The sequence below is a fragment of the Pseudomonas sp. PS02303 genome (genome assembly GCF_029959925.1).
GTDB classification, from domain to species: Bacteria; Pseudomonadota; Gammaproteobacteria; order Pseudomonadales; family Pseudomonadaceae; genus Aquipseudomonas; species Aquipseudomonas mandelii.
Window position 1 is genome coordinate 1 of the sequence record NZ_JASCOM010000012.1, and the last position, 57671, is coordinate 57671.

50 protein-coding genes (1 of these 50 running past the window's edge) are annotated in these 57671 nt (G+C 59.3%); 16 read left to right on the forward strand and 34 right to left on the reverse strand.

The window, feature by feature from the left end; genetic code table 11:
• Positions 1–672, forward strand: a 672-nt coding sequence (locus QMX98_RS05315) for a TetR/AcrR family transcriptional regulator (RefSeq protein ID WP_282410382.1), incomplete at its 5' end; no start/stop codon positions are given.
• Positions 662–1438, forward strand: coding sequence for a pyrroline-5-carboxylate reductase dimerization domain-containing protein (locus tag QMX98_RS05320; protein WP_282410383.1), 777 nt, complete (start codon positions 662–664; stop codon positions 1436–1438). The genes QMX98_RS05315 and QMX98_RS05320, both read left to right, overlap by 11 nt.
• A gap of 68 nt (positions 1439–1506) precedes the next feature.
• Here QMX98_RS05320 and QMX98_RS05325 read toward each other — a convergent pair whose 3' ends face one another.
• On the reverse strand, positions 1507–3543 hold the full coding sequence (locus QMX98_RS05325) for an NADH:flavin oxidoreductase (RefSeq protein WP_145308318.1): 2037 nt from the start codon (positions 3541–3543) through the stop codon (positions 1507–1509).
• Positions 3544–3861: 318 nt separating this feature from the next.
• Here QMX98_RS05325 and QMX98_RS05330 point away from each other — a divergent pair, with 318 nt between their 5' ends.
• Entirely contained in the window at positions 3862–4770 is a 909-nt protein-coding gene (locus QMX98_RS05330) for a glycine betaine ABC transporter substrate-binding protein (protein WP_102594478.1), read from the forward strand.
• Positions 4771–4970: 200 nt separating this feature from the next.
• Here QMX98_RS05330 and ycaC read toward each other — a convergent pair whose 3' ends face one another.
• The 4 genes from ycaC to QMX98_RS05350 all read right to left on the reverse strand — a co-directional run bounded on the left by ycaC (position 4971) and on the right by QMX98_RS05350 (position 8512).
• Positions 4971–5603 carry an isochorismate family cysteine hydrolase YcaC gene (gene ycaC / locus QMX98_RS05335; protein ID WP_077749496.1) on the reverse strand — a complete coding sequence of 211 codons (633 nt, stop codon included), beginning with the start codon at positions 5601–5603 and terminating at the stop codon, positions 4971–4973.
• A gap of 162 nt (positions 5604–5765) precedes the next feature.
• Complete coding sequence (locus QMX98_RS05340) at positions 5766–6221, reverse strand: VOC family protein (RefSeq protein WP_010455390.1); 456 nt, start codon at positions 6219–6221, stop codon at positions 5766–5768.
• A gap of 51 nt (positions 6222–6272) precedes the next feature.
• Positions 6273–7232, reverse strand: a complete 960-nt coding sequence (locus QMX98_RS05345) for an EamA family transporter (RefSeq protein WP_282410384.1) — start codon at positions 7230–7232, stop codon at positions 6273–6275.
• Positions 7229–8512 carry an MFS transporter gene (locus tag QMX98_RS05350; protein WP_282410385.1) on the reverse strand — a complete coding sequence of 428 codons (1284 nt, stop codon included), beginning with the start codon at positions 8510–8512 and terminating at the stop codon, positions 7229–7231. Before QMX98_RS05350 ends, QMX98_RS05345 begins: the two co-directional genes overlap by 4 nt.
• A 125-nt stretch (positions 8513–8637) precedes the next feature.
• On the opposite strand from QMX98_RS05350, the gene QMX98_RS05355 reads away from it, so the two are divergent.
• Positions 8638–9096, forward strand: a complete 459-nt coding sequence (locus tag QMX98_RS05355; RefSeq protein WP_010455384.1) for a helix-turn-helix domain-containing protein — start codon at positions 8638–8640, stop codon at positions 9094–9096.
• Between the two features lie 34 nt (positions 9097–9130).
• Here QMX98_RS05355 and QMX98_RS05360 read toward each other — a convergent pair whose 3' ends face one another.
• The 3 genes from QMX98_RS05360 to QMX98_RS05370 form a co-directional block, all read right to left on the reverse strand.
• On the reverse strand, positions 9131–9574 hold the full coding sequence (locus tag QMX98_RS05360) for a TspO/MBR family protein (RefSeq protein WP_083377295.1): 444 nt from the start codon (positions 9572–9574) through the stop codon (positions 9131–9133).
• 63 nt (positions 9575–9637) lie between these two features.
• Positions 9638–10453: a DUF1206 domain-containing protein gene (locus QMX98_RS05365; protein ID WP_077749492.1), complete on the reverse strand. Its 816-nt coding sequence runs from the start codon at positions 10451–10453 to the stop codon at positions 9638–9640.
• A 97-nt stretch (positions 10454–10550) separates the two neighbouring features.
• Entirely contained in the window at positions 10551–11474 is a 924-nt protein-coding gene (locus tag QMX98_RS05370) for an AraC family transcriptional regulator (RefSeq protein ID WP_282410416.1), read from the reverse strand.
• Positions 11475–11671: 197 nt separating this feature from the next.
• Here QMX98_RS05370 and QMX98_RS05375 point away from each other — a divergent pair, with 197 nt between their 5' ends.
• Positions 11672–12421 (forward strand): glucose 1-dehydrogenase, encoded by a 750-nt coding sequence (locus QMX98_RS05375; RefSeq protein ID WP_282410386.1) that lies wholly within the window; start codon positions 11672–11674, stop codon positions 12419–12421.
• Positions 12422–12543: 122 nt separating this feature from the next.
• On the opposite strand, the gene katG is transcribed toward QMX98_RS05375, so the two are convergent.
• The 6 genes from katG to QMX98_RS05405 all read right to left on the reverse strand — a co-directional run bounded on the left by katG (position 12544) and on the right by QMX98_RS05405 (position 21158).
• A complete protein-coding gene (gene katG / locus QMX98_RS05380) occupies positions 12544–14802 on the reverse strand; it encodes a catalase/peroxidase HPI (RefSeq protein WP_282410387.1) in 2259 nt (752 codons plus the stop codon).
• A 390-nt stretch (positions 14803–15192) separates the two neighbouring features.
• A complete protein-coding gene (locus QMX98_RS05385) occupies positions 15193–17229 on the reverse strand; it encodes an alkaline phosphatase family protein (RefSeq protein WP_282410388.1) in 2037 nt (678 codons plus the stop codon).
• A 28-nt stretch (positions 17230–17257) separates the two neighbouring features.
• A complete protein-coding gene (locus tag QMX98_RS05390; RefSeq protein ID WP_282410389.1) occupies positions 17258–17872 on the reverse strand; it encodes a hypothetical protein in 615 nt (204 codons plus the stop codon).
• On the reverse strand, positions 17869–19167 hold the full coding sequence (locus QMX98_RS05395; protein WP_282410390.1) for a sialidase family protein: 1299 nt from the start codon (positions 19165–19167) through the stop codon (positions 17869–17871). Before QMX98_RS05395 ends, QMX98_RS05390 begins: the two co-directional genes overlap by 4 nt.
• A 389-nt stretch (positions 19168–19556) precedes the next feature.
• Complete coding sequence (locus tag QMX98_RS05400) at positions 19557–20129, reverse strand: hypothetical protein (protein WP_282410391.1); 573 nt, start codon at positions 20127–20129, stop codon at positions 19557–19559.
• Between the two features lie 135 nt (positions 20130–20264).
• Positions 20265–21158 (reverse strand): AraC family transcriptional regulator, encoded by an 894-nt coding sequence (locus QMX98_RS05405; RefSeq protein ID WP_282410392.1) that lies wholly within the window; start codon positions 21156–21158, stop codon positions 20265–20267.
• A gap of 152 nt (positions 21159–21310) precedes the next feature.
• Between QMX98_RS05405 and QMX98_RS05410 the strand changes: the two genes are divergently transcribed.
• From QMX98_RS05410 to QMX98_RS05430, 5 genes are all read left to right on the forward strand, one after another.
• Positions 21311–22033 (forward strand): cysteine hydrolase, encoded by a 723-nt coding sequence (locus QMX98_RS05410; protein WP_010455367.1) that lies wholly within the window; start codon positions 21311–21313, stop codon positions 22031–22033.
• Between the two features lie 124 nt (positions 22034–22157).
• Positions 22158–22430 carry a hypothetical protein gene (locus QMX98_RS05415; RefSeq protein ID WP_010455365.1) on the forward strand — a complete coding sequence of 91 codons (273 nt, stop codon included), beginning with the start codon at positions 22158–22160 and terminating at the stop codon, positions 22428–22430.
• A gap of 71 nt (positions 22431–22501) precedes the next feature.
• On the forward strand, positions 22502–23002 hold the full coding sequence (locus QMX98_RS05420; RefSeq protein WP_282410417.1) for a CinA family protein: 501 nt from the start codon (positions 22502–22504) through the stop codon (positions 23000–23002).
• Positions 23003–23100: 98 nt separating this feature from the next.
• Positions 23101–23358, forward strand: coding sequence for a hypothetical protein (locus QMX98_RS05425; protein ID WP_282410393.1), 258 nt, complete (start codon positions 23101–23103; stop codon positions 23356–23358).
• A gap of 36 nt (positions 23359–23394) precedes the next feature.
• On the forward strand, positions 23395–23754 hold the full coding sequence (locus QMX98_RS05430; protein ID WP_282410394.1) for a hypothetical protein: 360 nt from the start codon (positions 23395–23397) through the stop codon (positions 23752–23754).
• A 38-nt stretch (positions 23755–23792) separates the two neighbouring features.
• On the opposite strand, the gene QMX98_RS05435 is transcribed toward QMX98_RS05430, so the two are convergent.
• Positions 23793–24653: a CAP domain-containing protein gene (locus QMX98_RS05435; RefSeq protein WP_010455357.1), complete on the reverse strand. Its 861-nt coding sequence runs from the start codon at positions 24651–24653 to the stop codon at positions 23793–23795.
• 227 nt (positions 24654–24880) lie between these two features.
• Here QMX98_RS05435 and QMX98_RS05440 point away from each other — a divergent pair, with 227 nt between their 5' ends.
• On the forward strand, positions 24881–26494 hold the full coding sequence (locus tag QMX98_RS05440; protein ID WP_077749481.1) for a methyl-accepting chemotaxis protein: 1614 nt from the start codon (positions 24881–24883) through the stop codon (positions 26492–26494).
• 170 nt (positions 26495–26664) lie between these two features.
• Here QMX98_RS05440 and ilvD read toward each other — a convergent pair whose 3' ends face one another.
• Together ilvD and QMX98_RS05450 are read right to left on the reverse strand one after the other, a co-directional pair.
• Positions 26665–28347: a dihydroxy-acid dehydratase gene (ilvD, locus tag QMX98_RS05445; protein ID WP_282410395.1), complete on the reverse strand. Its 1683-nt coding sequence runs from the start codon at positions 28345–28347 to the stop codon at positions 26665–26667.
• Between the two features lie 91 nt (positions 28348–28438).
• Positions 28439–29338 (reverse strand): LysR family transcriptional regulator, encoded by a 900-nt coding sequence (locus tag QMX98_RS05450; RefSeq protein WP_282410396.1) that lies wholly within the window; start codon positions 29336–29338, stop codon positions 28439–28441.
• A 129-nt stretch (positions 29339–29467) separates the two neighbouring features.
• On the opposite strand from QMX98_RS05450, the gene QMX98_RS05455 reads away from it, so the two are divergent.
• Together QMX98_RS05455 and treS are read left to right on the forward strand one after the other, a co-directional pair.
• On the forward strand, positions 29468–30871 hold the full coding sequence (locus QMX98_RS05455) for an MFS transporter (protein ID WP_282410397.1): 1404 nt from the start codon (positions 29468–29470) through the stop codon (positions 30869–30871).
• 505 nt (positions 30872–31376) lie between these two features.
• Positions 31377–33443: a maltose alpha-D-glucosyltransferase gene (gene treS, locus QMX98_RS05460; RefSeq protein ID WP_083376456.1), complete on the forward strand. Its 2067-nt coding sequence runs from the start codon at positions 31377–31379 to the stop codon at positions 33441–33443.
• 27 nt (positions 33444–33470) lie between these two features.
• Here treS and QMX98_RS05465 read toward each other — a convergent pair whose 3' ends face one another.
• The 15 genes from QMX98_RS05465 to rfaH form a co-directional block, all read right to left on the reverse strand.
• Positions 33471–34520 carry an acyltransferase gene (locus QMX98_RS05465; protein WP_172791216.1) on the reverse strand — a complete coding sequence of 350 codons (1050 nt, stop codon included), beginning with the start codon at positions 34518–34520 and terminating at the stop codon, positions 33471–33473.
• Between the two features lie 513 nt (positions 34521–35033).
• Complete coding sequence (locus QMX98_RS05470) at positions 35034–36506, reverse strand: family 16 glycosylhydrolase (protein WP_282410398.1); 1473 nt, start codon at positions 36504–36506, stop codon at positions 35034–35036.
• Positions 36507–36511: 5 nt separating this feature from the next.
• Entirely contained in the window at positions 36512–37567 is a 1056-nt protein-coding gene (galE, locus tag QMX98_RS05475; RefSeq protein ID WP_077749473.1) for a UDP-glucose 4-epimerase GalE, read from the reverse strand.
• A gap of 30 nt (positions 37568–37597) precedes the next feature.
• Positions 37598–39016 carry an oligosaccharide flippase family protein gene (locus QMX98_RS05480; protein WP_077749472.1) on the reverse strand — a complete coding sequence of 473 codons (1419 nt, stop codon included), beginning with the start codon at positions 39014–39016 and terminating at the stop codon, positions 37598–37600.
• Positions 39017–39031: 15 nt separating this feature from the next.
• The gene (locus tag QMX98_RS05485; protein WP_282410399.1) at positions 39032–39985 is read right to left on the reverse strand and encodes a glycosyltransferase family A protein; all 954 of its coding nucleotides are present in this window, start codon (positions 39983–39985) and stop codon (positions 39032–39034) included.
• 17 nt (positions 39986–40002) lie between these two features.
• Positions 40003–41316: an O-antigen ligase family protein gene (locus QMX98_RS05490; protein WP_221106310.1), complete on the reverse strand. Its 1314-nt coding sequence runs from the start codon at positions 41314–41316 to the stop codon at positions 40003–40005.
• Positions 41313–42425: a glycosyltransferase gene (locus QMX98_RS05495; RefSeq protein WP_282410400.1), complete on the reverse strand. Its 1113-nt coding sequence runs from the start codon at positions 42423–42425 to the stop codon at positions 41313–41315. Before QMX98_RS05495 ends, QMX98_RS05490 begins: the two co-directional genes overlap by 4 nt.
• Positions 42422–43504 carry a glycosyltransferase gene (locus QMX98_RS05500; RefSeq protein ID WP_282410401.1) on the reverse strand — a complete coding sequence of 361 codons (1083 nt, stop codon included), beginning with the start codon at positions 43502–43504 and terminating at the stop codon, positions 42422–42424. The genes QMX98_RS05495 and QMX98_RS05500 overlap by 4 nt, the downstream gene beginning before the upstream one ends.
• Positions 43505–43506: 2 nt before the next feature.
• A complete protein-coding gene (locus tag QMX98_RS05505; RefSeq protein ID WP_077749467.1) occupies positions 43507–44211 on the reverse strand; it encodes a WecB/TagA/CpsF family glycosyltransferase in 705 nt (234 codons plus the stop codon).
• A 13-nt stretch (positions 44212–44224) separates the two neighbouring features.
• The gene (locus QMX98_RS05510) at positions 44225–45565 is read right to left on the reverse strand and encodes a UDP-glucose/GDP-mannose dehydrogenase family protein (RefSeq protein WP_077749466.1); all 1341 of its coding nucleotides are present in this window, start codon (positions 45563–45565) and stop codon (positions 44225–44227) included.
• A 47-nt stretch (positions 45566–45612) separates the two neighbouring features.
• Positions 45613–47004 (reverse strand): undecaprenyl-phosphate glucose phosphotransferase, encoded by a 1392-nt coding sequence (locus QMX98_RS05515; RefSeq protein ID WP_077749465.1) that lies wholly within the window; start codon positions 47002–47004, stop codon positions 45613–45615.
• Positions 47005–47172: 168 nt separating this feature from the next.
• The gene (locus tag QMX98_RS05520) at positions 47173–49488 is read right to left on the reverse strand and encodes a Wzz/FepE/Etk N-terminal domain-containing protein (protein WP_077749464.1); all 2316 of its coding nucleotides are present in this window, start codon (positions 49486–49488) and stop codon (positions 47173–47175) included.
• Positions 49489–49490: 2 nt separating this feature from the next.
• Entirely contained in the window at positions 49491–50024 is a 534-nt protein-coding gene (locus QMX98_RS05525) for a polysaccharide biosynthesis/export family protein (RefSeq protein ID WP_282410402.1), read from the reverse strand.
• Positions 50025–50036: 12 nt separating this feature from the next.
• Positions 50037–51197, reverse strand: a complete 1161-nt coding sequence (locus QMX98_RS05530) for an outer membrane beta-barrel protein (protein WP_282410403.1) — start codon at positions 51195–51197, stop codon at positions 50037–50039.
• A gap of 27 nt (positions 51198–51224) precedes the next feature.
• Positions 51225–51761, reverse strand: a complete 537-nt coding sequence (gene rfaH, locus QMX98_RS05535) for a transcription/translation regulatory transformer protein RfaH (RefSeq protein WP_077749461.1) — start codon at positions 51759–51761, stop codon at positions 51225–51227.
• A 610-nt stretch (positions 51762–52371) separates the two neighbouring features.
• Between rfaH and QMX98_RS05540 the strand changes: the two genes are divergently transcribed.
• Entirely contained in the window at positions 52372–53349 is a 978-nt protein-coding gene (locus QMX98_RS05540; RefSeq protein ID WP_282410404.1) for an NAD-dependent epimerase, read from the forward strand.
• 82 nt (positions 53350–53431) lie between these two features.
• Here QMX98_RS05540 and QMX98_RS05545 read toward each other — a convergent pair whose 3' ends face one another.
• Entirely contained in the window at positions 53432–54196 is a 765-nt protein-coding gene (locus QMX98_RS05545) for an alpha/beta fold hydrolase (RefSeq protein WP_224795553.1), read from the reverse strand.
• A 125-nt stretch (positions 54197–54321) separates the two neighbouring features.
• Here QMX98_RS05545 and QMX98_RS05550 point away from each other — a divergent pair, with 125 nt between their 5' ends.
• Positions 54322–55608 carry an MFS transporter gene (locus QMX98_RS05550; RefSeq protein ID WP_282410405.1) on the forward strand — a complete coding sequence of 429 codons (1287 nt, stop codon included), beginning with the start codon at positions 54322–54324 and terminating at the stop codon, positions 55606–55608.
• A complete protein-coding gene (locus QMX98_RS05555; RefSeq protein WP_282410406.1) occupies positions 55595–56539 on the forward strand; it encodes an aldo/keto reductase in 945 nt (314 codons plus the stop codon). Before QMX98_RS05550 ends, QMX98_RS05555 begins: the two co-directional genes overlap by 14 nt.
• A 75-nt stretch (positions 56540–56614) precedes the next feature.
• Here QMX98_RS05555 and QMX98_RS05560 read toward each other — a convergent pair whose 3' ends face one another.
• Positions 56615–57671, reverse strand: partial view of an aldehyde dehydrogenase family protein gene (locus tag QMX98_RS05560; protein WP_282410407.1) — the 3' portion only. Its footprint extends 335 nt past the window's final position; only the last 1057 of its 1392 coding nucleotides appear in the window; its start codon lies off the right edge, out of view — the gene reads right to left on this strand; the stop codon is at positions 56615–56617.

Genomic DNA, 57671 nt, shown 5'->3' on the forward strand with positions numbered 1-57671 from the left:
GAAGCGGGTTGGCGTGGCTCCGTCAATGGCTGGCTGGACGCGGCTTACGATGCGCTGAAGGAGTCCGGTGTGGACGCCGTGCGGGTGATGCCGTTGGCCAAGCGGCTGAATTTGTCGCGCACCAGTTTCTACTGGTTTTATGAAGACCGGGAGCAGTTGCTCGCGGCGCTGTTGGCGCGGTGGCGGGACAAGAACACCGGCGGCCTGATTGGCCAGTGCGAGAGTTATTCAGAAAGTATTTCCGAAGCGATCCTCAACGTTTTCGAATGCTGGTTAAACCCTGATTTGTTTGACTCGCAGTTTGAATTTGCCGTGCGCAGCTGGGCGCTGCAATCGGCTGAGGTGTCCGCCGAAATCGCGCTGGCTGATGAAGCGCGAATCAATGCCCTGGCCGCGATGTTCCGACGGTTCGGTTATGAGGTCGCGGCCGCCGACGCTCGGGCCAGAACGATCTATCTCACCCAGATCGGCTACATCTCCATGAAAACCACTGAGGATATCGTCGTACGTTTCCGGCGAATCCCTGAGTACGTCACCGTATTTACCGGCAAAGCACCGAAGCGGCGCGAGCTCGACCGGTTTTATGGGAAATTCGGCTACGCAGAAAAAGAGCCGGGGGTTTTCGTGTCACGGGTCGACAGCTTTGAGGAGGCCGCCCCCGATGCAGAATAGAACCCTGGGCATCATCGGTGGCACCGGCTGGCTGGGCCGCGCGATTGCGCAGGCGCTGCTCGATACCGGCTTCATCCGTCCTGATCGTTTGCTGGTCTCGAACCGGTCCGGCACCCACACGTTCGAACCACCGGTGCGGCTGCTGGCTGACAACCAGTTGCTGGTGGATCTCAGCGATATCGTTGTGCTGTCGATCCGGCCAGAACAATTTCGCCAACTCCAGATAAACGCCAGGGGCAAGCTCGTGATTTCCCTGATGGCCGGGGTTCCGGCGGCGGCTATTCGCGCGGCAACGGGCGCCGAAGTGGTGGTACGGGCGATGCCGAATGCGGCGGTGGAAATCAGGCAATCGTTCACGCCTTGGTGCTGTCCTGCCAGCCTGTGCGAGCAGGACCGAGCGCTGGTGCAACGGTTGTTCGAATGCGTGGGCACGGCGGATGAAGTGCCGAATGAGGACTGTATCGATTACCTCAGCGCGCTGTCCGGCACCGGGCCTGCCTTGGCGGCGATGTTGCACCAGGCGTTGATGAATCAGGCGGTGGCGGCGGGCATCCCGGCCGCGATCGCACAACGAGCCGCACAGGGTGTGGTGGTGGGCGGCGGTCAATTACTCGCCAGCCATGATCCCCGGCAAATGATTGAAAACTTGATGGCTTATCGCGGGGTGACGGCGGCCGTGCTGCAGTCGATGGCTGATCAGGGCATCGAAGCCATGGTGGGGCGTGCCGTGCAGGAAGGCGCGCAAGTGGCCCGGCGAGGCATGTAGTCGATCGGTCCGGGCACACACTTTGCGCCCGAGGCGCCTCCTTCCGCTCAGGGAAGGAGGCTGTCGAGTCAAATATCTTTCACCAGTCGCAACGCGTCATAGATCGCCGCGTGGGTATTTCGAGCGGACACCGCATCACCAATCCTGAACAACTGGAAACGCCCTTGCGGGTTGGTGACGATGTGCTGTGCGTTGCCCGCGATGAGGTCGTGCTGTTCGACTGCGCCTTCATTGCTCGAATGAGGACGAAGGTCGAAATACAGGTCATCCAGGGGGATCGTGCCGTGGTTGACGACGACCTGATCGACCACGCGTTGCTTGTGGACCTTGCCGTAATCGCTGCCGAAGGTCGCAATGAGCCTGCCATCGCGCTTCTCGACTGACTCGACCCGATAGGTGACGGTGAAGGTGACGGCCAGGTCCTGCAGGCTGCGCATGTAGGGCACCAGGTTCATCGCCATGACTTCGGGTGCAAACGACCGGTCCGGGGTGACGATCTCGACGGTCGCACCGCTTTGCGCGATGACTTCGGCCGCCTGCAGGGCGGCGTGGTCGCCGGCATCATCGAAGATCAGGACATTGCGGCCAGGCTTTACATCGCCGGAGATGATGTCCCAGGTCGAGACCACCAGGTCATTGCCCTGCGACAGCACCTCGGTATGGGGCAGGCCGCCGGTGGCAACGATTACCACGTCCGGTTCATGGGCCAATACCGTGTCGGCCTCGGCCCAGGTGTTGAAGTGGAATTTGACGCCCAGGCGCTCGCACTGGCTCATCCGCCAATCGATGATGCCGATCATTTCGCGTCGGCGCTCGCTCAGTGCCGTCAGCCGGATTTGGCCGCCAGGGCGGTCGGCCGCTTCCAGCACGGTGACATCGTGGCCGCGCTCGCCGGCCACGCGCGCCGCCTCCAGACCTGCGGGGCCGCTACCGATGACCAGGACCTTGCGCTTCACCGCCGCTTTGGGAATGTCATGGGGCATCGTGGTTTCCCGACCGGTCGCCGGGTTGTGGATGCAATAGGCGGCGCCACCCTGATAGATCCGGTCCAGGCAGTAATTCGCACCCACGCACGGACGGATATCTTCTTCACGCTTCTCGATGATTTTGCGCACGATGTGCGGGTCGGTCATGTGCGCGCGGGTCATGCCCACCATGTCCACCTTGCCTGACGCAATGGCGTAACGCGCGGTGGCAACGTCGGGAATCTTCGCGGCGTGGAAGGTCGGAAAACCCGTGGCGGAGCGAATCTCGCCGGCGAAGTCCAGGTGCGGGGAATTGCGCATGCCCTGGATCGGGATGACGTCGGTCAGGCCCGCGTCGGTGTCGATGTGGCCGCGCACGACGTTCAGGAAGTCCACCAGCCCGCTGTCCTTGAGCATGTGTGAGACCTGCATGCCCTCGCTGGCATTGAAGCCGCCCGGCAGTTGTTCATCACCCGTATAGCGCACACCCAGCAGGAAATCTTCGCCGACCCGCTGGCGGATGCCCCTGAGGATGTCGAACGTAAAGCGCATGCGGTTTTCCAGCGAGCCGCCATAAGGGCCTTCGAGGTCATTGGTCAGCGGTGACCAGAACTGATCCATCAGGTGCCCGTAAGCCTGTAATTCCAGGCCATCAAGCCCGGCGGCCTTCATGCGCTCGGCGGCATCCACGTAGTCCTTGATGATCCGCTCGATGTCCCAGTCTTCCATCTTCTTCGGGAAGGACCGGTGCGAAGCCTCGCGTCGGTGCGAGGGCGATACCACGGGCAACCAGTCGGCTTTGTCCCATCGGGTACGGCGGCCCAGGTGTGTCAGCTGGATCATCACGGCCGCGCCGTGTTCATGGCATTCGTCGGTCAGGTCCTTCATCCATTTGACCACTTCGTCCTTGTAGGCGAGCACGTTGTTGAACACCGGAGGGCTGTCTCGGGACACGGCTGCGGAGCCGGCGGTCATGGTCAGGGCCACGCCGGCTTTGGCGCGTTCGACGTGGTAAGCGCGATACAACGCCTGCGGCATGCCATCGACCGGGTAGGCCGGTTCGTGCGCGGTGGTCATGATCCGGTTTTTCAGGGTCAGGTGCTTGATCTTGTAGGGTTGCAGCAAGGGATCGCTGGACATCGTGGTGCGCTCCGTAGTGGGGCTTCATCGGACTTGGCGAGTTGAAATTAGGATAACTGTACACCTGTGTCAATCATCGTTGACACAGGTGTACATTTTTCTTGCGCGCCGCAAAACTCGTCGATAAGATCAAGCTCGAAAGGGTGCAGAGACCCCGTCGTCAGTGTTCTGGATGGATGACATGCATGGGATTGCGAGGGGCAGAAGAAGAGGGCTGCGCTGCCCGGGCTTAAAGCAGCGAAGACTGCACTGTTCACGACCGTAAGGCCGTTCAAATGAAGACAACCTGCCTATCCCACATCAATAGGAAGACGCCTGATGAACGCTCGTTCGCCGTATCGAAAAAAAGCCTGTGCCTGCCTTTTCGGCTTTGCGCTTGGAGCAAGTGCAGCGCTGGTTCAGGCTGCTGAACCCGAGCCCGTGCGCATTGGCTGGGTCAATTGGTCCGACACCGAAATCACCGTCAAACTGGCCAGCACCGCGTTGCAGGAACATCTCAAGCAACCGGTCAAACTGGTGATGGCCGACATTGGCATTCAATTCCAGGCGCTGGCCAACGGTAATATCGACCTGATCCCGATGGTGTGGCTACCGAGTACCCACAAGGCGTTTTACGACAAGTACAAGGACCGGCTGGAAGACCTCGGCGTGCTGTATGAAGGGCGGATCGGCATGGCCGTGCCCACCTCGGTGCCCATCAGTGAAGTGGCGAGCGTCGAGGATCTGAACAAACCGCAGGTCCGGGAAAAACTCGACGGCAAGATCCTCACCTCTGAAGTCGGCAATGGCCAATACAAGCTCACGGTCAAGGCCATGGAAGAATACAAACTCGACGGGTACAAGCTGGTGGCCTCCTCGGAAACCGGCATGCTTAATGAGCTGGACCGCAACCTCAAACGTGACAAATGGTCCCTGGTCAATGCCTGGAGCCCACACTGGATGTTCTCCAAGTGGTCACTGCGTTACCTGGATGATCCCAAGCATATCTTTGGTGGCGCCGAGCAGATTCACGCCATGGCGCGCAAAGGTTTTAGCCAGCAGTACCCGGAAGTGGCGTATTTCTTCGCTCATTACTCGATCCCCCAGGCGGACCTGGAAGCGCTAATGATGCAGGCACGCCAAACCTCCTCTGACCAGGCCGTGGCCGCTTATTACGCTGCCAACAAACCGCGTTTCGAAGCGATGTTCGAGCAAGGCGGGCAGCGAGTCAGCACGCGACAGCCTTGAACACCTGAAAACACACAAGGCCGCGAAGGCGGCCTTGTTTTCATTCTCACTGCTTACACAACCGCAGCCTCGTCAATGCCGCTCTTCGATCTCGACAACGGTCATGCTCCACTCCTGCCAATTCATAGAAGGCAGCGTGTCTGACTGTCCCATGAGGCTGACAAGATAACGGGCGATGAGGTCATCATCGCCCGTTTTCTTTATGCCTGGCGCGCTGCCATGGCCGAGTAGCTGTTCATCAGGTTGCGGTAGTTCGGAATGCGCTGGGACAGCAAGTTGCCCAGGCCTTCGATGTCGTTGCGCCAGTCGCCCTGTAACTCGCAGGCGACCGAGAACCAGTTCATCATTTGCGCACCGGCTTGCGTCATGCGGTTCCACGCTGCCTGTTGCACGGTGGTGTTGAAGGTGCCGGAAGAATCCGTGACCACGAACACTTCAAACCCTTCAGCCAGGGCCGACAGCGTCGGGAAGGTCACGCACACATCGGTCACGACACCGGCAATGATCAGTTGTTTGCGCCCGGTCGCCTTGATCGCCTTGACGAAGTCTTCGTTGTCCCAGGCGTTGATCTGGCCAGGACGGGCAATGTAGGGCGCGTCCGGAAACATTTCCTTGAGCTCCGGGACCAGCGGACCATTGGGGCCTTGTTCGAAACTGGTGGTCAGGATGGTCGGCAGTTCGAAGAACTTGGCCACGTCAGCCAGAGCCAGCACATTGTTCTTGAACTCATTCGGCGAGAAGTCCTGCACCAGCGAAATCAGACCGGTCTGGTGGTCGATCATCAGGACTACGGCGTCGTCTTTGTTCAGGCGGTTGTATGTGGCGTTGCTCATGATGAAATCCTTTCTCTGTAGGGGTAAGTGGCTTCGTTCAACATGGGCTCAGATTAATGATCTACAGGAAAGGGAAAAAGAGGGTGAAAACGGTTTGACTGTCAACTCGGATGGGACAATCGATCGCCAACCGGCGAAAGCGGGCATTCACCGCAGCCCCATTCAGGCAAATGCATCCTCGATAAAGGCCTCCAACGCCTTGTCTTCCAATATCTCGATGGAGAAGTGCCCGAAGCGCTTGGGCAGCCAGATGATGCGGGTCCCGGACGGAGATTGCAGGTTCGCACGGGCGAGTGGTTTTCCGTTCTCGTCTTCTGGCTGAACACCCGCGGCGATCAATTCGTCATAGGCCTTCTCGATGTCCGGTGTGGAGTAGCAGTGGCGGTAAATCATGCCTTCGCCCGCGCAATCCAGGAGCGCCTTCAGGTTCCCCGCCAGCGGTTGTACCAGCATGAATCGCTCCGCACCGATCAACGCAATCGCGTAGCGCACGTGCAGACCACCGCGTTCCCAGACAAGCGTTTTAGAGATCCTGGCTTGCAGTATCTGTGCGTAGTAAGCACAGGCTTCTTCGAGGTTCTTGACCAGCACATCGACGTGACTGAACTTCAGCTCCATTGCATTCCTCCGGTTGAATCCGTGTCCATGGTAACGACCGCCGCCTCGGCATTAGAAGAATTTTCGTGTGGCCTTGGTTGCCCGTCCATGAGGCAGCGATGCACTTACTTCTGCTGCACTATGGCGTCGGTCTGCTCGCCTGAGCACGGCACTGAGCAAACGCTGTCCGTATAAACCGACGCCAAGCCCCGATACGATGAGAACGACAGCAACGATTTTGTTGAATGACAGGGGCTCATTGAAAATCATGACTGAACCCAGCAGTCCGAATACCGGCACCAATAACGATAACGGCGCGACGGTAGACACTGGGTATCGTTTCAGGAGTGAATTCCACACCCAGTAGCCGAACAGGGTGTTGGGGTAGACCTGGAACAGGATCGACAGGACGGCACGGTAGTCGAGTTGATTCACCAATGCGCTGTAACCCGTCGAGCCGTTGACCGCGTAATCAAGCGCGAAAAGAGGGATGGGCGAAAAAGCACTGGACCACACCAGGAAAGCAAAGACCTGAGTTGTTCTGGCTTTTTTGTTGATTACGTTGGCCGCACTCCAGGCCACCGCGCCCAGCAGCACCAGCATCAGCCCTGCCGTCGTCACTGTCCCGTCAACAATCGAGATGATGCTCAACAAGCCACAGAAGGCGATGCCCATGCCCGCCAGTTGGTAGCGGGAAATGGTCTCCTTGAATACCCATGAGCCCAGCAGAATCGTGAAAAAAGCGCTGAACTGAAGCACCAGCGAAGCGATGCCAGCGGAGAGGCCCGACTTGATACCAAGGTTGACGACGCCCCAGAGTCCTATGCCGAAGACCAGACCGTAACCCATGATGTAGCGCCACTGTACATCGGGTTTCGGAATGAAAAAGATCGCTGGAAGTGCGCAAAGCGTAAAGCGAATGCCGGCAAGAATCAGCGGGTCAACGGTGGTGAGGCCCAGTTTGATCACTGAAAAATTCACACCCCAGATGGCCGTAATCGAGATGGCGAGTAGCAGGTGCCTGGCTTTCATGCTGATCTTCCTTGATTGGTCGGTGATAGATGACTCGTAAAAACCCAAAGCGCCAAAGCCGCAGCGCTGATCAAGGCGCCAAGCACGCTTGTTGCCATCCAGCCCCAGCGCGCATAAACCTGGGTTGCGGCGACCGCCCCCAGCGCACTGCCGACCGAGTAGAAGCACATGTAGGCGCCGACCATCCGACTTTGCGCGTCGGGTCGTGCCGCAAAAATGAAGCTCTGATTGGTGACGTGCACGGCTTGCACCGCGAAGTCGAGCACGACCACGCCGAAAACCAGCGCGATCAGGGACGTCTGGGCAAAACTGATGGGCAACCAGGAAAGCGCCAGGAGCCCCAGCGAAAGGCCGGTTACGCGTTGACCCCAACCTCTATCGGCCCACTGGCCGGCTCTTCTCGCAGCCAAGGCACCGGCGACACCGGCCAGGCCAAACAGGCCGATGGCGGTGTGTGAAAGCGACAGCGGCGGAGCGCTTAACGGCAGCACCATAGAGGTCCACAGCACTGAAAAAGCGGCAAAGATCAGTAAGGCCAACAGGCCCCTGGCCCACAAAACCGGTTCGGTCATGAACAGCTTGAAGAGCGACCGGATCAGCGCAGGGTAGGTGTCATGATTGCGTGGCAACGCCGTGGCGGGCACCACTTTCCACAGGACCGCCGCGAGGGTCAGCATCAATCCTGAGGACACGAAATAGACGGCGCGCCAGCCCGCCAGATCGGCGATCAGCCCAGAGATAAACCGCGCCAGAAGAATGCCCAGGACAACCCCGCTTGTTAGGGTCCCCACGGCCTGCCCGCGCTGTGAGGGCGTTGCGAGCGCGGCGGCATAGGCTACGAGCACCTGAACCACCACTGCGAGTAATCCCATCACAATCATGGCGCCCAAGAGAGCCAGCCACTGCTGTGAAGCGCCGACGGCCGCCAGCGCGAGGGCAGACAGCATCACTTGAGTCAAAATCATCCGTTTACGGTTGACCCTGTCGCCCAGCGGTACGATGAACAACAACCCCAGCGCGTATCCGGCCTGAGTGGCCGTCACCACGAACCCGATCACACCTGAAGTGACCCCTAGGCTTTCAGCCATCGAGGCGAGCAAGGGTTGGGCAAAGTAAACATTGGCGACGGCCAGCGCGCAGGTGACAGAAAACAATAACGTGAGTGACGGAGAAAGCCCCGAAGACCGTTCAGTCCTACTGATTTCTTCGGCTTCCGCAGGCGGCAATCCCACAGGCTGCCCGGTGCTACGTTTGGCTATTGCGTCGGCATCTGCTGTCATAAGCGCCTCCATGGCGTTAAGCTGGTTGCAATTAAAAACCGGATTCGATTATTGCTGAATCAAGTTTCAAATTGCAACCAGCTTGGTCGGCAGACTTGGCAACCGTTATCCAAAAGGTAAATACGATGGTCGAAGGCACTTCACCGCACAGCAGCGAATGCCCGGTAGCAAGAACACTGGAGGTGATTGGGGATCGCTGGTCGCTCATGATCCTTCGCGACGCCTTTGACGATATTCGCCGATTCAGCGAATTTCAGAAGAGCCTGGGCGTGGCCAAAAATATCCTGGCCTCGCGGCTAAAGGCATTGGTTGAGGTCGGGGTCTTCGACGTTCGACCGGCGTCAGATGGAAGCGCCTACAAGGAGTACGTCCTGACGGACAAAGGACGTGAGATCTTTCCGGTGGTGGTCAGCATGAGGCAGTGGGGCGAACGTTTCCTGTTCCAGCCGCAGGAAACGCGTTCTGTGCTGTTGGACAACGCGACCGGCCAGGCCCTGATGCCGATGGATGTTCGTTCATCAAGCGGGCAAAAACTGGGGCCGTCTGACTGCCACAGGGTGAGACTTGTCGACGGCGAGTCGTGAAACAACAGCAGTCGAGTTAGCTGCTCGGAGTTCGCTATCCGCGGTTATTGCGCAAGATGGAAAAATTCAACGCAGCCGCCACACAAAGCCACACAAGGTAGGGGAACAGGATCAAGCCTGTGATCACATCTAGCCGCATCGCCATCACCACCATCGCTGCGACCACCAGCCAGAGCAGCGTCAGGATCACCATCGCGGCGAAAATGCGGTGTGCGCCGAAAAACACCGGTGTCCACAGCGTATTCAGGGCAATTTGCGCCGCCCATAACGCCAGCACCACCTGACTTCCAGGTATCAGGGACAACCGGTAACCGGCCCAGGCGAGCAACAGATAGATAATCGACCAGGCGACGGGAAACAGCCAGTTGGGTGGCGTGAAGCTCGGTTTGACGAGTGATTCGTACCACTGGCCCGGTTTGAAAAGAAGGCCAGTACTGGCCGCCGCGCCGCAGGCTAAAAGAAAAATCAGAAAGGTCATCATCAGTCCTTCGTTGAAGTCAGCTGTGTGGGGGTTGCAAAAACCGGTCGGCCATTCATGCCGCTAGGCGCCCGGTACGCCAGGCACATCCATGTTGATCTTGCGCCAGGCGGCTTCGGACAAGCTGTACACCGAAAAGGCGATCAATCCCAGGGCCATCACCATCAAGATGACGCCGCCGGCCGGCAGGTTCTGCAGCGCATCGAGGGCCTCCTTCATGCCGGGCGGGTCCATGGCTTTATAGCGGGAGCCGCTGATGATCAGCAACAGCGCTATTTCGATGAACACGACGCCACGGGCGATCAGACCGAATCGAGACACCGGACGGACGTAGCGCATGACGTCTTCGTCCGCTTCGAAATATTTCTCGAACGACGACTTCCAGCCCTTGATGATGTGAGCAATGCCTACACCCAGAGGGATGATCGCGACGAGGTAGACCACGACATTCGAGTGTTCCCAGGACAACAGGTGCGCCAGTAGATCCTTGGTCTGCCCACCGCCGGAATCGCCCGAGCTGCTGATGCCGCTGATGAGCAAGCCCAACGCAAAAAATGCCAGCGCGCCGTTGACCAAACCTCCTGCCAACAGTCCTGCCCGGATGACCAACCCCTTCATTTCGTGACCGTGATGATCAACGTCGCGCAGGGCTTGCAGCACTCGCCAACAGGCGAAGGCGAGCAGGCCTGCCACCACCAATCCGACTAAAACGTAACCGAAAGGCTGGCTTAACACGGCCTCCAGGCTCCTGTGACTGTCTTTGGGTTTTGTCGAATCTTGAGCCGCCAGCAGCGCGAAGATGCCAATGATCAGGTAAAGAACGCCGCGAGCGGCATAGCCTCCCCGAGCGAGTACAACAAGGCTTTGGTGCGCAGACATGAGAGCTCATTCCAGAGAAGTACTACAGGAGCAGACCTTTCAGGCGTGGAGGGGTTCGATTGAAGATAGGGTTCGACCAACCCCTCGGTCGATATTGTCAGGCAGGATTAAGCTCAGGCCGCAGATCAAGTGTTGTCATCTCAGTATCACCCGGGACAACGGGCGCCCTGAACCTTGCAGCATCACGCGCCGGTGGCATGCCGAACAGGCGTGCATATTCCCGGCTGAATTGTGATGCGCTTTCATACCCCACGGTGAAGGCAATTGAAGCGGCATCGCGAGTCTCGAACAGCAATAACCAGCGAGCCCTGAGCAGGCGCAGGCGCTTTTGATATTGAATGGGCGTCATGCCTGTGATGGATTTGAAATGCCGATAAAACGCCGCAACGCTCATGTCGGTCATGGTCGCCAGTGGCTCAACGCGAAAGGGTTCGGTGTAGTGCTCACGGATCCATTGGGTGGCGCGGCGTATCTGCGCCAGACGACCATCCGGGCGAGCGATTTCACGCAACATCGGCCCTAGCGGGCCTTGCAAGGCTCGAAACAGAATCTCCCGCTCAAGCATCGGCGCCAGTACCGCGGCTTCGTTTGGGCGGTCCATCAGCCGCATCATGCGCAACCAGGCGTCGATCATTTCAGCCTGTGCCGGCACCGCCGCAAAGCGGCTTGCGGGTGGCGGCGCGGTCGTCTTGATGTCGGTTGTCAGCAGCGTCGCGATGACGTTCGGGTCCAGGGTCAGGCTGATCGCAAGATAGGGCAAGGCTGGTCCGCCGGGGTGTATCTCACCGGTGGCGGGCACGTCCACCGGCACGAGGAAGTAGGTCATCGGCAGATACTGATAAACCTGATCGCCGATAGACAAGGTTTTCGCACCCTGGAGCACCAGGTGCAGCATCGGCTGATACACCTGGCTCGCACACGCCTCCGCCTGGACCATCGTCACACGCGGCAGCCCGGTGTCCGTCCACTTGTTTTCCGCGCGCATCACGAGGCGGCGCAGTTCTTCGATCGCAGGATTCATGCGCTGAACATGAGCCATCGCCGCGAGCAGGGCAAGCCATGCGAGAAGAATAGGCAAGCATTCGATAACAACTGGCAAACGTTTGTCCTTCGCCTGCCCGGATACTGGGGGCAAGCGGCAGGTTGCGCTCAGGCCTTCAAAACCTGATGGCAGGCAGACCTGCGATGGATCAATCAACTCAGGTAAAGGTCAGCCTCATGAAACTTGAAGGAAAAATTGCTGTTGTCACGGGCGCATCGAAAGGCATCGGCGCAGGTATCGCCAAAGCATTGGGCGCGGCAGGAGCAACGGTCGTTGTGAACTACGCGTCGAGCAAAGCCGACGCCGATGCGGTGGTCGCGCAGATTCAGGGGCAGGGCGGTAAAGCCGTCGCCATTCAGGCGGATATCAGTCAATCAGCCGATGTGGTCCGCCTGTTCGACACGGTCAGGGCGGACTTCGGGGCGCTGGATATTCTGGTGAACAATGCGGGCGTCGCGGTATTTCAAATGATCGAAGACCTCACCGAGGACGCGTTCCACCAGCAATTCAATCTGAATGTGCTCGGGTATCTCCTGGCGGTCCGAGAAGCCGTCAAGCTGCTTGGCCCCTCGGGCAGCATCATCAATATCAGCTCGATTCTCAGCACCGATCCCTACTTGGCTTCCAGCGTTTATTCGGCCACCAAGGGCGCGGTTGATACATTGACGTTTGCCTTGGCCAGAGAGCTCGGGCCGCGAGGGATCAGGGTCAACTCGATCTTGCCCGGTCACACCAATACGCCGGCGACGGAGGGCAACTTCGCCGGAGCGTTTGGTGAACAGCTGATCGCCGGTACGCCGCTTGGTCGTTTCGGTGAGCCCGAAGACATTGCGCCGCTGGCCGTTTTCCTGGCATCCGACGACTCGCATTGGGTCACCGGCGAATCCATCAGGGCATCGGGTGGTGTTCGTGGGGTGGGTTACTGAATCCTGTGATGATTGCGACCGGTGCGGGGTGACAGGCACCCGCAAATGACAAAAGGGCCACGTCTCTCCGTATCACTGGATCGAGGTGGCCCCTTTCAGGCGTCACAGATTCAACAACGGCATCACTTCACATCAAAGCGATCCAGGTTCATCACCTTGGTCCACGCCGCCACGAAGTCTTTCACAAACTTCTCTTTCGCATCACTGCTCGCGTAAACCTCCGCCAGCGCCCTCAATTGCGCATGAGAGCCGAAGACCAGATCAACCCGCGTGCCGGTCCACTTCAATTCACCGGTTTTGCGATCGCGTGCTTCAAACTCCTCGTTGGCCTCTGAGGTCGGTTTCCATTCCACGCCCATGTCCAGCAGGTTCTTGAAGAAGTCATTGGTCAATGCCTCTGGCTGCTGGGTGAACACGCCGTGTTTTGTTTGCCCGACGTTGGTGTTCAACACGCGAAGACCACCCACGAGCGCGGTCATTTCTGGCGCGGTGAGCGTCAGCTGTTGCGCCTTGTCGATCAACAGATGCTCGGCCGACACGCTGTAACGGGATTTGAGGTAGTTGCGAAAGCCATCGGCGATGGGTTCGAGGAAGCCGAAAGACTCGACATCCGTCTGCTCTTGCGAGGCGTCCATCCGCCCGGGTGTGAACGGCACGGTGACGCTGTGGCCGGCATTTTTTGCGGCCTGTTCGACACCTGCATTACCCGCCAGAACGATCAAATCCGCCAGCGAGATTTTCTTGCCGCTGTTGTTGAACTCGCTCTGGATGCTCTCCAGTTTCGCCAGCACGTTCGCCAGTTGCTCAGGCTGGTTGGCTTGCCAGGATTTCTGCGGTGCCAGACGCAGACGACCGCCGTTGGCGCCGCCACGTTTATCGGAGCCACGGAAGGTGGAAGCCGCTGCCCAAGCTGTTGATACCAATTGCGAGACGCTCAGGCCCGAGGCAAGCACTTTGCTCTTGAGCGCTGCGACGTCGCTGTCGTTGACCAAAGCATGGTCGACCTCTGGGATCGGGTCTTGCCACAGCAGTTCTTCGCCGGGCATTTCCGGGCCGAGGTAGCGGGAGAGGGGGCCCATGTCACGGTGGATCAGTTTGAACCAGGCACGGGCGAAGGCGTCGGCCAACTGATCCGGATTGGCCAGGAAGCGCCGCGAGATCGGTTCGTAGATCGGGTCGAATCGCAGGGCCAGGTCTGAGGTCAGCATGGTGGGATTACGCCGTTTGGACGGGTCGAAAGCATCCGGGATGGTGCCGGCGCCCGCGCCGTTTTTCGCAACCCACTGGTGCGCACCGGCCGGGCTTTTGCTCAGTTCCCAGTCGAAGCCGAACAGGTTTTCCAGGTAGTTGTTGCTCCAGCGGGTGGGTGTGGTGGTCCAAGTCACTTCCAGGCCGCTGGTGATGGTGTCCGGGCCTTTGCCGGTGCCGAAGCTGTTCTTCCAGCCAAGGCCTTGTGCTTCGAGGCCCGCCGCCTCAGGTTCGGCACCTACGTTGTCGGCGGGGCCGGCGCCGTGGGTTTTGCCGAAGGCGTGGCCGCCGGCAATCAGCGCCACGGTTTCTTCGTCATTCATTGCCATGCGGCCGAAGGTTTCGCGGATGTCTATGGCGGATCTGACCGGGTCTGGCTCGCCTTCCGGGCCTTCGGGGTTGACGTAAATCAGGCCCATTTGCACGGCGGCCAGCGGGTTTTCGAGATTGCGACCGTGTTCGGTACGGCTCTCCTCGTTTTTGCCGGGTTCGGCCACGAGTGGACCGTCACCGGGTGCTTCCACGGGAGCATTGTCGTCTTTGCCGTAGCGGGTGTCGCCGCCCAGCCATTTGTTTTCCGAGCCCCAGTAGACGTCTTCATCGGGTTCCCAGACGTCCGCACGGCCACCGGAAAAACCAAAGGTCTTGAAGCCCATGGACTCCAGCGCGACGTTGCCGGTAAGGACGATCAAGTCGGCCCAGGAAATTTTTCGACCGTACTTTTGCTTGATCGGCCAGAGCAGCCTGCGTGCCTTGTCGAGGCTGACGTTGTCCGGCCAGCTGTTGAGCGGTGCAAAACGCTGTTGGCCCGAGCCGGCGCCGCCCCGACCGTCGCCCGTGCGGTACGTGCCTGCGGCGTGCCAGGCCATGCGAACGAACAGCGGCCCATAGTGACCGAAGTCCGCTGGCCACCAGTCTTGCGAATCGGTCATCAGCGCCGTCAGGTCGCGCTTGACCGCCTCAAAGTCCAGGGTCTTGAATTCTTCGGCGTAGTTGAAGCCCTCGTCCATGGGGTCGGACAGGGACGAGTGCTGGTGCAGGATCTTCAGATTCAGTTGGTTCGGCCACCAATCGCGGTTCGTCGTGCCACCGCCAGCGGCGTGATTGAACGGGCATTTCGATTCATTTGCCATGTGTGAGCTACCTTTGGTCGTGTTTCATCCGGCTATCGGCCCGGGGTGGGCGTTAGATAGCAACGAGCGAATTCAATGACATAGGCTGCAGGACCCACAGTTGGATCAACTGATTGTCTGGACCACACGGGAATTCTGAACTGCGGCAATCGAGTTGCCTGCGCGGTGGCCCACGGGTGGCCTAGTCAAGCTTCGGACTCATTCCTGTCTCCTTATCAGCACTAAACCGGCCAGCTTGTTCCGCCAGCGCTGGATACAGGTTAGACCCCACTTGGGAAGTCAGCTAATAGGTGGAGTATTGGGGAGTAATAGACAGAGTCTTTTACGGGTGTCGCGGGGAGGGCCCGCGTCTATCTGGAGCAAAGACGCGGGTTTGCGGGGCTTGAACGGTTACTTTCGAACGTTCTGGTACAGCATCAACCGTGAGGTTTCATGCATGGCGCGGGTCAGCGCCGACAGGCGTTTGAACTCTTCAGGGTTTTTCTCGGCAACGTTGTCCCGTGGCGTCATCGAGGCCAGGTCGTGAAGGGTCGGCGAACTGCCGTCGTGCTCCATCTGCACCATGTAGTGTTGAGTCACGCCGGCAATCAGCGGGAACGTGCCCTCACGCAATACCAGCGGCACCACGCGTTCACCCTCGCGCGCGGGCTGCTGGATATCACGGCCCATGCCGCTGTTGCGAAACTCAAGGCCGGCCATCCCCGCCACGGTGGGCAGCAGGTCCACCAGGCCGACCGCTTCCTTGACCTGGCGCGTCCCGATCAAGCCTGGTGCGTGGATGATCATCGGCACCGCGTTGCTCTCCAGGCCCAGTTGCTCGTAGGCCGGTGCCAGGAACGGGATCTGCGCGATACGGGTGTTGTGGTCGCCAAACATCACGAAAATGGTGTTTTCGTACCAGCCACCGGCCTTGGCGATTTCCATCAAGCGGCCGAGGTTGAAGTCCAGCAGGCGCACGGCGTTGTACTGCTCGACACTGCGCGATCCGGCAGCCTGCACTTCGGCCAGGGTAGGGTGCTTGACCTCGAAGCCGTCATTGCTTTTTGGGATCGTGAACGGACGGTGGTTGCCGGCCGTCTGCACATAGGCAAAGAAAGGTTTGTCCTTGGGCAGTGCTTGCAGGATCTGGTCGGTTTCCTTGAACAGGTCCAGATCGGAAATACCCCAGACGTCTACCACCGGCGATTTCCAGTCCCGCTCTTCGAACAGACGCACGCCGTCGATGCTCTGCCGGATCAGGGCATTCATGTTGGCCCAGCCGGAGTTGCCGCCGATGGTGTAGATCTTCTCGTAACCGGTGAACGCATTGATCAGCGTGTTTTGCTGGGTGATCAGCGGATTACGCGTCGCGGTTTCCTGTCGCGTGACATCAGGCACCCCGCTGATGCTGGCCCAGACGGTTTTCGCGGTCCCCGTTACGGGTACGTAGAAGTGCTCGAAGAACCAGCTCTGAGTGGCCAGCCGATCGAGATTGGGCGTCGGATTGATCGGGTTGCCGTAGGCCCCGACGGCACTGGTGCCCAGCGATTCAAGCATGATGAACATCACGTTCGGGGGACGCGAGCCCGGGATTTTGTACGGTTGGGGGGCCTGGTGCCGCACGAAATCAAGGGTCTGCGGGTCGGGTTTGTCGACACCCAGGTAGTTGGCCATGACCGCGTAATGTTCGCGCACTTGCGCCTCGTCATAACGCGATTGGCCGACTTTGCCCGTATCGTAGAGAAACAGCACCGGGTTCAGGCCGAGTGCGGCGATCTGGTTATTACCCGAGAAGAACGCATCGCTCCAGCGCAACGGAACGGGGTTTTCAAGGTTCATGTTTTCGACACGACCCAAAATGCCCAGCAGCACCAGGACGACCATCAACGCACCGCCCCACGTCGCGGAGAGCTTGCGAATGGCTTTGCGAGGGCGGTCCAGCGTGAAGCGTTCCAGGCGCACCAGGGCCAGTGTCACCAGCGCGATCGTTACCAGCCAGCCCAGTGAAATCCAGATCACCGGGTAAGTCTGCCAAACCATGTCGCGAGAGATCTGCGCATCCTCGATGAAGCGCAGCACGGTGGCGTTGATCCTCACGCCCAAGTAGGCGTAGTGGCCAAAGTCGATGATGTAGATCAGCAGCAAAACGCTCAGGGCGGCGACCAGATAGACGCGTGCGATACGTCGCAGCAGGCGGCTGCGGAGCAGGTTCCAGCGAGGCATCCAGGCCAGCAGCGCCAACGGCAACATGGTCAGGATGGCCAGGCGCAGATCGAAACTGAAGCCGATGCTCAGGGTTTCCCAGACGCCCTTTGTGTCGATCAGGGCTTTGGGTTCGAACCCGGAAAAGCCGAAGAAGAACGCCATCCTCAGCAGTGCAAACAGCACAAACGCAATCGCTGTAGCGCCTAGCCAATAATGTAAACGTCTCGAGTGCAGCCAACCCATCCTTGTTCCCCTGTTAAAAAGTTAAATCTCAAACGGATTTGAGTTCGTCGCTCGCTGCACCGCGCCGCTTGCTTGAGCGGCGATAGGTCCAGCGCAGGGCAAGCGTCAGCAGTGCCCCGCAGCAATACAGACCCAACAGCGGATCAACCAGGTAATCCCAATAGTTTTGCGAAGGTTTGATCCCGGCGATGAAGGCCAGGGTTGCGCTGGCCAGCATCAAGACGGCCAGGCCATTGCGCAGGTAAAACAGGCCCAGCGTCAGCACTGCGAAGAAAATCAACATGGGGCGCGGGCTGTAGCCTAACCGATAGGGGTCCACATCACTCATGCCCAGAGTGGCCGGGTACAACACCAGGGCCATCGCGGCGAAGAGGATCAATACGCCGGTCCTTCCCCGTGCCGGTGGCAGCATGTCCAGTCGACGCAAGCAGCCCCACGCCATGAACACCAGGGTGGTGATCGCAAGGTCATCAATGTAGCTGCGCAAATACGCGGCCAACGACAAGCCGTCCGGCGAGAAGAAGCTGACGGCCAGCAAGGCGGCCAGCAGTGCGATCCGCCAGGTCCTGGACAAGCCGAACGACGGCAGCAGCAGGAAGATGATCATCGCGAAGCTGAGATGGGCTTGCCACAGGCTGATCATTTGAGGCGCTCGCTAAGCCATGCATCGTTAAAGGTGACGTGCTTGATGAAGGTGTTGTTCCAGGAATAAACCAAGTGATACATACCGTCAGGACTGCGGATGAAATACGGGTATTCGTATTCGAATTCACACCCCTGGTTTTTACAGACACGTTTGTCGAGGTTATCCAGGAACTCCGCTTCCAGTGAATGGCGACGTGCGCCGCTGGAACCGCGGAATTCTCTGCCGATGATCTCCTTGTAGGCTTCGGGAGAAAATGGCGCGCCCAGTGGATCCGGGGATTTGTCCAGGTCGCGTAATGAGCGCCAATCGTCCATTTTGGCGTCGGTCCCATACAGGCTCAGCTTGAAGCGCCCCTCCTGCAGGTCGTTGAGCGCCACCAGCAACCCATGTTCGGGTGTTGCGACGGCCGCCAACGAGGAATTCGGGTTCGAGGGGTCGAGCGGATAAGGTTCGCTCCAGGTTTGCCCGGCGTCTTCAGTGCGGGTCGCCAGGACACGGTGGTGGGTGTTGCCGGCATAACGCAGCAAGGCGATGCCGCGCTGGCCATCCAGCGGCACCACCGCGGGTTGCAATGAATTCATGCCGTGGCTGATGCGGAATTTGTCGATTACATCGCCGTCTGCGCTCAGGTAGAGGTACTCGGCAAACTTGCCCAGGAACTCATGGTAGACCGGCAGGCCGATGGAGCCGTCGGCATGAAACACCGGTGCCGACCGGACCAGGGTGCTGATGTTCAGAAAGGGCGAGGTGATCAGTTGGCGCGGAGCGGACCAATGTTCACCGAAGTCATCGGAAACCATCACGTTGACCGCGCTACCGGCCCAGCCACCCATGGACACGGACACGTAGAACAACCACACCCGATTATCCGGCGCGAGCGCCACCACCGGGTTGCCCAGCTTGCGGATGTATTTTCGAGTGCCCTGTTGGGTCGAGTCCCGAGTGGCCAATACCTGTTCAGCACCCCATTCGCCGGTTTTCGAGTCGAACCGGGCGGAGCGCACCTGTACATCGGCTGCGCCTTCGCGGGAGCCAGCAAACCAGACCGTCATCAGACTGCCGTCGGGCAGTGCGGTGACCGCCGAGGAATGCACGAAATCCACCAACCCGGAGGAGGCGAAACGGCTGGTATAGATGGGCTTGGCCACTTTGCCGGCCACTGCCATCACGGGGCTGATCAGGGCAAAGGAAGAGTGCGTATTGGCAGGATTGATGATCCACGCGGTCGCAAACAGGCAGGACAGTAGAAGGTAAGCACTGAAGGCAGGAAAACTGGGAAGTTTGATGCGCATGACTACGTTGGCATCTCATGGACCGATAAGGCGGCCAAACTAACACTCGTTAGTACACGATCGGGTTTTATGACTGGCTAAATTGTAAGCAGGTATTTGTAGCGGCCAGCCATGTCGTCGCGTTCAGTTTGATTGAGCGCCGGAGACTGTCGGGCCAGAGGGATTGTGGCGGGCTTGAGGTGGTTTACGCCGTTGGTCGCAAAGGCTGGGGCGGTAACAGGGACGTCTTCGGAATATGTGCTGTTTGTTCCGGCCTCTTCGCGGGCAAGCCACGCTCCTACGGTTGACCTGCGTCGTTCACACAAGACGTGATCGACCCCTATCTCTGTGGAAGCGTGGTTTGCCCGCCAAGACAGCAGCACAGGCACAAACGCTTTTTCTGCTGAAACCTAGTGCTGTCTGTACGTCTGGAGGGTGAAGGCATTCCCTGCCGGGTCTTTACCCTCAAGCGTTATCTCATTGTCCTTGATCATCAGGATTTTGAGTTCGTCGGAAGCGCCGGACGCTAAGCCGTCGCTAAAGTTTGGCAAGGAGGGCCCGGCAAACTTGGCAACCAGCAAGGGGGAAATGGCTGTGCCGTTGATTACGTAAGACTTGGGAATTGATTTCATGTCAGCCAATGTGAACGAAAGCAGGCTGGAATCGGCCGTCCAGCTGCCGGCTCCGTTTACGCTGTACTCAAGCCGGTAAGGTTTGGCTTCAACGGTTCCGTCTACAAAGACAATGCCATTGACGTTGTACCGTCCGTTGCGGAAGTACTCTGTCATTCCCTTGAATTCGAACGTGCCGTTGGTGATCGGGTAGGTGTAATCGGTCGTCCAGCGACCTATGAAGCGGGGATTGTTGGGGTTGGTTTCGTGAAACGTGGCGTAAATCGTTGCAATGCCGCTTAGAACTGCCACCAGGGCCACAAGCGCGAACCAGGCTTTAGTGGAGACTCTTTGTATAGCAGTGAAACTCATTGTGATGGATTCCATTCGATTGATTTGTCGTGCGCGGACGTCTTCCATGGGCGGTGGTGATACCGCACCCCGGTGTATTGGCCGCCGGGACAGAAGTATAAAACTCAAGGCGCTAGAAGACACAAAAGCGCGAGCTCACGCAGTTTCATTTGCCGCGTCATCCGACCGAACCCGCTGCACGCGCGCGGTCACCCGCGGCACCTCCCCAGAGGCATCACGTTTCAACCATTCAGCCGGTGGACAGCCAATCACGTTGAGAAAAGTACGGGAGAAAGAAGCTTGCGAGCTGTACCCGACCGATGCGGCAACCACTTTGATCTGAACCCCGTCGCGTAGCAGGTCCTGGGCCACTTTCATCCGCCAGGCCGTCACGTAGCCCATTGGTGATGCACCCATGATCTGCGTGAAGCACGCAGAGAATTTCGACCGGGACATGTTCGCCAGGCCAGCAAGTTTCTCGACAGTCCACAGCGCCTCCGGCTCCTGGTGAACACGTTGGAAAACCGCCCCAAGACGCCCATCCTGAAGCGCATAAAGCAGGCCGCTGGAAATCTTTTGCTCGACGACCGAACGGCGCACCAACACCACGAAAATGTACTCAAGCAACAGGTTGAGCGCTTTGGTTCTGCCGGGGGCCTGATCCTTGAATTCGGCAAGCAGTGAGCCGATCACGGGCGTGATGTTCTGCAGTTCCCTGAACGGGAAAACCAGTGTTTCCTTGAGGCCCAGAGGGAAGGGTTGCAGGGCGTTGCGCCCGAACTGGAACGAGGCGCAGATTAGCTCGGCGCCGTGTGCCGAACTGGCGCGCAACTGGTAGCGGCAGCTGCTCGGGCAAAACAACACGCTGGGTTCGGTGATGGAGATCTTCGGCAGGCCGGGTTGCACCATGTCGATCCCGCCTTCACTGATGACATGGATGAACGCCATGCCAGGAGGCTTGTCGAGCACCAGCGTGCCATCGACCCTGCCAGAGAAGAACAGCCTGCCCTGAAGGTTGGTGCGTTCGAAGAATTCGGACAGGATATCCATGATAGAGACGACCGGGTAAAGACTCTGCACGTCCTGGCAAAAGCCGCGCAGGGCAGGGCAATAGGATGAAGTTCTCGCCGATGGTAGACAACGCCCCACCGGGGCGCCATGGCGCAGAGCGATTTTCCTGTTATCGACCGGAGTCCACTGTCATGAGCAACGATTCGAACCGCATCGCCCCCCAGTATGCAGACCCGGCAGAGCCTGCGCTGCCCGATCCCGGCATGAAGCTTGATCTCTCGCGGGCCGCGCTGGTGGTGATCGATCCGCAAATCGACTTCCTCAGCCCCGAAGGCGTGAGCTGGGGCGTGTTTGGAAAAAGCATCGTCGAGCACGATACCGTCAAGCACATCGGCCAGCTGTTTGCGGCCGCCAAGGGCGCGGGCATCACGGTCGCCGTTTCGCCGCACTATTACTATCCATGTGACCACGACTGGCATTTCGGCGGACCGCTTGAGAAGGTCATGCACAGTATCTGCATGTTTGATCGCAAGGGGCCGCTGACCCTCGACGGTTTCGAGAACTCCGGTGCCGACTTCATGCCCGAGTACAAGCCCTACATTCTCGACGGCAAAACCATCATCGCGTCACCGCACAAGGTGTACGGCCCGGAAACCAATGACCTGGCGTTGCAGCTGCGCAAGCACGGCGTGTCGCAAATCATTTTGGCGGGCATGGCGGCGAACCTCTGTGTCGAGTCGCACTTGCGTGAACTGCTGGAACTTGGCTTCGAAGTGGCCGTGGTTCGGGACGCCACCGCCGGCCCGACGACTCCCGAGGGCGATGGCTACCTGGCAGCGCTGATCAACTATCGCTACATCGCCAATGCGTTGTGGAGTACGGCGCAAACGGTCGAGTTTCTTAACGGGAAATAAGCCATGGCAATGGACTGCGTCTCACCATTGGGCGCAGCCTTGAAAAACTGCCTTTGGTCGGTGCACCTGAACCGCTTTCACGATGGATTGATCCATTCTGAAAGAACTCTCGGGGGGCGCTGCCATGCACTCGTTTGCCAATCTGCTGACTCCGGCGCAAGAGCAAAAGCTGCGTGCGCTCAACACCTGGCATCTTGTCCTTGAGGACTTGAAGCTGCGCATGGAGTGCCCCGATGCGTATCACGAGGAGCTGATTCGCCAGTCTGACGAGATGGATCGCTTGGGAATCGTGAGCTGGCAGGAATGGCGCGACCTCAGGGTTGAGGCCGATCAAGCGTACCTGCGCGCCATCGCGGGCGAGGATTATCACCGAGCACTAAGGAAGAGGGGCGGTTGATGAGCTTCGCCGGTGCACAGCTGAGGCTGAAGTTTGATTCGGTGTTAAACACGGAAAACGGGTTAAGTGCGATGTCGATCGTTGAAACAGTCGTCGATTATCTGCGTCAACAGTCGTTGCGGCTGACCACCGCAGAATCCTGCACGGCGGGCAGTATCATCACGCTGCTGGCCCAGGTGCCCGGCAGCGGTGAGCTGATTGAAAGCGGCTACGTGGTTTACTCACCCGAGGCCAAGCAACGCTTGCTCGCAGTCAGTGCAATCACTATCGAGACCTTTAATCTCACCAGCTGCGAAGTGGCTCGGGAAATGGCCATCGGCGCGCTGCGTGACAGCCCGGCCAACGTGGGGGTGTCCACGACAGGGCTGCTGGGGCCGGAGGATGTTGATGGTATTCCAGCCGGCACGGTTTGCTTTGCATGGGCCTTCATGGCAGGGCAGGAAATGGCGGTATTCAGCCGCAAGCAGCGATTTTCTGGCAGTCGGGAGTCCGTGCTCCAGCAGGCGTCGTTGTATGCTTTGAAAGAATTGCCGACGTTTCATCAGGCCATGCTCAACGGCGAGCGGGGCTAGATGATGAAAACTTCGGTTATCCCGTTCGAGTGAGTCGGGGTTCGATAGCATGAACAAAACCATCAGCGCTAACGATCTGGGCCCTGTTGGACGACGGGATGCCTCCGGATGTCCTGGTCGCTGCCGCCAAGCGCATGGGCGCTCGATCAGAGGATCTGGAAGGGTTGCGGCTGGAGCTGTTGAAGACTATTCAACAAGGGGAAAATGTACCGGGTTTCGGGCTCTGCCGATCTTGTCGCTTCCATCAGACAGTGGCTGGCGGGGCCTTCTGTGGGCCGACTCAGGAACCCCTGGAGTCCGGCGAAATCGGTTTGATTGGCAGAGAGCATCAATTGCCCGAAGACGTGAACGATTGACAGCGGTTTAATATTTCGACCATCAAAGGATTCCCCATGGGTTTAAGCAAACGCGATCAGGCACACATCGAGCGTCGCCTGATTGCCACCCTGACTGAGGCGTGTGAAACGGCCAAAGCGCACATCGTCGGCTTTGAATGGCTGACCCACGAAGTCGATTACGAGGAGTTTCCTTCCAGCCTGAGGATTGTCTGGGTTTTCGACACCCAGGCCAACAAGAATCAGGCGCTGGCGAGCGGGCAGGGCGAACGCATGGTCGAACTGACGGCTACAGCATTAAGCGAAGCGGATGTACACGTCAGATCGGTCGCGGCCCATGTGCAGTTTGATTCTGAAGAACAATGCCAGCGCGCCAATGGCGGCAATTGGCAGCAACGCCTGGCGCGTAAGCGCTAGCCCTGTAGCAAATCGGAAGCGACAGCGCAGAATCAGGATTACGGCGCACCAAACATCATCGTCCAGTAAACCCCTTCATCACTGCGCGCGTCTGCTGCATACGCCGCGCCCACCTGGGTAAACATCGGGTTCATCAAGTTGGCGCAATGCCCGGGGCTGGCCAGCCAGCCTGCCATTGCCTTGCCCGGTGAGCTCTGCCCGGCGGCGATGTTTTCGCCGATCTGCCGGCCTCGGTAACCGGCGGCCCTTGCTCGATCCGCCGGGCCATCACCGTCGGGGTCACGGTGTGCAAAGTAATTGCCATAGGCCATGGCCTTGCTGTGCCCTTGCGCTGCCGCGCCGAGGGCGGGGTTCCAGCTCAGCGGTCGTGCGGCGGGGTAGCGCTGACGACCGCACATTCGTGATTTGGCCCGGGCGGCATTGACCTGCGCCAACAGCCCCTTGCTCGCCGCACGCGAATCACCCACACGGCTATCGAGAACGGGTTGCGCCAGCACGATCTGCCACTCGCTTCGGGCTCGACTGACGCCAATGTCGGCGTACTGGTTATCCAGCAGCGCCCCGCAGTATTCGTCCTGAAACAGGTCAAACGCTTCGTCGGCGTCCTGCGCGCCTACCACACGCAGGGTGCGCACCGTCACCGCTGCATAGCCTGAAGCCTTCAATCGATCGCGCAAACCGCCGCCATAGCCAATCGGCAACGCCAGGTTCGACTTCAATGACAGCGGGGCCAAACGTTGGGCCGGGCGCCTGTCGCAACGTTGCGGGTGGGCGCGGTAGTCGTTGATGGCTTCCACCAGTTGCCGTTCACCACTGGCATAAGCAGGACTGGCAAACAAAGCAAGCAAAGGCATGAAACAGAGCGAGACAAAACGCAAGGCAAGGCGAGGTTGGCGCATGGGACGGCAGCTCTGATGAGATGACAGCGGCAATGGGAATTCACGGCTCGGCTAAGACTTGCGTTCAGGCGCTAGGTTCAGGCGTGAAGAGGGGAAATTTGCGCTGGAGACAGCGGCGGTGACTACCGCATGTCGCAAAACACTGAAAGTCCGGCGTCAGGCATCAAAGAGTGGCGGGCGCCGCCGATAACGTGTTCATAAAAGCGACGTACCGAGAGGGCTACCCCATGTCTATAAAATTACGTTTGTTGCTGCTGATTGGTACGAGCTTGCTCACCGCGCTGATCGTGAGCCTGGTCAGTTACGTGGGAAACACCCGGATGGCCGAAGCGGTGAAGGACAACGAGGTCAGCTTGACCGCGCTGCGCAATCACCTCGAAGCCGACATGATGCACGACGCACTGCGCGCCGATGTGCTGTCCGCGATGGTGGTCGGACTGGGCAAAAGCACCAGCAGCAAAGCCGAGGTGCACAGTTCCATCGAGGAGCATGCGGCGCATTTTCGTGAAGTGCTGGGTGAAAACCTCCAGTTGCCGGTCAACGACACCATCAAGGCGGGCTTGAACAAGGTCAAGCCGAGCCTCGACACCTACATCAGCGCCGCCGAGCGCATTGTCGGTCTGGCGCTGGAAAATCCGGATTCCGCGCAAAAGGAACTCGGCACGTTCAATACCGCGTTCAGCCAACTGGAAGACCAGATGGCAGCCCTCAGCGAGGTGATCGAAACCAGCACCCAACAGACCAGTAAAAACACCGAGCAGGCCATCAGCAGCGCCAACTTCACGCTGGGTATCGTGCTGATCGCCAGCCTGTTGTTACTGCTGATCCAGGGACGCTGGGTGATTTCGAGCATCATGGGGCCGTTGCAGACCGCCAGCCGCATTGCCCAAAGCATCGCCCATGGCAACCTCAGCGAGCCGATTGTCGAACCGACCCACAATGACGAAGCGAGCGCCTTGATCCGCAGCCTGGCGACCATGCAGCGTGACTTGCGCGGCATGATTGAGGTGGTTCGCAGCAATGCGCATGGCGTCAGCGGCATGAGCGTGCAGTTAAGCAGTGGCTGCCATCAGGTCGCGGACAGCAGCCAGCAGCAAAGCGTCGCCGCCAGCACCATGGCCGCTGCCGCCAGTGAAATGACCGCCAGCATCGAGGAAGTCACCCGTCACGCCGAACGCGCGCTGAACATGGCCAACCAGGCCGAAGCATTGGCCAAGGACGGTGGTCGGGTGATTCATCAGGTGGTCAATGACATGGACGGCATTGCGCGTTCGGCGCAGCAGTCAGCCCAGGTGATCCGCACGCTGGACAAGGAGTCCGAGGGGATTTTCAGCATCATTCAGGTGATCAAGGGCATCGCCGATCAAACCAACCTGCTGGCCCTCAACGCCGCCATCGAAGCTGCTCGCGCCGGTGAACAGGGCCGTGGTTTTGCCGTGGTGGCCGACGAAGTCCGCAGTCTCGCAGGACGCACCAGTGCCTCCACGCAGGAAATTGCCAGCATGGTCGCGCGCATCCAGCAAAGCACCCGCGAGGCGGTGACCAGCATGGAGGCGGGCGTTGCGCAGGTCGACAAAGGCATGGCCGTGACCGCCGACGTCGAGCGCGCGATCCGTGAAATTCTTGAAGCCACGCTCAATACCACTGAGCTGGTGAATGACATCACTCGCACAATCGGCGAGCAGAGCCTGGCCAGTAACGAAATTGCCCAACAGGTGGACATGATTGCCGGGATGTCGGAGGGTAACAGCAAGATTATTGGTCAGACGGCTTCGACGACTGATGAGCTGTCGACCTTGGCGGGCAAGCTGTCGCAGTCGGTGGATCGGTTTCGGCTTTGAGGCTTGTGCACTGATCCATTGATTCTTGGTGTTATTGAAGGCCTCTTCGCGAACAGGCCCGCTCTTGCATGGGGTCTGCTTCGAACACAGATCCTGTGTTCAATGAAGATCCCATGCAGGAGCGAGCCTGCTCGCGAATGCGCCAGATCAGACAGCGCAGAACCTATCCCTTAAAGATATTTATCCGTCACCGCACCCTCCGAAGCACTGGACACAGTCTTCGCATACTTGGCCAACACCCCGCGTTTGTATTTGGATTCCGGCCGCACCCAACGGGTCTTGCGCTCGGCCAATTCCGCGTCTGAAACATCCACCGTAATCTGCCGGGTCTCAGCATCGATGGTGATCCTGTCGCCATCTTCAATCAGCGCAATCGGCCCGCCGTCAAAGGCTTCCGGCGTGATATGCCCCACCACAAAACCATGGGAACCACCGGAGAAGCGGCCGTCGGTGATCAGCGCGACATCCTTGCCCAGCCCTTTGCCCATGACTGCCGACGTCGGCGAGAGCATTTCGCGCATGCCCGGCCCTCCCTTGGGTCCTTCGTAGCGAATGACGATGACGTCGCCGGCCTGGACTTCGCCATTGAGAATCCCGGTCAACGCGCCTTCTTCACCGTGATACACACGCGCCGTGCCTTCAAAGCGCAAACCTTCCTTGCCAGTGATCTTGGCCACCGCGCCCGTCGGCGAGAGGTTGCCGCGCAGCACCACCAGATGAGAGTCCTTTTTGACCGGCTGATCGAACGGCAGAATCACGTCCTGGCCTTCGGGGTAGTCGGGCACGTTTGCCAGGTTCTCGGCCAGGGTCTTGCCGGTCACCGTCAACACATCGCCGTGCAGCATGCCGGCCGCGAGCATGCGTTTCATCAGCGGCTGGATGCCGCCGATGGCCACCAGCTCGCTCATCATGTATTTGCCGCTGGGACGCAGGTCGGCCACGACCGGGGAGATCTTGCCCAGCTCGACAAAATCATCCAGCGTCAGTTCGACATCCACGGCATGCGCCATGGCTAAAAGGTGCAGCACGGCATTGGTCGAGCCGGCGAGGGCGATCACCACGCGGATGGCGTTCTCGAATGCCTTGCGGGTCATGATATCGCGCGGCTTGAGGTCCAGCTTGAGCAACTCCATGACCTGCTGGCCGGCGCGGAAACTGTCCGAGGCTTTATCGCTGCCGACGGCGTCCTGGGAGCTGGAACCGGGCAGGCTCATGCCCAAAGCCTCAATGGCCGAGGCCATGGTGTTGGCCGTGTACATGCCGCCGCAGGAGCCGGGGCCGGGGATCGCCACTTCCTCGATCTGCTTGACCTGAATCTCGTTGATGTCACCCCGGGCGTGCTGACCCACGGCCTCGAACACGGAAATGATGTCGGTGTGGCCAGCGCCCGGGCGGATGGTGCCACCATAGACGAAGATCGACGGGCGATTCAGCCGCGCCATACCGATCAGGCACCCCGGCATGTTCTTGTCGCAACCGCCCACGGTCACCAACCCGTCGAAGCCTTCGCAACCGGCCACCACCTCGATGGAATCGGCGATCACTTCCCGCGACACCAGCGAATACTTCATGCCTTCGGTGCCGTTGGCGATGCCGTCGGAAATGGTGATGGTGTTGAAAATGACGCCCTTGGCGCCCGCGGCATTCGCGCCTTTTTCGGCCTCGATGGCCAGCTTGTCGATGTGCATGTTGCACGGCGTGACCATCGCCCACGTCGAGGCGATGCCGATCTGCGGTTTCTTGAAGTCTTCATCCGTGAAGCCCACGGCCCGCAGCATGGAACGGCCGGGCGCGCGCTCCACGCCGTCGACCACTTGAGAGGAGTACTTACGCAAATTGTCTTTGTCGCTCATGACGTTCCCTTCTATCCAGATCGCTGGCCCGACCGGTGTGGCCCGAAGCAACGCATAGAGTCTAGACCCGGCGGCGACAAAAATCAGTTTGCTAATCCAGCGATCCCGCACACACCGCCCGAAGACATCCGCGCAACCACTGGTGCGCGGCATCGGCGTCCATTCGCGGGTGCCAGAGCATTGAAACGGTGATCACTGGCGTGGCGACCGGAAGGGGAAAACTGTGGAGGCCGGCGCGCAGCGTGTGGGTGTGGCGTTCGGGCACCGTCGCGATCAGGTCCGAGGCCCGGGCCAACGCCAGGGCTGCGGAAAAACCGCCGACGATGGTGACGATCTCACGGGTCAGTCCAAGCGTCTCCAACGCATCATCCATTGGCCCTTGGTCCCGTCCGCGCCGCGAGACCAGGACATGCCGGCCGGCCGCATACCGGGCGGGCGTGATCTTGCCCTTGCTCAGTGGATGCCCCGGCCGTACCACGCCGATGAAACGGTCCTGGTACAACGCGCGGGTACGCACTTCCGGGCTGGTGGTGTCCGCCACAACGCCGGTTTCCAGATCGACCGTGCCGTCCCGCAGCAGGGTGCTGTCCTGGTTCAGTTTCTGCAAAAAGTGCAGCCGTACCCCCGGTGCTTCTTCGCTGAGGCGAGCAATCAACTCCGGCCCGAAGTTTTCTACAAAGCCGTCGCTGGTGCGCAGGGTGAAGGTGCGTACCAAGTGCTTGAGGTCGAGCTGCTCGGCGGGGCGCAGTACCGCTTCGGCGTGCTGCACCAGTTGGCTGACGTGTTCGCGCAGTTCCAGTGCCCGGGGTGTCGGCACCAGGCCGCGACCGGCGCGGACCAGCAGGGGATCGCCGGTGGTTTCACGCAGTCGCGCCAGCGCCCGGCTCATGGCCGACGGGCTCAGCCGCAGTCGTTGGGCGGCACGCGCCACACTGCCTTCTGTAAGCAGCGCATCGAGGGTAATCAGCAGGTTCAGGTCGGGAGTCGTCATGCTTTAACGTTAGCACGGCCGGATGGTGACATGGCGTTGTATGCAGGTATCAAGTGCAAACGGTGCGTCTTCCGCCTTGTCAGGCGCCGGCATACGCTGAAGGTCTACAGTTCACAAGTGAGCCCTACCATGAAACTTATCGCATCCTCCGGTTCGGTCCGCTGGGCGTTGGCCAGTCTCTCGCTGTCGATGCTGATGCCTTCGCTCGACACCAGCATCGCCAATGCAGGATTGCCCACCTTGTCCCAGGCACTGGACGCTTCATTCCAGCAAGTGCAGTGGATCGTCTTGGCCTATCTGCTCGCGATAACCACCTTGATCGTCAGTGTTGGGCGTTTGGGCGACATCGTCGGGCGTCGCCGCTTGATGCTGGCCGGCATCGCCATTTTTACGTTGGCTTCGCTGGCGTGCGGCCTGGCGCCGTCGCTGGGGTGGCTGGTCGCCGCCCGGGCCGTGCAAGGTCTGGGCGCCGCGATCATGTTGGCGCTCACCGTGGCGTTGGTCGGTGAGACGGTGCCCAAGGCGCAGACCGGCAGCGCCATGGGATTGCTCGGCACGGTGTCGGCGATCGGCACCACGCTGGGGCCATCGCTCGGCGGCGTGTTGATTTCCGGCTTCGGCTGGCAGGCGATTTTCCTGGTCAACCTGCCGCTGGGTGTTTTGAACGCTGTGCTCGCCTATCGCTATTTGCCCGCCGATCGCCAAGCGCCGAAGGTTCAGCGCGGCGCATTCGATCTGCTCGGCACGCTGGTGCTGGCCCTGACGCTCGGTGCGTATGCGCTGGCCATGACATGGGGCGAAGGCGATTGGGGTTCGCTGAACCTTGCGTTATTGCTCATCGCTGTTGCCGGGGCAGGCGTTTTCCTGTTCGTCGAGGCGACAGTTGCATCGCCGCTGATCAAACTGGCGTTGTTGCGTGATCGGGGATTGAGCGCGAGCCTGGCCATGAGCATGCTCGTCTCGACGGTGATGATGGCGACGCTGGTGGTCGGGCCGTTTTATCTCTCGGGCGCACTCGGTTTGAATGCCGCGTTGGTCGGGCTCGCGTTGTCCGTCGGTCCGCTGGTGGCTGCATTGGCTGGCGTCCCTGCAGGTCGCCTGGTGGATCGTTTAGGCGCCCGGCGCATGACGGTGGCGGGGCTCGTCGCGATGGCGCTCGGCGCGTGCGTGTTGTCACTGATCCCGGCGCGTGTCGGCATCATCGGCTACCTCGCGCCGATTGCAGTGATGACTGCCAGTTATGCGCTGTTCCAGGCGGCCAACAACACGTTGATCATGACCGATGTGAGCCAGGATCAGCGCGGTGTCATTGCCGGACTGTTGAGCCTGTCACGCAATCTCGGCCTCATCACCGGCGCCTCGGTCATGGGCGCGGTGTTTGCGCTGGCGTCCTCGACGCCCGACATCACCCATGCAGCCCCGGAAGCGGTCGCCCACGGCATGGCGATCACCTTTGCGGTCGCGGCGGGGCTGATTGGCCTGGCGTTCGCCATTGCGTTGCCCGCGCTGAAAAGAGAACCCGTGGTGGCGTAACGCAGAAGAAAAAAACGCCCGCCAAAAAAACGGGTTGGCGGGCGTTTGGGAAGCGTTATTCAGGAACTGAAAAAGCCCCTTGTGGACGTCTTGCTGTTCACCTGAGCGTGGAGCTTTTGTGGTGAGGGGCTTTGTTGTCGAGCATTGAATGGGTGCTCGATCAGCGGCAGGCGTAGCAGAAGTCCGAGTTCGTGTCGGAACCGAAGTCAAAGCCACCGTCGGCAACACGGTTCTGCATCAAACGATCAGACCCGCCTTCCGCTACACGCGTACCGCAACAGAGGCGAAATTACGTCACTTATGCCTAGGTTGTTTCGAAGGGATATATAGGTGTTAAGGATTCACCCACAGGTATGACTTGCAACAGCAAGCGGATTCTGAATCGTCACCGCGTGATGCAACGAATGCCGACCCAGGGCCTCATATGAAAAGGACGGGTCCATCGGTGCAGGTACGCATGGGATGGCCACGCGCACTTTTTCCCCGACAACAGGTGATTGCTTTTATGACCGCGGCTGACAAAAACCATGTGACCTGGCTGGTTGAACAATCGATGCTGCATGCCGCCAGGCAGCGGGCCAAGCTCTATTCGGGGCAAGGTCGACTGTGGCAACAGCCTTACGCCCATACCCGGCCCCGTGATGCTTCCGCCTTGGCCTCGGTGTGGTTCACCGCCTACCCGGCGTCCATCGTCACCCGCGAAGACGGCAGCGTGCTGGAAGCCCTGGGCGATGAAACCTTATGGCATGCCCTCTCGAAAATCGGCATCCAGGGTATTCACAACGGGCCGCTGAAAATGTCGGGCGGCCTGACAGGCACCCAACGCACGCCGACCATTGACGGCAATTTTGACCGCGTCAGTTTCGAGATTGACCCGGAACTGGGCACCGAGGCGCAGCTCCAGGCGCTGGTGCGCATGGCTGCCGCGCACAATGCGGTGATCATCGATGACGTGATCCCTTCGCACACCGGCAAAGGCGCAGACTTCCGCCTGGCCGAGATGGCCTATGAAGACTATCCGGGCCTCTACCACATGGTCGAAATCCGCGAAGAGGACTGGCCGTTGCTGCCGGACATCGCCGATGGCCGGGATGCACAAAATCTCAGTCCGCTGCAGGTCGACGTGCTCCGGGACAAGCACTACATCGTCGGCCAGTTGCAACGGGTGATTTTCTTCGAACCCGGGGTGAAGGAGACCGACTGGAGCGCGACGCCAATCGTGATCGGCGTCGATGGCAAGCCGCGACGCTGGGTCTATCTGCATTACTTCAAGGAAGGGCAGCCGTCGTTGAACTGGCTGGACCCGACCTTCGCCGCGCAGCAGATGATCATCGGCGATGCGCTGCACGCCATTGACGTCATGGGCGCGAAAATCCTGCGCCTGGACGCCAACGGATTCCTCGGCGTGGAGCGCAAGCTCGACGGCACAGCCTGGTCTGAAAGCCACCCGTTATCGATCACCGGTAACCAGCTGCTGGCCGGGGCGATCCGCAAGGCCGGCGGTTTCAGTTTCCAGGAGCTCAACCTGACCGTCGATGACATCGCCAACATGTCCCATGGCGGCGCCGACCTTTCCTATGACTTCATCACCCGACCGGCCTACCAGCACGCGTTGCTGATGGGCGACACCGAGTTCCTGCGCTTGATGCTGCGGCAGATGCACACCCTCGGCATCGACCCGGGATCGCTGATCCATGCCTTGCAAAACCACGACGAACTGACCCTGGAGCTGGTGCATTTCTGGACGCTGCACGCCCATGACACCTACCTCTATCAGGGCCAGAGCTTCCCGGGCAACATCCTGCGTGAACACATTCGCGAGCAGATGTACGAACGTCTGGCGGGCGAGCACGCGCCCTACAACCTGAAATTTGTCACCAACGGCGTGTCTTGCACCACCGCCAGCATCATCACGGCAGCGCTGGGGATTCGTGATCTCGACGCAATCACCGAGGCGGACATCCAACAGATTCGCCAGGTGCATTTGCTGTTGGTGATGTACAACGCCATGCAACCGGGCGTGTTTGCGCTGTCCGGCTGGGACCTGGTCGGCGCGTTGCCGTTGCCGGCGGAACAGGTTGAGCATTTGATGGGTGACGGCGACACGCGCTGGATTCATCGTGGCGCCTACGACCTGGTGGACCTCAATCCGGACGCGCCGCTGTCCGCAGGGCAAATGCCACGGCCGAAAACTTTGTACGGCAGCCTGCCCAGCCAGTTGAAGGACTCCGATTCGTTCGTCTCGCAACTCAAGAGGATCCTCGCCGCGCGCCGCGCTTACGATATCGCCGCCAGTCGGCAGATCCTGATTCCCGATGTTCAGCATCCGGGGCTGTTGGTCATGGTCCACGAATTGCCGGCCGGTAAAGGCACGCAAATCACTGCGCTGAACTTCGGCTCGACGCCGATCACCGAAACCTTGCACCTGCCCAATATTGCGCCGGGCCCGGTGGTCGACATCATCAACGAGCGAGTCGAAGGTGATCTCACGCCTGAGGGTGATTTCACCATTACGCTGGATGCCTACGAAGGGTTGGCACTGCGCGTCGTGAGCACTTCGCCGATGATTTGAGGGCGTCGGTTGGCGCCCAGGTGGGCGCTAATCAGCTTCGACACGCTTGAAGGACAATGAAAGGATTTTCTTGATCTGCCTGGCCATGGGCGTTTCTATCTTTTTGTGGATGATGTAAGACGCACTGATCATCAAGGCGATGGTGCCCCACAGTAGTACGTGCGGGTTCATCGCCGGATAGGCAAGGTTAAAGATCATAAAGCCGATCATTTGATGGAGCAGGTAAAGGGGATAAGTGAGCGCGCCTAATGCCGTCCAGTTCAATGCACCGATGGCTGCCGTTTTATTCGTTGCGATCAAAAGAAAGGTCATGAAGAACAGGGTAACCATGCCGCATACGATCAGAAGATCGAATTCGGTTAAATATTTTGATTCGAGCAGTTGGGCCCAGGCAATGGCGGTGTAGTTGGCCAATGCCAATGACCCTGCCAACAGGAGCACCCGTGTCGTTGTGAATCCCTTGGCCCAGATAATGTAGAACGTCGAGCCCGCGATGAAATAGGCCGCGTAATCGGTAATTAATATCGAGCGCAGCTTTTCAAAAGCCAGGACTTCTGCGGTGGCGGAGACCAACAGCCACAGTACGAGGAAGGTCTCTATTTTTTCTATTTTCTTGAAGCCCAACAGAATGGAGATCATCAGGTAGAACTTTATTTCGACAAACAGCGACCAGTAGACCCCGTCAATCGGTGGCACACCCATCAAGTCGCCAAGGAATGTCATGTTAATCATGTATTGGTAAATATCAGCCGTGAATCTTGGCCGGCCGATGGCAAGCGTGATCAGGAAAGTCAGGGTGCAGCACACCCAGAAAGCAGGGCAGAGACGAACAACACGGGATATAAAAAATGCCCTGAGGTTATTGCCCGAAGCGGTCATCAGGATGACGAATCCGCTGATCATGAAAAACAGTTCGACGCCCAGATAACCGTATTTGGCAGGCTCGGCCAACAACGGGTAGGGCATTACTGACATGTCGCCTTTTGCATACCCCCGAAAAGCATAGTGAAAAAACACGACTGCGATTGCCGCGAGGAAGCGCAGCAAGTCCAGTTCTTTCAGCCGGCCTTTGATCATGTCTATGCGCTCCAGACGTGTTAGCGCTGAATGGAAACTGACCACGTTGCCGATTGAAATTTGACCCGGGCTGAACGCTATAGCAGCAGTAGCGCTTCGTGGAGTTCTATTGAAGGTGTCATGCCTTCTTCTTTGCGTCGGCTGTCGAGCCAACGTCTGGTTTTGTCTATATCGAAGATCTGGCCCTGATCCATCAAGTTCAAAAGGAGCTCATCGGACACCCGATAGCGCCCGCAGTCCGGGCAATCCCTTTCCTCCCACGGGCCCTGACACTGAATGCGTTCCGCCACGCCGACACAGATAAGGCAATTCATCGTGATCATCCATTTTTGTTATTTAACCGTCGCCGTGAGCCGGTTGAGACGCCCGGTACGGGAATCGTCGGTGGCACGGAGGAGGCTGGAACGCGGTCGACCCCTGCGGTCGAAAGAAAGTTCAGGGCGGTGGCGCTGTCAGGATAAACAGGTCGTATCTATCACCTGAGCCAACGTCAGCCAGGCGACGGTTGAATGGCTATCGACGCCGTTGCCACACCTTGACGTAGTCGACGCGGAAGGTAGAGGGCAGGTCAGCATCGTCGACCACGCCGAACCACTGCCACATGGCCTCACTGTCAAACACAACCTGCATCGGGAAGAAGAAATGGTTGTTTTTCGATTCCCTGACCAGCACGCCATCGACATACCAACGCAGGGTGTCGGGCTGCCAGTCGAAGCCGTAGACATGGAAGGTATCCGCCAGGCGCCAGGGACTGATCCAGACGCTGCCGTCGGCGATATGCTCGGTGCTATGCGGCGTGGCCCACAGGTGGGCGTTCATGTTGTACGAACGGTCTAACGCTGCGTTTTTCGTCTTACCGCCGATTTCGAAGATGTCGATCTCGGTGGCGTTGTCCGTCATGCCCGTCCACGCGAGCCAGAAGGCGCTGGAACCGGCCGAGTTCATGGGTTTGGCGCGTGCCTCGTAATACCCGTAGAACCCGCGCTCGTTGGTCCGGACCATCGCTGAGGTGTAGTCCTTGAAACCGAGTTGTACGTATTTCTGCGGCAGGGTTTCCTTGCGAAAAACAATGTTCAGGTTGCCATTGTGGACGCTGGCATTGGCCGGGGTGAAAAGTGCCGGTTTGCGTCCGAGCGACTCGTTCCCTATGGCGTTGTTGACGTGCCAGCGTTCGAGATCGAGGGTGGTGCCATTGAAGTCGTCGGACAGTTTCGTGTCGAGCACCCACTGGCCGGCATTGACCTGATCGGACAGCGGCAGGTTGGCGTTGGTCTGGGCCGGCAATCGGCCCAGCGGTCCGACACGGGTCCAGGTATCGGCCTGTTTGGGAATGGCAACTGACCATTTATCCGCCAGGTACTGAAATGCGCGCTGGCGTTCTGCGAGGGAGGCAAACGCACGGTCGTACACCAACACTTCCGCGATGTCGCCGCGAAAGTTGTCGGCATTGCCGACCACATTGCGCCCGACGGCATACGGACCAATCGGCACATCGTAAAGCTCCAGGACGGAGACGGTCGGCACATACGCGGTGGTCTGTTGCAGGCTGATGGCGAAGTTCGGCAACACGTTATCGTTGTGGGCGGTTTGTGGGCGTGAGCTGAACAACCGTTGCCAGGGATCGGCCTCGGCTTGCTCGGGCAATCGACGGGACACAATCAATACCGTCACAGGGCCTTTGGCGCTGCGAATGGTTTTACCCAGAAACGCCGACACGCCACTGAAGCGCACGACCGAATGACCATTCAGGGCGTTTGCCATCCGCTGTGGCTGCGAGGCGGCATCGTCCACAGTGGCGTGATGGGACTCGCCGGATTTGTCGCTCCAGTGCTGGACACGGTTCTGCGCATCCAGGGTCATTGAAGATGCATCGGCCGCATCCAGCCACAGCACGAGCCCGGTGGTGGGTAGACCGGGGGGCGCTTGTGCGGCGTTGCAAACCATCGACACCGACAGCAGCAGGGCCAGCACAGAGGCATTAAACATCGGCTTCACTTCACGGCACTCAGCACTGGCGTTTCGAATGAAGACTGATACCCCTGCGGATTACACGACTGCCACCGCCAGGTATCGATAATCATCTGTTGAAGATCGCGCTGCGCGGTCCAGCCCAGTTCCCGCCCGGCCTTGCTGGGATCGGCCCAGCATTTGGCGATGTCACCTTCGCGTCGCGGTGCGAAACGGTAGGGAATGGTGATGCCGGTGATGTCCTCGAAACTCTGGATGATCTGCAGCACGCTGTAGCCAATGCCAGTGCCCAGGTTCCAGAAATTGATGCCGCTGTGGTGGTGCAACACCTCAAGCGCCTTGAGGTGGCCGATGGCAAGGTCGACCACGTGGATGTAGTCGCGCACGCACGTCCCGTCCACGGTTGGGTAGTCGCACCCGTACACCGTGAGTTCGGGCATTCGTCCGATCGCCACCTGCGTCAGGCAGGGCAACAGATTGTTGGGTCGGCCTCTGGGATCTTCGCCGATCATCCCGCTTTCGTGCGCGCCAATCGGGTTGAAGTAGCGCAATAACCCGATGCTCCAGCGCGGATCGGAGTGGCACAGATCGGTGAGCAACTCCTCGATCATGAGCTTGGTGCGTCCATAGGGATTGACCGGCTTGCCGGTGCCGAAATCTTCGGCAATCGGCGTGCGTGTGGGCTCGCCGTACACCGTGGCCGATGAGCTGAACACCAGCTGGAACACGTTATTGCGCGCCATCGCCCGGCACAGGTTGAGCGTGCCGGCGACATTGTTGGCGTAGTAGTCCAGTGGTTTGCGCACGCTTTCTTCTACGGATTTGAGGCTGGCAAAGTGCACCACGGCATCAATGTCGTAGCGGCTGAAGATATCGTCGAGCAGGATGGGGTCGCGAATATCGCCATTGACGAAATCGACACGGGTGTGGGTCAGCAATTCAAGACGCCCGATGCACTCTCGACAGCTGTTACACAGGTTGTCGAGCACCAGCACATTGTGCCCGGCGTTGATGAGCGCCAACGCGGTATGGGAACCGATGTAGCCGGCCCCGCCAGTAATCAACGTAGTTTTGCGCATGGTGAGGTCTTCCTGTCTCAGGGATTGAATTCAGCGGGCGGTGAAAACCGATTTGAATTCTTGCGGCCAGCGCGGGTGCATGACGCTATACGCCACGGCATAGCTCAGCGCGCCAACCACGATGTTGCAGAACAGGTGCAGATAGCCGTGCAAACCCAGCTGCGGTGAAACAGACAGGACGGTTGCGGCCATGACGACCGAAGCAATCACGCTGCGGTAATTGGAGTCGAAGAACCGCTGCCAGCCGTAACCGATGGCCGCGATGAGCCCACGGATTTGCAGCGGCGTGATGATCAGCATCCGCGCCAGCAGAGCAAGGGCAGCGGCCATGCCGCCATACAGGTTGCCGAGGGTGTAGACCAGCGCCAGCGCGAGAACGGTGGTTGCCACTTCAGCCTTGATCGTGAGGTGGCTGCGGTTGACTGCCACCAGTGCCGTCGTGGCGTACATGGCGGTGTTGCCAATGGCCGCCGTGCAGGCCAGCACTTGCAGCAGGGGAATGGCGTCGGTCCACTTGGCGCCGAATATCAACGGGATGAGGTCGTTTGCCGTGAGCGCGATGCCAATGAACAGGGGCGTCAACAGAAAGCCGCTGACGGCGGTTGAATCGCCAATGATTCCCAGGAGCCGCGACGGCTCCGCGCTACGCCGGGCGAATGCCGGCAGCGCATAGCTCAACAGACCGTTGTAAATCGCAGTGCGCGGCAGCTCGATGATGCGCATGGCCATGTTGAACATTCCGACCGCGTTGACGCCGGCCGTCATCCCGAGCACCACGTTGACCCCGCGCTGAAGTGTTTGTGAACTCAGTGCGTTGATGGCAACCGGTGCGCCGGACTTCAACAGTTCGCGCAAGACCGGACCATCGATATGGAAGGCAATGCGGCGCCGGTCTCCGAGCATCAACACGATGATGGATACCAGTTCCATGATCACCGCTTGGGCAATTACCGCCCATGCCCCCAGCCCCCAGAGTGCGACAGCAATGCCGGCAACACCGCCAAACACCTTGCCCAGTAACGTGCGTGACGCCAGCATCTTGAAGTTGCCGTTGCGGCGCATCTGCGCCACGTAGACGCGCGCCATCATGGTGAACAGGATTTTCACCGAGGCCACCGCCGTCATCCATTGCAGCACCGGGTCGGGCGTGTACAGCATCACTGCGCCCGAGATGACGACGATGGATACCAGGCTGACGAGCACCGCCGCCCAGAAGGCCGTGGTGATGTGTTTGTCCTCCAGCCGTTCGAGTCGTACCAGCGGGTCTTCCAGAACCGATGAGTACACCAGGCCAATCAACTCGACGATGGCAATGATGACCGTGCCCACACCCAGTTCTGCCGGCGACAGCAGCCTGGCATACACGACAAACGTAATCATGGACAGGAAGATCAGGCCGAATTTCTCGGTGAAGATCCACCCTAGGGTAATGAGGCGATGATTGGCCATGGGTGTGGGACCGGTTCAATGAGCGGTGGTTGACGCCGTTGCCTTGCGCAAGGTTCTGGCGCGGGCATAGAGGTAGCGCAAGGTCGGTTTGCCGTTGGCGAAGATCAGTGCTTGCCAGGAGCACTCAAGCATTCGCCGGTACACGTCGAGCACCTCGGCATGCTCGTCGCGTCGGGAAAAGGCATTGAGAAAATCTGTGTGGTTGCCCAGCACGAAATCGATCCGTTGCTGCTTGCTGAGCAGCGCGCCATAGCGGGCCAGGTACACCTCGATGAACCGGATCTTGTTCTGGTAGTACTTCTTCGGCTGCGCGGTCATGTTGCCGCCGTTGACCGTGCGCTCCAGCAGCACCTGCGGCACCGTGTGGATCTCCCAGTGTTCGGCGATCCGGGTCCACATGTAGCGGTCTTCGGAGTAACGCAGGCTGGCATCGAAGCCGCCGAGTTGCATGATCACCTCGCGCTTGACCAGCGCGGTGGAGACGCCATTGACGACGTTGGCGTGGATGAAATCGTAGAAATGCCGGCCGTTCTTGCGCCGGTTGTCCAGTTGCCGCCGGCCGTCGCTGTAATTGACCTGCGTGTAGCAGTCGATCAGCCCCACCGACCGTCCCTGACGAGTGAGTTCGTCATACAGGGCCAGTTGCAGCTCCAGCTTTTGTGGACGAAATTGGTCATCGGCATCGAGCATCGCCACAAACGTCTCTTCCGAGTGCCGCAATCCGTGGTTGCGGGCGCTGGCCTGGCCTTCGTTGGCTTGCTGCAACAGCGTCAGGCGAAACGGCGCCACGAAGTCTTTGACCCGTTGGGGGCCGTCATCGGTGGAGCCATCGTCGACGACGATCACGTGATCGGGCAGCCGGGTTTGCTCGACCAGGGACGTCAGCGTTTGCTCGATGCTGCCGGCGCCGTTGTACATCGGGATTACGACGCACACTGAATGCGCTTGAGGGGAGGTTTGGTCTGACACGGGTGTTTCTCCTTTGATTACGCCTGGGCTGAATCGCGCGGGAATCCCCCGCCAGACGGACGCTGGCGCAGGGGTGTCGGTGATAATTCGGGGTAGGTCGCGTGGTGACGCCGAAAGGACAGGGCCAGGGTGCAGAACACCAGGAACTCGGCGGAGCGGTAGTTGGGAATCACGTACGCCACATAATTGGTGACGACGAACAAGCCGATGATCACCAGGGCACTGGCGCGAAACTGCGCCGCCTGGTTCGCCGTCACGGCGCGGTATTGTTTGAACAGCGCTTCGCCCAGCAGCAACGCCAGTGCAGTCAACTGGATGACGCCGCCATTGAGCAGGGTCTCCATGTAGCCGCTATGGGCGTTGCCGATGTAGCCCCAGCGAAGGATGAACGCATTGGCGTCGGGACTGGCCCAGAAGGCGCCAAAGCCGTAACCTTTGAGCCATTGTTGGTCGACAAAGGGCGCGAGCAACTCCCAGATCAACGTGCGGTCCGTGAGTGACGGATCGCGGCCGGCGATCTCCAGCAGCCACGCAAGGTGGTTGTACAGCAGTAGGCAAACCAGCAGGAACGCCAGCGTGCAACCGAAGAACAGCCACTGCGAGCGGTTGATACGCAGGCGGATCAGGGTGAGGAAATACCAGTAGCTCAACGTGCCGGAAAGAATCAATGCCACGCCGGTCGCCGACTGGGCAAGCAAGATGGCAATCAGCGAAAAAAACGAGCAGAAGAGGGCCCAGCGGTTGCGTTGGCGGATCATCGGCAGCAACAGCAGGATGGCAATCGCGTTGAGCCGGGCGCCGGCGTTCTTTTCGGCAAAAATACCCTTGAATGCGCCGTCGCGAATACCACCGGACAAGAACGCGACGCCCGGCATGACCACGGCGAGTATCAATCCGATCAACGCCGCCACGCCGATGGCACAGCCGAGCATGAAGGTGATTTTTTCAAGGGGGTAGTTGTAGGCTATGAAACCGGCAAAAAACACCACGCTGAGCATCGCGATGAACCGCTTGAGGCTCAGCATCGGGTCGTGGGACCAGCCGATCGATGCGATGACGCAGAGCATGAACACCAGCAGAAAGAAGTTGCTGCGGTAAAAGGTTTTGCTGAGGAACACCTTGTTGCGGATGAAGAAGAACAAGGGCACCAACAGTGTGATCAGGCCGCAGATCTGGTTGGCGACGTTGCCTTCGAGGTCTTTATCGATGTCGCCGAAGCTGGAGGCGCCCCCCAGACTGAGGGCAAACGTGATCACCTGGATGTAGAACAGCACGCCAAACAAGGTGAAGCCATCGCGCAACGTCGAATACCTGATCTGCAGTGTGCTCATGATGACGGACTCCCGAGCAACGCGGCGAGGTAGGTCTGCACCGCGCTGGCATTCATGAACCGGGTGGCCGCATCCAGGCGGGAATGACGTTGCAGGTCCCGCGGTGTGGAGAGTTGCTGGGCAACCGCCTGCGACAGCGCGATCGGGTCGTCGACGGGGACGAGCGGTGCGACGAGGCCGCCGATGAGGATGTCCTGAGGACCATGGGGGCATCGCGTCGCCACCACCGGTGTACCCGTGGACAAGGCCTCTACCAGCGCATTGGGACTGCCCTCGAAGCGTGACGACAACACAAAACAATCCGCCGCGGCCACTTCTGCCAGAGGCTCACAGGTGTAACCCGGCAGGTCGAAGCGATCCGCCACGCCCAGCGTCCGGGCCTGGTCAAGCAACTGCGCCCTGAGCGGGCCTTCGCCAAAAATGATCAAGCGGGCGTCGGAATCCGGCAACGCGGCGAACGCTGTAATCAAGGTGTCGAAGCCTTTTTGCGGCACCAGGCGACCCACGGCGACAATCACCGAGCCGGTTTTTTCCAGCAGCCAGCGGTGGCTTGGCGGCCCAGGCGACTTGTCGCGGAAGTCGTTATCGAGCACCGGGTTGTCGGCAATGGTCACGTCCTGGCGACGCGCAAGGGTGGTATCGACCAGGTCCTGGGCGACACCGCGCGAGACGCAGATCACCGGGTTGGGAATGAGCCGATACAGCAGTGGCGCCACCAGATACGCGACCCGCACCATGAAGTCGGGGTTGACGTGTTTGTCATGGGAAAACGCATTGCGTTCGCTGACGTGCAGGCGTGCCAGCGTTCCGGACAACACGGCTGCGGCGATCGCCACCACGTTGACGTGCGTGAGGGCCGCCAGTTGCGCGTCAAAGCGATTGGCGCGCAGAAATCGCGCGAGTGCCGGTACCGCACGTGCGGTGCGTTGGCTTTGCAGTTCAACTTTCTTGACACGCGGGTCGAGGTTCGCCGCATGGAGCCCGCCGCCGGTGAGCAACAGCAAGGTCACGTCATTACCAGCGTCCACCAGGGCACCGGCGAGGCGCGCCATCATTTTTTCAGCCCCGCCTGCGCCGAGGTCATGCAGGATAATCAGTAGCTTTTTCATTGGCTCCATACCTGGTAGTACGCTTGCGCGGCGTGCTGGCTGGTGTACGGATGGATGGCGTCACTGAGCATTTTTGCGCTAGGTGCAACGCCGCTTTGTGCGGTCAGGCTTTGAAGCATTCCCCGCGCCAGCGCCGGTACGTCGTTGACGGCGACCAGTTGACCCAGTCGACCGTTGTCCAGCAGTTCCCTCGGGCCGGTCTCGCAGTCGCATGCCAGCACGGGCGTGCCCAGCGCCAGCGCCTCGATCAGGACGGTCGGCATGCCTTCCTGCACGGAGCTCAGAATGAACAGCCGTGCGTGCCTCAGTAGCGGATAGGGGTTGCTCAGGAATCCGGTGAAATGCACCCGGTGCGTGATGCCCAGTCGGGCTGCCTGAGTGGTCAGTGCGTCGAGCAACGGACCGTCACCGACAATCACCAGATCCGGCAGTGTCTCGCTGCGCAACGCCAGGGCGTAGGCATCCAGCAACAGATGAAACCCTTTAGGTTCCACCAGGCGGCCCAGGCTCAACCAATAGTCGCGGGGCAAATCAGCGGACAACGGCGCTTGTGCGGCTTGAAGCAGTTGTTCGGTGACGACAGCGTTGGGGCAATAGCGGATCCGTTGCCGACCCCAGGGCATCACGTCGATGAGGGACTGGCGCAAGGCGGTGGAGACCGTGACCACTTTGCCGCTACCGCAGAGGTACAACGTATAGAGCAGGCGCAGGCTTGAAGGGCCGGTTTTCTGTTCAGTGCAATCCAGTGCCGCGTGGCGGCTGTAAATGACTTTGCAAGGACTGCCCAAGGTGGCGAACCAGGCGCAGAGGTTGGCTTGCTCCTTGGCGGAAATCACGTGGGTGACGCCCTCACGGCGAATGAGCCGGCGCAACTGCACAATGGACTTGAGCAGGCCGACGATGCCGCCACCGCTGGCGCTGCCGAGCGTTTGAACACCTTCCGTGTCCGGCGTGTCGCCGTTCATGACGAAAAAACTCACGCGCTGGCCATCCTTGAGAAACTGCTCGGACAGCCGTTGCTGGACGCGCTCGACGCCGCCGCCCACCTTGAAATCCTTGAGAATAAACAGGATGTGCATGGTCATTCCTCAACGCTGATGGCGACTTTTCGTGACGCGATGAGCGCCAACAGGTGCACAAAGTTGTTCGGGTAGTCGATGAGGTAGCGCTTGATCGTATGGGGCTCGCGATACATGCGATAAAACGCGCGCATATGCAGGCGATTGATCAGCGCCGGGTAATAGTTGCGCGTGGCCAGGGCTTCCTGACGAATGAACCCGCCACAGGTGAAGGCGACCCCGCGAAACCCCGCGCGCAACGCGTCCTGCTCGAACTGCTCTTGCAGTCCGGCACCTAGGCCCACGATCAGGATGTGCGCTTCGCTGCGGCAGATGTCGGCCTGAATGCCCTCGGCCTGGGACGCATTGAAGTAACCGTTGTGGTAACCGGCGAGGGTCAGCCGTGGATAAAGGGCCTTGATCTTGCTGACGAACAGTTCCAGTTCCGCTTGCCGGGCCCCGACGAAATACACGCGCTTGCCCTGTTGCTCGGCGCTGCGCAGCACAAGGTCGGCGATGGACGTGAAGTCAAAGCTGACCCGTCCGATCCTCCTGCCGGTCACACGCGACATGAAAGTCGACATCAGCATGCCGTCGCAAAAATAGGTGACGGTGTTCGGGGGCTGCTCGAAAACACTGCCAATGGACGCAAAGTTGATGAAGGAATAGGCCTGGTTGGCCTCCAGTAACTTCGTTGAGTATTGCCCGACTAGTTCCAGCCTGATCATGGCGCCGCTCCTTTCAGATGACTGAGCGGGTCTGTCGGCCCACGGAGACGTAGGTAAAACCCCGTTTGCTCAACCGCTGCGGATCGAACAGATTGCGTCCGTCAAAAATCAACGGGTGCTTGAGCTGCCGGCCAAGCAAGTCGAAGTCCGGGGCTCGAAACGATTGCCACTCGGTGACGATGATCAAGGCGTCGGCATTTTTCAGGGCCGCCTCCTTGGTGCCGGCCAGGGTCAGGTCGTCGCGCGAACCGTAAATGCGCTGGGCCTCCTCCATGGCTTTGGGGTCGAACGCCTGGACGCTGGCGCCGGCGTGCCACAAGGCTTCCATCAGTACCCGGCTGGGGGCCTCGCGCATGTCGTCGGTGTTGGGTTTGAAACTCAACCCCCACAGGGCAAAGGTCTTGCCGCGAAGGGCGCCGTCGAAGTGATTGAAAATCTTCGTGTACAGGCTGGCCTTCTGTTCGTGGTTGCGCGACTCGACGGCCTTGAGTACCCGAGCATCGATGTCGACGCTGGCGGCGGCCTGTATCAGCGCCTTCACGTCCTTGGGAAAGCACGACCCGCCGTAGCCCACACCCGGATAGATGAATTGATAACCGATGCGCGGATCAGAGCCGATGCCGTGTCTGACCATCTCGATATCGGCACCCAGTTTTTCGGCGAGGCAGGCCATTTCGTTCATGAAACTGATCTTTGTTGCCAACATGCTGTTGGCGGCGTACTTGGTCAGTTCGGCGCTACGCAGGTCCATGACGATGATCTTTTCGCGGTTGCGATTGAACGGTTCATACAGTTCGCGCATGACCTCCTCGGCGTGTTGGCTGTCGGTGCCGATGATGATCCGGTCCGGGCGCATGCAATCCTCGACCGCGCAGCCTTCCTTGAGAAACTCGGGGTTGGAGACCACGTCGAAGGTCAGATTGCAGCGACCGGTGTCGGCCAGCACCTGCTCGATGTGCGCGCGAACCCGGTCACCGGTCCCGACGGGGACGGTGGATTTATCGACGATGATGTGATGCCGGTCCATGTTCAGCGCGATGGTTTGCGCAACGCTCAATACATGTTTGAGGTCTGCCGACCCGTCTTCATCCGGCGGTGTCCCCACGGCAATCAACAGCACATCACCATGGTGGACAGCGCTGGCGAGATCAGTGCCGAACTGCAGCCGGCCACTTTGGTAATTGCTGTGGACCAGGCTTTTCAGCCCCGGCTCGTAGAGCGGCAGCGTGCCGTCCTTCAGCGCCTGTACCTTGTCGGCGTCGACATCCACACAGAGGACGTTATGGCCCACTTCCGCCAGCGCGGCGCCTTGGACAAGGCCCACGTAACCAATACCAAATACGCTCACATTCATGATCAAACCTCAGGTCGGCGTGACAGTGATCAACGAGGGGGCAGGGGTCAGTAGATGTTTTTCGAGAACAGCGTGAAGGGGGTCTTGATGAGGATCTTGATGTCCAGCCACAGCGACCATTGGTTGATGTAGTTGAGGTCCTGGGCGACGCGCAGCTGCATCTTTTCCACCGTCTCGGTTTCGCCTCGATGCCCGGTGATCTGGGCCAATCCGGTAATCCCCGGTTTGAGGCGGTGACGGGCCATGTAGGCGCGCACTTTGCCGGTGTAGTAAATGTTGTGGGTGACCGCATGCGGGCGAGGACCGACCAGGGCCATTTGCCCGAACAACACGTTGAACAGCTGCGGTAACTCGTCAATGGAACTGCGGCGCAGAAAGCGTCCGATCAGCGTGACGCGTTCATCGTCACGGGTGGCCTGGTGCACTTCGCTATCGTCGTGGAGGCGCATCGAACGAAATTTCCAGACCTTGATCACTTCGCCGTTGCAGCCATGGCGATTTTGCTTGAACAGCACGGGACCGGCGGAAGTCAGCTTGACGGCGATCGCCACCGTCAAGAGCATCGGACTGAGGACAATAATGGCCACGGCGGCCAGGCTGCGTTCGAACAGGTCTTTGCAAAACAGGCTGGCCGGATGGGAGCTGATCAGGCTTTCGTTGAGGTAAATGGCGGGCATGCGCTCGATTTCCGAGATCGAATGGTTGAGCAATACCATGCTGCCGAAATCCGGGATCCAGACCACGTCGACATTCATGTCCAGCAGGTCGATGTACAGCGCTTCGATGGTGGCGGCATGCGTCATCGGCAGGACAATGTAAACGCGGCGCACATCCAGGCGCGTGATGATTTCGCGGATCGAATCGACGTGGCCGAGCAGCGGCAGGATGCTGGGGGCCGGGCCGCTGTTGTCGGCTGCGGCGATGAAACCCATGACCAGCGCACGGTTTGGTCTGGAGAGTTTTTTCGCCAGTTCATGGGCGGTCGGGCAGGTGCCGATGATCACCGCACGACGCTCGTTGCAGACCATCCGCGAGTGCAACCGGGCGAAGTAATGCAGGGGCAGAAACATCGCAGCCTGGGCGACGAATCCCAGCACCGCCCAGACCATGATGACCTGGCGCGAGTAAATCGCGCTGGTCTGGGTGATGAAGGCAATGGCCGCCAGCACGGCCAGCAGGATCAGCCAGCCGGCCAGCAACCGGCCGAGCCCGACCACCAGGCCGTGACGCTTGTGGTAAACCTGCATCACGCTGTAGATCGGCACCGAGCCGAGCACCGTCAGAACTATCAGGATGCGGTATTCGCTGGTGAGGCTGCCAACGCGCCAATACACGAGCAGCATCAGCAGCGAAGTCGCCAGCGTCAGTGCACACAACCACTGCCCCCAGAACGTCAGGCCTCGGCGGTGTGTCATGTGAGCGGTATAGAGAGGAGTCATGGGCTTAACCTCAAGGCAGAATTAATGCATCAGCGCTGATGGGCGCGCACGGCGTGGCTCCCGCAGGCTTTTCCGTAGCTCGGCAGAGGTGAAGCAATGTGTGGTGATGGCAGAAAGACTGAGGTGAGGGGGCTTGCCCCGTTCGGCCTCGCCGCAGATTTTATGGTGTCAGCGGGGGGCGAAGTCGTAGTTATAAAACGTCTTGGAATGGTGGTAGCCGTACTTGCGCGCCTTGCGCAGGTCTACCTGGTTGAGCACGGTGCCAAATACTGGCACATGGCTTTGCTGCAACATGGCAATGCCCTTCTGCACCTGACTGATCGGCGTGCTGTCGGCCTTGACCACATAGATCACCGCATCCGAATGCTTGGCCAGCAACAGTGCATCGCTGATCATTTCCGCAGGCGGTGAGTCGATAATGATGTGGCGGTAACGCGACTTCAGCGCCTCAAGCATGCGCGCCATGCGCGGCGAACTGAGCAGATCCTGCGGTGGAGGCTGGCGTGACGGGTTAAGCGATTCGGCAGGGGAAGGCAGGCGCGGCGCGGTGAACAGATCACGCGAAGGCGGCATGACCATGCCAGCAGGCAGCATGTCCAGATTGCCCACCGAAACGATGCAGTCTTCAAGCCTGGCGGTGCCCGCAATGACATTGGCCAGTCCCGGGCTGTCAGGCGGAAAATCGAAGTTCAGTGAAAGGGTCGGTTGGCGCATGTCGGCATCGATCAGCAGCACTCGCTCCAGCGAAGTGAGGGAACTGGCCAGGTTGGTGGCAATGGTACTTTTACCCTCACCGGCAACGGTCGACGTCACGAGTACCACCTGCGACGGCATTTCACTGCTTTGCAACATCAGCCAGGTGCGCAGATTGCGGATGGTCTCGGAAAAGCGCGGGTTGTCGTTGTCTTCGAACAAGCGCGCCAATTGCCGGCGACTTTTCTTCATCACCAGCGGCACCACGCTGAGCAGAGGAATGTTAAGCGTGCTTTCAATCGTCTCGTCGGTTTTAAAGGTGTTACTCAGGCTGTCGAAGAGCAGCGCCAACGCGACGCCGATCACTGCAGCCACCAACCCGACGATCCCGACAATCAATGTTTTACGTGGCTTGCTCGCTTCCACTGGCACAATCGCCGGGTCGACGATGCGCACTTTGGTGGAGTCCATGTCGGCAGTGGCCGCAGTTTCTTTCAAGCGGGTGACGAAGGTTTCATACAGTGCACGGGTGCTGTCGACTTCCCGCTGGAATTCGCGCAACTGAAATTCCTTGCGGGCGATGTCCTGGATCTGCGCCTTGTTGCTGTTGAAGGATTGGCGCAGCGAAGCTTCACTGGCAGAGGCCAGCTGGTATTGCCGTTCGATCCCGGCGACCACTTGCTGCACCTGCAATTGCAGGCTGGTGGTGGCGGCGCGCAATTCCGATTGCGCGGAAATCAGGCTCGGGTGTTTCGGGCCATAGCGTCCTGACAGCTCATCGACCTTGGCTTGCGCCTTGGCTCGGTCCGCCTGGAATTGCTGGACCAGCGGGTTACTCAAGACTGCCGGCACGCTGGAGAGTCGGCTCAGGTCGCCGTTGCTCAGGGCTTTCGCCTGGCGGTATTCACTCTCGGCTTCAGCGCGGTTGCGGCGGGCGTCGACCATGCGATTGCCGGTCATTTCCAGTTCGTTGGCGCTGATGGTGGCAACCCCGCCGACATCGACCAGGCCTTGTTCCTCCCGGTAGCCCTGAAGCTTTTTCTCGGCAACACGCAGGTTGTCGCGCAGTTTGACCAATCGTGTGTTCATCCACGCGGTGGTGGTCTGCGAGGACTTTTCGCTGGTGTCGAGCTGACTGTCGGTAAAGCCATGGGCCAACGCGTTGGCCGCCGCTGCCGCCAGGACAGGGTCTGGCAGCTCGACCTCGATTTCGAGCAGTTGGCTCTTGCCGACGAACTTGACGCTGGTGTGCAGCATGAGGTTCTGCGTGACCTGATTGAAGACATCATCTTCACTTGGCTCAGCTTTCATCGGCTTCAACAGGCCGCCCAGCCCCGGGATCCATTGATCAAGGTTCAGGTCGGCCAGCCATTGGCGTGGCGTGAACCATGGCTTCGATTGCTGGCGCGGATCGGTGACCGGGTTGGTCGTCAGTTCGAGTTTTTTCACCGCTCGTTCGGCAAGGTCCCGTGATTGCAGGAGCGCCTGTTGTGTCTGCAAGTAATCAGTGGCGTTGCTGCCTGAGTCCTTGACTTGCTGGAAGGACATCAGCGGCGGGGTTTTATCGTTGAACAGCAAGGTGGTGCTGCCGACGTATTGCGGGGTGATGTTCGAGACCACAACGACCGCCAGCAAACCGCACAGCAGGACAAACCATCCGATGCTCCATTTGGCGCGCCAGATCACCCTCCACAGTTTGAGAAGATCAATGGTGTCCTTGTCGTCGCTGTACTGCTGATGCAGATGCGTTTGCAGAGGACGTTCGACGTAGGTGCTAGGGCTGTTGTCCATGATTAGAAAAAGCCTTGTGCAATGGAAATGGTGTCGCCGGGGGCAATCGTGGTGTTTCGCGTGACCTCATCAGTGAGGGGCGGGCCGCCATCACCGCGCAAGATGGTCACGCGTTTGATGGAAGCTCGCTCGGTCAGTCCACCGCCCAGAGCGATGGCTTTTTCCAGGGTCAGTCCGGGTATGAAGGGATAGCTGCCGGGTTTTTTCACTTCGCCGTTGATGTAGAACGAGCGGTATTCGATCTGGCTCAAGCTGACTTTCGGGTCGTTCAGATAGCCTTGTTTGAGTCCGTCGACGATGATCTTTTCGACCTGGCCGGGTGTGAGTCCCTTGGCGGAAATCTCACCCAGGAACGGATAGGAAAATGTGCCGGCATCGCTGAGGCGGATTTTTTTAATGCTCAGCTCCGGCTCGCCGAACACGATGATGCGCAAGACATCGCCAGCGGCCAGTTTGTACTGGGTATCAGGGTCTGCGGCGTAGGTATCGGGTAGCACAAGCAGTGCGAGCAATAAGCCCAGGGTGCGTGAGTTCATGTCGAAACCCTCTTAAAGGCTGACGTTGAAGCTGATCTGAACAACGTTGCGGGTGTAGCTTTGGTCGTCGGCATCAGAGTCGTTGTCGCGGAATCGATAGCCGAGCTCGATGTCCAGCCAGCGCCGCATCGCGTACACCACGGCCAGGTTGTAGTCCTGATAATTGTCGGTTCGGCTTTCGCCTTCGTAGACATAACGACCGTACCCGGCCTGTGCAATCGTGGTGATCCGTTCGGTCCAGCCATGGCGCCAACCGACCTGGGTGAAGGTGGACTTGACGGCATCGGCACCGTCGTCGCCCTCGGCGAGAGCCTGGCGGGCCACAAGGGTGAATGTCGAATAAGTGCGTGGTTTCCATTGCAGGTCCACTTGCCAGGTGGGGTTGTCGAGGTCTTTGGATTCGCTGCTGTCGAAGTCCTTTTTCTCATAACCGACACGGACTTTACCGGTGGTCTTTGCGGTAATGTCCCAGACGGCACCGGCGAGTACCGCGTTGGATTTGCTGCTGCGCGGGCTGTTGGGTTCCTGGTAGTCAAAATTGGTGTGGTCGTACTCGAGCAGGCCACGGGTATTGCTACCGATGCGGTGATACCAGGTACTGGTCAGGGCGGCGGTATTGCGCTCTTTGTCGTCATTGATGCCGTCGGCGTTGTCGTAACGAAGTTCCGCGTAACTGGCGCCAAAATCGATCTGGTTATCAGCGCTCCTGGCGCCATAGGTATAGAGGCCGCCGACTTTTTTGTTATTGATCTTGTCGTTGATGCCGTCGACCGCCGTGTCCTCGGTGCGCTCCCACTTGCGGTATTCGGCGTCGAGCTTCAGACGGTGCCGGTCGGTGAACTCCATGATGCTGTCCGCCCGCACCCGTTGTGCGGTGTTCGAGGCATCCGACTCGTCGTGATAAATGTAGCGGGTGGGCTGCCAGGTCAGTCGGGTAGCGCTGTTGCGATCTTCGGCCTTGAGTTCGAAAGAGGGCGCCAGCTTCGTGATCATCGAGGACCGTTTGTTGTTCTCCAGTTCTCGAAAGTTATCGTCATAGCTTTCTGAAAACAGAAAGGTAGGTGTGAAATCGAACCCGTAAACATCAATAGGTGCCGGATCAATACTCCAGGCCATTCCAGGGTAGAGAGAGGCCATGATCAGTGCAAAAGGGCAGCGTGAATTCAAGGCCATGTCCTGGCTCCTGGAATAAGCGATCAGTCAGATATTGGATTGAAACGACGGGTGCTGAAGTTCGAGGTCACTCAAGGGCATGCAGATCGCCTGGTCCCGATTCAGAAACTGCATCAGGATCATGACGCGCTCAGCCCCATGTGAAGTGATAAAAATCCCCTCGAGTGTCGACAGTGGTCCACGGATAATTTGCAGGTGGTCGCCGGGCGTAAGGGGCGGGGTATCTGGGGATACCGATGATTCGAAACAGCGTGCACGCAGGTGCTCGATGACGTTCTCAGCCACCGTCGCAGGACCATGATTGAATTCGACGAAACGACTGACGCCCCGAGTGGAACGTATGGGCGCCCAGTTGTCATTACCGCCAAGATGGATAAACAGATACCCGGGAAAAAGGGACTCGCGCACCCTCTGATATTTGCCGCGAATCAGGCGTTCACTCAACAGTTGGGGGTGAAATACGACATAGTTTTGTTGAAGCAGGTTTAGGTGGGCTCGTTCATCCTGGTGAGGCTTGCACTGCAGAAGGTACCAGTTAGAGCGTTCGGAACGGATTGCTGGCATGCTGGTAAACTCCGTATATATCGAAAGTTTAGGCAGGCAGTGGCTCTATAGAGGCCCGAGAAGTAATTAAGCCAGGCAGGGTTGTTTTTTTTATGTGAGGGGCGAAGACGTGTGTCAATAATGAATCAGGTGGTGTTACATAGGCGTAACAGCGTGATAATGAATGTCCGCTATATCTGACAGCCTGTTGGATATATAGCTTGAGTCATTATTCGGAGACAAAGCTACCGCACGGTCCATACGAAGGGGCCGCAAAAAACAAAGACTTCAGAAGTTGTCTGAGAAGCAGCGATAAACGAACAAACTGCACTCGGATTCTGTTTCATCAGACCCGTGTAGTTATTGACCACTCACGACAAGCTGTCAAACGTTCCTTGTCAAAAAACATGCCTTTCATCCAAAAGTGCATTCGGCAATGTTCAAGTGATTGTTTTTAAAGCTGATTTAGTTTCCGTCGAACGGATTAAACTTTTTTAGCTATAAATAGTCGTCGTGGGGGGCGGGCAAACCGGAAGGATGCCACCCTGATGGGGCCAGTTATAAAACTTGGAATCACGGTCATTGCAACGCTATAACTAACTGCCTGTGATTAGGCAAGCGGGGCGGTATTATGACTATTCTCGTGACTGGCGCGGCAGGTTTCATCGGGTATCACACGGTCAAACGATTGTGCCTGGAAGGGCGTGATGTTGTTGGTATCGACAACCTCAACGCGTATTACAGCGTGGAATTGAAACATGCCCGGCTCAAGCAACTGAGCGAATTGCAAGGTTTCCGTTTTCAGAGGATGGACATTGTCGATAAGCCGTCCTTGATGGCGTTATTCGAAGACAATAAGTTCACCGAGGTCGTGCATCTGGCGGCGCAAGCGGGGGTTCGTTATTCGCTGGATAACCCGGATGTGTATGCGCAATCGAATCTGGTGGGATTCCTGAACGTGCTCGAAGCCTGCCGGCACTACCGGCCTGTGCACTTGATCTATGCGTCGAGCAGTTCGGTGTATGGCGCCAACAGCAAACTCCCGTTCAGCGTCGACGATCCGGTCGATCAACCGGTGTCGCTGTACGCTGCCAGCAAGCGCGCCAATGAATTGCTTGCCCACAGCTACTGCCATCTCTATGGGATTCGTGCCAGCGGCCTGCGTTTTTTTACCGTGTACGGTCCTTGGGGACGTCCAGACATGGCGCTGTTCACGTTCACCGAAGCGATGCTCAAGGGCCGGCCGATTGATATCTACAACCATGGCCAGATGGCGCGTGATTTCACCTATGTCGACGATATTGTCGAAAGCATCGCCCGGTTGCTTGCGAAGCCGCCGGTCCCGGACAAGGAGGCAAACGGCGTCAACCGGATTTTCAACATCGGGCGTGGAAAACCGGTCGCGTTGCTCGATTTTGTCGAATGCCTGGAAGCGGCGCTGGGCATAACAGCGCAGCGCAATTATTTGCCGATGCAGCCGGGCGATGTCGTCAAGACATGGGCCGATGTGTCGGCGCTGGCAGACTGGGTCGGTTTCTCGCCCCAGGTGGAGGTTGAAGAAGGCGTGAGGCAATTTGCGCAGTGGTATCGCGACTTCTACAAGGTCTGAGTCTGGCGCTTCAATCCGATACGAAATCCACCGGTTCGAGAAGCCAGCAGGGCAGCTGCTACAGGTCGTAGACAGGCGTTGTTCACAGCGCATCGCCAAGTAATTTCAGGTATTCGGGACTTTCGGAAATGGAATTGTGGCCCACCCCCGGTACGACTCGCAGCGTGGCCACGCCTTTGGCGAAATGCGTGTAGAGCAGCTCGGTGCTTGAACGCGGTATGACTTCATCGTGCTCCGCCGCGATCAGCAACGTCGGTATCGTGATGTGCGCCGCGTACTTCCAAGATTCAAAGCGCTCCTGCAGCAACCACTTCACCGGAAACCATGGGAACTGGCGCACGGCGAGGTCTTCCAGGCTGTTGTAGGGCGTAATCAGGATCAGGCTCGAGGCCGGCCGCTGGCTGGCGAGGCGCACGGCGACCCCCGAACCGAGGCTGCGTCCGACCACGGCGATGTGCGGATGAGTATCGTAGACCTTGTCAAACAAGGTCATGGCATCGCGCTGAATTGACTCCTCCGAAGGCGAGCCGGAGCTTCCCCCGAAACCTCGATAGTGCAGCAAATAGATCGCATGCTCCGGGAAAGCCTGGGCGAACCCTGGCAGGTTGCGAGAAACATCCTCGGCATTGCCGCCGAAATAGATCAACGCCTTCGGCCCGTCGTGGGGCCTGATCGACACCGCCACGTCCGCATCGTCCACCGTCAGTTTGAGCAGCGTTTCGGGCGTCTCGATGGCGCTGGGCTGCGGGAAGTAGATGAGCGCGCGCTGAAACACGAACAGCGCTGCACAGAGCGCCAGGTACAACGCGGCCAGGATGACGACGATTAACACCAGGGTTCGTGGCATTCGACTAACTTTAGTGGGCGACATTGACGGCTCTGGGCTGAGAAACCCAATCCACTGGATCGGAGCCAGAGTTTAGTTCATCGGTAGCGAGGGACAACCGAGCCCGGCTACAGAGGAGGGCGCCCATGCCCATCGCGGCAAGATGGCTCGACGTGCAGCCCGGCGAAAGAACCGCCCTGATGCTGGGGTTCGCGTTCCATTTCTGCGTGCTGGCCAGTTATTACCTGGTGCGACCGTTGCGCGATGCCCTGGGTCTTGAGGGCGGTGCCGACAAATTGCAGTGGCTGTTCACGGCGACGTTCGTGGTGATGTTGCTGATGGTGCCGGTGTTCGGAGCGCTGGCGTCGCGGCTGCCGGCCACGCGGTTCGTGCCGTTGATCTATCGCGTGATCGCCGCGTCGATGCTGGTGTTTGGTGTGTTGATCGCCAATCGCATTGCGCCGGTGGCCGTCGGGCGGGTGTTTTTCGTCTGGATCAGCATCTACAACCTGTTCATCGTCAGCATTTTCTGGAGCGTGCTGGTCGACCGGTTTTCCAGTGAACAAGGGCGGCGGCTGTTCGGATTCATCGCGGCGGGGGGCACCCTGGGCACGTTCATCGGGCCGTTGTTGGCCGCGACCATGGCCACGCGATTGGGCCCGGTGGCGTTGACCGTCGCGGCGGCGTTGCTGCTGGAAGTCGCGGTGCGCTGCTATCGGGCGCTGCTCTCGCGCACCCAATCGCAGTCCGGCAGCCGCTTGATGGAGGATCGGCGCATGGGCGGCAGCATGCTGGCCGGGATCACGTTGATTACGCGTTCGCCTTATCTGCTGGGACTGGTGTTGTTCATGTTGCTGCACACCAGCGCCGCAACCTTGTTGTATTTCGAGCAGGGACGGATTGTGGCGGGTAGCTATGCTGATGTGGCCAGCCGGACGCAATTCTTCGCCGTGGTCGATTTGATCGTGTCGGCGCTGACCTTGATCTTTCAACTGCTGCTGACGGCGCCGTTGATTCGGCTGGTCGGTGTCGGCGGGGCGCTGGTGGCATTGCCGCTGGCGACCATCGTGGCGTTTAGCGCCATGGCGCTGGCGCCCGTGCCCGCTACCGTCGCCCTGGCGCAGGGGCTGCGTCGTGCGGTCGAGTTCGCCATCGTGCGGCCGGCGCGTGAAGTGTTGTGGACAGTGGTCAGCCGCGAGGAAAAGTACAAGGCCAAGAATGTGATCGAAACCCTGGTGTATCGCGGCGGAGACGCCGCCAGTGGCTGGTTGTCGGTCGGTCTGACGGCATTGGGCGCCGGTTTTGGTCTGGTGGCGCTGGTGATCGTGCCGTTTGCCGGACTGTGGGGCTGGTTATGCCTGTGGCTGGCCAGGCATCAGGAAAAACAGGTTGAAAGCAAAAAGGTGGAAGGGTCATTCCATGAGCCACACTGATGAATACACACGTCGCCAAATACTCACGCTGGCTGCCGGTGCTTCGGCGGTTTTCACCTTCGGCCCGGCCTTCGCTGCAACCACGCCGTCGAAGGACACAGGAGGCAAGAACATGCTGACCCGCGCCATTCCTTCCAGCTCCGAGCCATTGCCCCTTGTCGGGTTGGGCACCTATCGCGGGTTTGATGTCGGGCCTTCGAGCCCCGCCTACAAGCAGTTGCCCGCCGTTCTGCGCGCATTGTTCGAGAAGGGCGGAAAGGTAATCGACAGCTCGCCGATGTACGGCCGGGCGGAAGAGACGACCGGTGAGTTGCTGTCGATTCATGAGCCACGTTCACCCGCTTTCCTGGCCACCAAGGTCTGGACCCGTGGCCGCGAAGAAGGCATCGCGCAGATGGAGCAGTCCTTCAAACTGCTGCAAACCGATCGCATCGACCTGATGCAGATCCACAACCTGCTGGACTGGCAAACCCATTTGCCGACCTTGCGCAAATGGAAGGAAAAAGGGCGCATCCGCTACATCGGCATCACCCATTACACGGCGTCGGCGTATGACGAGGTGGAAGCGGTACTCAAGGCCGAGCCGTTGGATTTCTTGCAGATCAACTATGCGCTGGATGACCGCGGCGTCGAGAAACGCATCCTGCCGTTGTGCCGCGAACGTGGCGTGGCGGTGATCTGCAATCGGCCGTTCGGCGGCGGCAACCTGCTCAGCCGCTTGAAGGACAAACCCTTGCCGCGCTGGGCGGCGGACGTGAGGGTCAACAGTTGGCCGCAGATGGCGCTGAAGTTCTTGCTGTCGCATCCGGCGGTGACCTGCGTGATTCCCGGTACCGGCAACCCGCGCTACATGGCGGACAACGCCGGGGCCGGTTTCGGGCCGATGCTGACCGGTGCGCAGCGCGAGCAGTTGATTGATATCGTCGGTTAACGACAAGGTCTATTTTCTGAACGAATAAAGCGCAGAGGCCCGGGCGTGAAAAGACTCCCGGGCCACTGGAGACGATCAGCGGCGATCCAGCCAAACCGTCTGCGCATTGCAAAACTCGCGCACGCCGAAGTGCGACAGCTCGCGGCCAAAACCGCTTTTCTTCACGCCGCCGAAGGTGACGCGCGGGTCGCTTGCGCAGTAGCCATTGATGAACACGCCACCGGTTTCCAGTTCGCCGGCCATCTGCTGGGCACGTTCGACGTTGCCGGTGTAGATCGTCGCGGCGAGTCCGAATTCGCTGTCATTGGCCAGTTCCAGCGCATGGGTGGCATCGCGTGCGGTGATGATCGAGGCGACCGGGCCGAACAGTTCCTGCTTGAACGAAGTCATTTGGTCGGTGACATCCTTGAAGACCGTAGGCTCGTAGAAGTTGCCCGGGCCTTCAGCCTTTTTGCCGCCCAGCAACAATGTCGCGCCTTCTTCCAGGGTGTCGCGCACCTGTTGATCCAGTTCATCACGCAGATCGAAGCGAGCCATCGGGCCGATGTAAGTGTCGGCGGCCAGTGGGTCGCCGACCACCAGTTTGCTCGTGGCTTCGACGAACTTGCGCGTGAACGCCTCGACGATGCCTTGTTCGACGATCAAACGTTTGGCTGCCGCGCAGACTTGCCCGGTGTTCTGATAACGGCCAATCACCGCGGCTTTGACGGCTTCGTCGAGGTCGGCATCGTCGAGCACGATGAAAGGATCAGAACCGCCCAGTTCCAGTACGCATTTCTTCAACGCTGCACCGGCCTGCGCACCGATGGCCATGCCGGCGCGCACGCTGCCGGTGAGGGTCACTGCTGCGATGCGAGGATCAGCGATCGCCGTGGAGACGCCCTCTGGCGTGACGTTGATGACCTCGAACACACCTTCAGGGAAGTCGGCTTGCTTGAAGGCTTCCTGCAGCAGGTAAGCGCTGCCCATCACGTTTGGCGCATGTTTGAGCACGTAGGTGTTGCCGGCGATCAGCGCGGGTACGGCGCCACGCAGGACCTGCCAGATCGGGAAATTCCACGGCATCACCGCGAGAATCGGGCCGAGCGGGCGATATTCGATGCGTGCTTTGCCGCCTTCAACCAGGGTCGGC

Excerpts from the sequence above, each read along its gene's own strand:
- QMX98_RS05345 (WP_282410384.1), bottom strand. The coding sequence starts at position 7,232 with ATGAAAGCCAGGCACCTGCTACTCGCCATCTCGATTACGGCCATCTGG.
- QMX98_RS05350 (WP_282410385.1), bottom strand. The coding sequence starts at position 8,512 with ATGACAGCAGATGCCGACGCAATAGCCAAACGTAGCACCGGGCAGCCT.
- QMX98_RS05325 (WP_145308318.1), bottom strand. The coding sequence starts at position 3,543 with ATGTCCAGCGATCCCTTGCTGCAACCCTACAAGATCAAGCACCTGACC.
- QMX98_RS05490 (WP_221106310.1), bottom strand. The coding sequence starts at position 41,316 with ATGAGCACACTGCAGATCAGGTATTCGACGTTGCGCGATGGCTTCACC.
- QMX98_RS05525 (WP_282410402.1), bottom strand. The coding sequence starts at position 50,024 with ATGAACTCACGCACCCTGGGCTTATTGCTCGCACTGCTTGTGCTACCC.
- QMX98_RS05545 (WP_224795553.1), bottom strand. The coding sequence starts at position 54,196 with ATGCCACGAACCCTGGTGTTAATCGTCGTCATCCTGGCCGCGTTGTAC.
- QMX98_RS05360 (WP_083377295.1), bottom strand. The coding sequence starts at position 9,574 with ATGACCTTTCTGATTTTTCTTTTAGCCTGCGGCGCGGCGGCCAGTACT.
- rfaH (WP_077749461.1), bottom strand. The coding sequence starts at position 51,761 with ATGCCAGCAATCCGTTCCGAACGCTCTAACTGGTACCTTCTGCAGTGC.
- QMX98_RS05540 (WP_282410404.1), top strand. The coding sequence starts at position 52,372 with ATGACTATTCTCGTGACTGGCGCGGCAGGTTTCATCGGGTATCACACG.
- QMX98_RS05340 (WP_010455390.1), bottom strand. The coding sequence starts at position 6,221 with ATGGAGCTGAAGTTCAGTCACGTCGATGTGCTGGTCAAGAACCTCGAA.
- QMX98_RS05320 (WP_282410383.1), top strand. The coding sequence starts at position 662 with ATGCAGAATAGAACCCTGGGCATCATCGGTGGCACCGGCTGGCTGGGC.
- QMX98_RS05420 (WP_282410417.1), top strand. The coding sequence starts at position 22,502 with ATGTCGATCGTTGAAACAGTCGTCGATTATCTGCGTCAACAGTCGTTG.
- QMX98_RS05550 (WP_282410405.1), top strand. The coding sequence starts at position 54,322 with ATGCCCATCGCGGCAAGATGGCTCGACGTGCAGCCCGGCGAAAGAACC.
- QMX98_RS05385 (WP_282410388.1), bottom strand. The coding sequence starts at position 17,229 with ATGGGTTGGCTGCACTCGAGACGTTTACATTATTGGCTAGGCGCTACA.
- QMX98_RS05395 (WP_282410390.1), bottom strand. The coding sequence starts at position 19,167 with ATGCGCATCAAACTTCCCAGTTTTCCTGCCTTCAGTGCTTACCTTCTA.
- ycaC (WP_077749496.1), bottom strand. The coding sequence starts at position 5,603 with ATGAGCAACGCCACATACAACCGCCTGAACAAAGACGACGCCGTAGTC.
- QMX98_RS05555 (WP_282410406.1), top strand. The coding sequence starts at position 55,595 with ATGAGCCACACTGATGAATACACACGTCGCCAAATACTCACGCTGGCT.
- QMX98_RS05370 (WP_282410416.1), bottom strand. The coding sequence starts at position 11,474 with ATGAATCCTGCGATCGAAGAACTGCGCCGCCTCGTGATGCGCGCGGAA.
- QMX98_RS05425 (WP_282410393.1), top strand. The coding sequence starts at position 23,101 with ATGCCTCCGGATGTCCTGGTCGCTGCCGCCAAGCGCATGGGCGCTCGA.
- QMX98_RS05375 (WP_282410386.1), top strand. The coding sequence starts at position 11,672 with ATGAAACTTGAAGGAAAAATTGCTGTTGTCACGGGCGCATCGAAAGGC.
- QMX98_RS05450 (WP_282410396.1), bottom strand. The coding sequence starts at position 29,338 with ATGACGACTCCCGACCTGAACCTGCTGATTACCCTCGATGCGCTGCTT.
- QMX98_RS05355 (WP_010455384.1), top strand. The coding sequence starts at position 8,638 with ATGGTCGAAGGCACTTCACCGCACAGCAGCGAATGCCCGGTAGCAAGA.
- QMX98_RS05530 (WP_282410403.1), bottom strand. The coding sequence starts at position 51,197 with ATGGCCTTGAATTCACGCTGCCCTTTTGCACTGATCATGGCCTCTCTC.
- QMX98_RS05435 (WP_010455357.1), bottom strand. The coding sequence starts at position 24,653 with ATGCGCCAACCTCGCCTTGCCTTGCGTTTTGTCTCGCTCTGTTTCATG.
- QMX98_RS05410 (WP_010455367.1), top strand. The coding sequence starts at position 21,311 with ATGAGCAACGATTCGAACCGCATCGCCCCCCAGTATGCAGACCCGGCA.
- QMX98_RS05515 (WP_077749465.1), bottom strand. The coding sequence starts at position 47,004 with ATGACTCCTCTCTATACCGCTCACATGACACACCGCCGAGGCCTGACG.
- QMX98_RS05505 (WP_077749467.1), bottom strand. The coding sequence starts at position 44,211 with ATGATCAGGCTGGAACTAGTCGGGCAATACTCAACGAAGTTACTGGAG.
- QMX98_RS05465 (WP_172791216.1), bottom strand. The coding sequence starts at position 34,520 with ATGATCAAAGGCCGGCTGAAAGAACTGGACTTGCTGCGCTTCCTCGCG.
- QMX98_RS05500 (WP_282410401.1), bottom strand. The coding sequence starts at position 43,504 with ATGCACATCCTGTTTATTCTCAAGGATTTCAAGGTGGGCGGCGGCGTC.
- QMX98_RS05495 (WP_282410400.1), bottom strand. The coding sequence starts at position 42,425 with ATGAAAAAGCTACTGATTATCCTGCATGACCTCGGCGCAGGCGGGGCT.
- katG (WP_282410387.1), bottom strand. The coding sequence starts at position 14,802 with ATGGCAAATGAATCGAAATGCCCGTTCAATCACGCCGCTGGCGGTGGC.
- QMX98_RS05470 (WP_282410398.1), bottom strand. The coding sequence starts at position 36,506 with ATGTTTAATGCCTCTGTGCTGGCCCTGCTGCTGTCGGTGTCGATGGTT.
- QMX98_RS05510 (WP_077749466.1), bottom strand. The coding sequence starts at position 45,565 with ATGAATGTGAGCGTATTTGGTATTGGTTACGTGGGCCTTGTCCAAGGC.
- treS (WP_083376456.1), top strand. The coding sequence starts at position 31,377 with ATGACCGCGGCTGACAAAAACCATGTGACCTGGCTGGTTGAACAATCG.
- QMX98_RS05440 (WP_077749481.1), top strand. The coding sequence starts at position 24,881 with ATGTCTATAAAATTACGTTTGTTGCTGCTGATTGGTACGAGCTTGCTC.
- galE (WP_077749473.1), bottom strand. The coding sequence starts at position 37,567 with ATGCGCAAAACTACGTTGATTACTGGCGGGGCCGGCTACATCGGTTCC.
- QMX98_RS05480 (WP_077749472.1), bottom strand. The coding sequence starts at position 39,016 with ATGGCCAATCATCGCCTCATTACCCTAGGGTGGATCTTCACCGAGAAA.
- QMX98_RS05400 (WP_282410391.1), bottom strand. The coding sequence starts at position 20,129 with ATGAGTTTCACTGCTATACAAAGAGTCTCCACTAAAGCCTGGTTCGCG.
- QMX98_RS05455 (WP_282410397.1), top strand. The coding sequence starts at position 29,468 with ATGAAACTTATCGCATCCTCCGGTTCGGTCCGCTGGGCGTTGGCCAGT.
- QMX98_RS05405 (WP_282410392.1), bottom strand. The coding sequence starts at position 21,158 with ATGGATATCCTGTCCGAATTCTTCGAACGCACCAACCTTCAGGGCAGG.
- QMX98_RS05365 (WP_077749492.1), bottom strand. The coding sequence starts at position 10,453 with ATGTCTGCGCACCAAAGCCTTGTTGTACTCGCTCGGGGAGGCTATGCC.
- QMX98_RS05415 (WP_010455365.1), top strand. The coding sequence starts at position 22,158 with ATGCACTCGTTTGCCAATCTGCTGACTCCGGCGCAAGAGCAAAAGCTG.
- QMX98_RS05520 (WP_077749464.1), bottom strand. The coding sequence starts at position 49,488 with ATGGACAACAGCCCTAGCACCTACGTCGAACGTCCTCTGCAAACGCAT.
- QMX98_RS05430 (WP_282410394.1), top strand. The coding sequence starts at position 23,395 with ATGGGTTTAAGCAAACGCGATCAGGCACACATCGAGCGTCGCCTGATT.
- ilvD (WP_282410395.1), bottom strand. The coding sequence starts at position 28,347 with ATGAGCGACAAAGACAATTTGCGTAAGTACTCCTCTCAAGTGGTCGAC.
- QMX98_RS05330 (WP_102594478.1), top strand. The coding sequence starts at position 3,862 with ATGAACGCTCGTTCGCCGTATCGAAAAAAAGCCTGTGCCTGCCTTTTC.
- QMX98_RS05390 (WP_282410389.1), bottom strand. The coding sequence starts at position 17,872 with ATGATCAGCCTGTGGCAAGCCCATCTCAGCTTCGCGATGATCATCTTC.